General features: G+C 51.5%; 46 protein-coding genes, 2 tRNA genes and 1 pseudogene (2 of these 49 cut by a window edge). 21 read left to right on the top strand and 28 right to left on the bottom strand.

The window, feature by feature from the left end; genetic code table 11:
• The 3 genes from D2E26_RS06005 to D2E26_RS05995 form a co-directional block, all read left to right on the top strand.
• Positions 1-16: the 3' portion of a DUF4190 domain-containing protein gene (locus tag D2E26_RS06005; protein WP_164515889.1), read on the top strand. 392 nt of this gene lie to the left of the window's left edge; the window shows 16 of its 408 coding nt (coding positions 393-408); the start codon falls outside the window, past its left edge; it ends in the stop codon at positions 14-16.
• Positions 9-995: a CPBP family intramembrane glutamic endopeptidase gene (locus tag D2E26_RS06000; protein ID WP_125963790.1), complete on the top strand. Its 987-nt coding sequence runs from the start codon at positions 9-11 to the stop codon at positions 993-995. The genes D2E26_RS06005 and D2E26_RS06000 overlap by 8 nt, the downstream gene beginning before the upstream one ends.
• 196 nt (positions 996-1,191) lie before the next feature.
• On the top strand, positions 1,192-2,154 hold the full coding sequence (locus D2E26_RS05995; RefSeq protein WP_125963789.1) for a CPBP family intramembrane glutamic endopeptidase: 963 nt from the start codon (positions 1,192-1,194) through the stop codon (positions 2,152-2,154).
• On the opposite strand, the gene D2E26_RS05990 is transcribed toward D2E26_RS05995, so the two are convergent.
• From D2E26_RS05990 to D2E26_RS05980, 3 genes are all read right to left on the bottom strand, one after another.
• Positions 2,155-2,961 (bottom strand): mechanosensitive ion channel family protein, encoded by an 807-nt coding sequence (locus tag D2E26_RS05990; protein ID WP_125963788.1) that lies wholly within the window; start codon positions 2,959-2,961, stop codon positions 2,155-2,157.
• Positions 2,962-2,987: 26 nt separating this feature from the next.
• Positions 2,988-3,674 carry a TetR/AcrR family transcriptional regulator gene (locus D2E26_RS05985; RefSeq protein WP_125963787.1) on the bottom strand — a complete coding sequence of 229 codons (687 nt, stop codon included), beginning with the start codon at positions 3,672-3,674 and terminating at the stop codon, positions 2,988-2,990.
• Positions 3,675-3,757: 83 nt separating this feature from the next.
• On the bottom strand, positions 3,758-4,969 hold the full coding sequence (locus D2E26_RS05980) for a DUF2974 domain-containing protein (protein WP_125963786.1): 1,212 nt from the start codon (positions 4,967-4,969) through the stop codon (positions 3,758-3,760).
• A gap of 120 nt (positions 4,970-5,089) precedes the next feature.
• Between D2E26_RS05980 and D2E26_RS05975 the strand changes: the two genes are divergently transcribed.
• Positions 5,090-5,842 carry a putative ABC transporter permease gene (locus D2E26_RS05975; RefSeq protein WP_125963785.1) on the top strand — a complete coding sequence of 251 codons (753 nt, stop codon included), beginning with the start codon at positions 5,090-5,092 and terminating at the stop codon, positions 5,840-5,842.
• Positions 5,843-5,981: 139 nt separating this feature from the next.
• Here D2E26_RS05975 and D2E26_RS05970 read toward each other — a convergent pair whose 3' ends face one another.
• On the bottom strand, positions 5,982-7,172 hold the full coding sequence (locus tag D2E26_RS05970) for a pyridoxal phosphate-dependent aminotransferase (RefSeq protein ID WP_125963784.1): 1,191 nt from the start codon (positions 7,170-7,172) through the stop codon (positions 5,982-5,984).
• Between the two features lie 209 nt (positions 7,173-7,381).
• Between D2E26_RS05970 and D2E26_RS05965 the strand changes: the two genes are divergently transcribed.
• Positions 7,382-10,012, top strand: coding sequence for a tetratricopeptide repeat protein (locus D2E26_RS05965; protein WP_125963783.1), 2,631 nt, complete (start codon positions 7,382-7,384; stop codon positions 10,010-10,012).
• Positions 10,013-10,760: 748 nt separating this feature from the next.
• On the opposite strand, the gene D2E26_RS05960 is transcribed toward D2E26_RS05965, so the two are convergent.
• Positions 10,761-11,813, bottom strand: a complete 1,053-nt coding sequence (locus tag D2E26_RS05960; RefSeq protein WP_125963782.1) for a PfkB family carbohydrate kinase — start codon at positions 11,811-11,813, stop codon at positions 10,761-10,763.
• Positions 11,814-12,169: 356 nt separating this feature from the next.
• On the opposite strand from D2E26_RS05960, the gene rpmB reads away from it, so the two are divergent.
• The 3 genes from rpmB (at position 12,170) to rsmD (ending at position 15,673) form a co-directional block, all read left to right on the top strand.
• Complete coding sequence (gene rpmB / locus D2E26_RS05955) at positions 12,170-12,364, top strand: 50S ribosomal protein L28 (protein ID WP_125963781.1); 195 nt, start codon at positions 12,170-12,172, stop codon at positions 12,362-12,364.
• 74 nt (positions 12,365-12,438) lie between these two features.
• Positions 12,439-14,979, top strand: a complete 2,541-nt coding sequence (locus D2E26_RS05950; RefSeq protein WP_125963780.1) for an ATP-dependent DNA helicase RecG — start codon at positions 12,439-12,441, stop codon at positions 14,977-14,979.
• 79 nt (positions 14,980-15,058) lie between these two features.
• Complete coding sequence (gene rsmD, locus D2E26_RS05945) at positions 15,059-15,673, top strand: 16S rRNA (guanine(966)-N(2))-methyltransferase RsmD (RefSeq protein ID WP_125963779.1); 615 nt, start codon at positions 15,059-15,061, stop codon at positions 15,671-15,673.
• Between the two features lie 86 nt (positions 15,674-15,759).
• Here the strand turns inward: rsmD and trmD are convergent, their stop codons facing one another.
• The 5 genes and pseudogenes from trmD to rpsP all read right to left on the bottom strand — a co-directional run bounded on the left by trmD (position 15,760) and on the right by rpsP (position 18,258).
• A complete protein-coding gene (trmD, locus tag D2E26_RS05940; RefSeq protein WP_125963936.1) occupies positions 15,760-16,593 on the bottom strand; it encodes a tRNA (guanosine(37)-N1)-methyltransferase TrmD in 834 nt (277 codons plus the stop codon).
• Positions 16,594-16,710: 117 nt separating this feature from the next.
• Entirely contained in the window at positions 16,711-17,055 is a 345-nt protein-coding gene (locus tag D2E26_RS07675; protein ID WP_478213038.1) for a hypothetical protein, read from the bottom strand.
• A gap of 9 nt (positions 17,056-17,064) precedes the next feature.
• Positions 17,065-17,430, bottom strand: a pseudogene (rimM, locus tag D2E26_RS07670) (ribosome maturation factor RimM); the annotation flags it as partial.
• A gap of 126 nt (positions 17,431-17,556) precedes the next feature.
• On the bottom strand, positions 17,557-17,790 hold the full coding sequence (locus D2E26_RS05930) for an RNA-binding protein (RefSeq protein WP_125963778.1): 234 nt from the start codon (positions 17,788-17,790) through the stop codon (positions 17,557-17,559).
• 6 nt (positions 17,791-17,796) lie between these two features.
• On the bottom strand, positions 17,797-18,258 hold the full coding sequence (gene rpsP / locus D2E26_RS05925; protein ID WP_125963777.1) for a 30S ribosomal protein S16: 462 nt from the start codon (positions 18,256-18,258) through the stop codon (positions 17,797-17,799).
• Positions 18,259-18,450: 192 nt separating this feature from the next.
• Between rpsP and D2E26_RS05920 the strand changes: the two genes are divergently transcribed.
• Entirely contained in the window at positions 18,451-22,017 is a 3,567-nt protein-coding gene (locus D2E26_RS05920) for a glycoside hydrolase family 2 TIM barrel-domain containing protein (RefSeq protein ID WP_125963776.1), read from the top strand.
• A gap of 92 nt (positions 22,018-22,109) precedes the next feature.
• Here the strand turns inward: D2E26_RS05920 and D2E26_RS05915 are convergent, their stop codons facing one another.
• A complete protein-coding gene (locus tag D2E26_RS05915) occupies positions 22,110-23,423 on the bottom strand; it encodes an endonuclease/exonuclease/phosphatase family protein (RefSeq protein ID WP_125963775.1) in 1,314 nt (437 codons plus the stop codon).
• A 142-nt stretch (positions 23,424-23,565) separates the two neighbouring features.
• Complete coding sequence (ffh, locus tag D2E26_RS05910) at positions 23,566-25,197, bottom strand: signal recognition particle protein (protein ID WP_125963774.1); 1,632 nt, start codon at positions 25,195-25,197, stop codon at positions 23,566-23,568.
• 558 nt (positions 25,198-25,755) lie between these two features.
• On the opposite strand from ffh, the gene D2E26_RS05905 reads away from it, so the two are divergent.
• Both D2E26_RS05905 and D2E26_RS05900 read left to right on the top strand, forming a co-directional pair.
• Positions 25,756-27,573 (top strand): ABC transporter permease, encoded by a 1,818-nt coding sequence (locus D2E26_RS05905; protein WP_206432074.1) that lies wholly within the window; start codon positions 25,756-25,758, stop codon positions 27,571-27,573.
• 147 nt (positions 27,574-27,720) lie between these two features.
• A complete protein-coding gene (locus D2E26_RS05900; RefSeq protein WP_125963773.1) occupies positions 27,721-28,644 on the top strand; it encodes an ABC transporter ATP-binding protein in 924 nt (307 codons plus the stop codon).
• Positions 28,645-28,771: 127 nt separating this feature from the next.
• On the opposite strand, the gene cysS is transcribed toward D2E26_RS05900, so the two are convergent.
• Positions 28,772-30,355 (bottom strand): cysteine--tRNA ligase, encoded by a 1,584-nt coding sequence (gene cysS, locus D2E26_RS05895; RefSeq protein WP_125963772.1) that lies wholly within the window; start codon positions 30,353-30,355, stop codon positions 28,772-28,774.
• A 216-nt stretch (positions 30,356-30,571) separates the two neighbouring features.
• On the opposite strand from cysS, the gene D2E26_RS05890 reads away from it, so the two are divergent.
• Positions 30,572-31,297 carry a type 1 glutamine amidotransferase gene (locus D2E26_RS05890; protein WP_125963771.1) on the top strand — a complete coding sequence of 242 codons (726 nt, stop codon included), beginning with the start codon at positions 30,572-30,574 and terminating at the stop codon, positions 31,295-31,297.
• Between the two features lies 1 nt (position 31,298).
• Here the strand turns inward: D2E26_RS05890 and D2E26_RS05885 are convergent, their stop codons facing one another.
• From D2E26_RS05885 to D2E26_RS05860, 6 genes are all read right to left on the bottom strand, one after another.
• Positions 31,299-33,416 carry an ABC-F family ATP-binding cassette domain-containing protein gene (locus D2E26_RS05885; RefSeq protein ID WP_125963770.1) on the bottom strand — a complete coding sequence of 706 codons (2,118 nt, stop codon included), beginning with the start codon at positions 33,414-33,416 and terminating at the stop codon, positions 31,299-31,301.
• A gap of 234 nt (positions 33,417-33,650) precedes the next feature.
• A complete protein-coding gene (gene ilvN, locus D2E26_RS05880) occupies positions 33,651-34,205 on the bottom strand; it encodes an acetolactate synthase small subunit (RefSeq protein WP_125963769.1) in 555 nt (184 codons plus the stop codon).
• Between the two features lie 14 nt (positions 34,206-34,219).
• Entirely contained in the window at positions 34,220-36,187 is a 1,968-nt protein-coding gene (locus D2E26_RS05875) for an acetolactate synthase large subunit (protein ID WP_241218905.1), read from the bottom strand.
• Positions 36,188-36,957: 770 nt separating this feature from the next.
• Complete coding sequence (rnc, locus tag D2E26_RS05870; RefSeq protein ID WP_125963768.1) at positions 36,958-37,728, bottom strand: ribonuclease III; 771 nt, start codon at positions 37,726-37,728, stop codon at positions 36,958-36,960.
• 230 nt (positions 37,729-37,958) lie between these two features.
• Positions 37,959-38,153 (bottom strand): 50S ribosomal protein L32, encoded by a 195-nt coding sequence (rpmF, locus tag D2E26_RS05865; RefSeq protein WP_125963767.1) that lies wholly within the window; start codon positions 38,151-38,153, stop codon positions 37,959-37,961.
• 228 nt (positions 38,154-38,381) lie between these two features.
• Positions 38,382-39,011, bottom strand: a complete 630-nt coding sequence (locus tag D2E26_RS05860) for a YceD family protein (protein WP_125963766.1) — start codon at positions 39,009-39,011, stop codon at positions 38,382-38,384.
• 429 nt (positions 39,012-39,440) lie between these two features.
• Between D2E26_RS05860 and D2E26_RS05855 the strand changes: the two genes are divergently transcribed.
• Positions 39,441-39,923, top strand: a complete 483-nt coding sequence (locus D2E26_RS05855) for a hypothetical protein (protein ID WP_125963765.1) — start codon at positions 39,441-39,443, stop codon at positions 39,921-39,923.
• Positions 39,924-40,057: 134 nt separating this feature from the next.
• Here the strand turns inward: D2E26_RS05855 and D2E26_RS05850 are convergent, their stop codons facing one another.
• A complete protein-coding gene (locus D2E26_RS05850) occupies positions 40,058-40,735 on the bottom strand; it encodes a cell division protein (protein WP_125963764.1) in 678 nt (225 codons plus the stop codon).
• A gap of 73 nt (positions 40,736-40,808) precedes the next feature.
• Positions 40,809-41,303, bottom strand: a complete 495-nt coding sequence (gene coaD, locus D2E26_RS05845) for a pantetheine-phosphate adenylyltransferase (RefSeq protein WP_125963763.1) — start codon at positions 41,301-41,303, stop codon at positions 40,809-40,811.
• 351 nt (positions 41,304-41,654) lie between these two features.
• On the opposite strand from coaD, the gene D2E26_RS05840 reads away from it, so the two are divergent.
• Together D2E26_RS05840 and D2E26_RS05835 are read left to right on the top strand one after the other, a co-directional pair.
• Complete coding sequence (locus tag D2E26_RS05840; protein ID WP_125963762.1) at positions 41,655-42,086, top strand: hypothetical protein; 432 nt, start codon at positions 41,655-41,657, stop codon at positions 42,084-42,086.
• Between the two features lie 600 nt (positions 42,087-42,686).
• Positions 42,687-43,094: a hypothetical protein gene (locus tag D2E26_RS05835; protein WP_125963761.1), complete on the top strand. Its 408-nt coding sequence runs from the start codon at positions 42,687-42,689 to the stop codon at positions 43,092-43,094.
• A gap of 111 nt (positions 43,095-43,205) precedes the next feature.
• On the opposite strand, the gene D2E26_RS05830 is transcribed toward D2E26_RS05835, so the two are convergent.
• The 4 genes from D2E26_RS05830 to D2E26_RS05815 form a co-directional block, all read right to left on the bottom strand.
• The gene (locus tag D2E26_RS05830; protein ID WP_125963760.1) at positions 43,206-43,511 is read right to left on the bottom strand and encodes a DUF3039 domain-containing protein; all 306 of its coding nucleotides are present in this window, start codon (positions 43,509-43,511) and stop codon (positions 43,206-43,208) included.
• 188 nt (positions 43,512-43,699) lie between these two features.
• Entirely contained in the window at positions 43,700-44,704 is a 1,005-nt protein-coding gene (locus D2E26_RS05825) for an aldo/keto reductase (RefSeq protein ID WP_125963759.1), read from the bottom strand.
• 31 nt (positions 44,705-44,735) lie between these two features.
• Positions 44,736-45,512 carry a UTRA domain-containing protein gene (locus tag D2E26_RS05820; protein ID WP_125963758.1) on the bottom strand — a complete coding sequence of 259 codons (777 nt, stop codon included), beginning with the start codon at positions 45,510-45,512 and terminating at the stop codon, positions 44,736-44,738.
• A 389-nt stretch (positions 45,513-45,901) separates the two neighbouring features.
• On the bottom strand, positions 45,902-47,227 hold the full coding sequence (locus D2E26_RS05815) for a nicotinate phosphoribosyltransferase (RefSeq protein WP_125963757.1): 1,326 nt from the start codon (positions 47,225-47,227) through the stop codon (positions 45,902-45,904).
• 233 nt (positions 47,228-47,460) lie between these two features.
• Between D2E26_RS05815 and rph the strand changes: the two genes are divergently transcribed.
• The 3 genes from rph (at position 47,461) to D2E26_RS05800 (ending at position 50,710) form a co-directional block, all read left to right on the top strand.
• On the top strand, positions 47,461-48,240 hold the full coding sequence (rph, locus tag D2E26_RS05810) for a ribonuclease PH (RefSeq protein ID WP_125963756.1): 780 nt from the start codon (positions 47,461-47,463) through the stop codon (positions 48,238-48,240).
• Between the two features lie 157 nt (positions 48,241-48,397).
• The gene (gene rdgB / locus D2E26_RS05805) at positions 48,398-49,081 is read left to right on the top strand and encodes an RdgB/HAM1 family non-canonical purine NTP pyrophosphatase (RefSeq protein WP_125963755.1); all 684 of its coding nucleotides are present in this window, start codon (positions 48,398-48,400) and stop codon (positions 49,079-49,081) included.
• A 327-nt stretch (positions 49,082-49,408) separates the two neighbouring features.
• Positions 49,409-50,710: an aminoacyltransferase gene (locus tag D2E26_RS05800; RefSeq protein WP_125963754.1), complete on the top strand. Its 1,302-nt coding sequence runs from the start codon at positions 49,409-49,411 to the stop codon at positions 50,708-50,710.
• Positions 50,711-51,816: 1,106 nt separating this feature from the next.
• On the opposite strand, the gene D2E26_RS05795 is transcribed toward D2E26_RS05800, so the two are convergent.
• Positions 51,817-51,898 (bottom strand) — tRNA-Leu (locus D2E26_RS05795).
• A gap of 96 nt (positions 51,899-51,994) precedes the next feature.
• Positions 51,995-52,067, bottom strand: a tRNA-Thr gene (locus tag D2E26_RS05790).
• 129 nt (positions 52,068-52,196) lie between these two features.
• Here D2E26_RS05790 and D2E26_RS05785 point away from each other — a divergent pair.
• Both D2E26_RS05785 and pgi read left to right on the top strand, forming a co-directional pair.
• Positions 52,197-53,414 (top strand): mannose-1-phosphate guanylyltransferase, encoded by a 1,218-nt coding sequence (locus D2E26_RS05785; RefSeq protein WP_125963753.1) that lies wholly within the window; start codon positions 52,197-52,199, stop codon positions 53,412-53,414.
• A 395-nt stretch (positions 53,415-53,809) separates the two neighbouring features.
• Positions 53,810-55,507, top strand: coding sequence for a glucose-6-phosphate isomerase (pgi, locus tag D2E26_RS05780; protein ID WP_125963752.1), 1,698 nt, complete (start codon positions 53,810-53,812; stop codon positions 55,505-55,507).
• Between the two features lie 538 nt (positions 55,508-56,045).
• Here pgi and D2E26_RS05775 read toward each other — a convergent pair.
• The gene (locus tag D2E26_RS05775) at positions 56,046-56,678 is read right to left on the bottom strand and encodes a hypothetical protein (RefSeq protein ID WP_125963751.1); all 633 of its coding nucleotides are present in this window, start codon (positions 56,676-56,678) and stop codon (positions 56,046-56,048) included.
• A gap of 670 nt (positions 56,679-57,348) precedes the next feature.
• Here D2E26_RS05775 and D2E26_RS05770 point away from each other — a divergent pair.
• Positions 57,349-57,671, top strand: the 5' portion of a protein-coding gene (locus D2E26_RS05770) for a DUF1893 domain-containing protein (RefSeq protein WP_125963750.1). It continues 103 nt past the right edge of the window; the window shows 323 of its 426 coding nt (coding positions 1-323); it begins with the start codon at positions 57,349-57,351; its stop codon lies beyond the right edge, outside the window.

Here is a 57,671-nt window from a genome sequence, read left to right as displayed (position 1 = left end):
ATACTTCCATGCCTAATATCATGCAAAATCCACAGCAGTATTACCGTGCGCCTTCGCCTCAATGGAAGCAGGCTATGCGTTTGCGCGCTGCAAAACGAAGCTTTAGCCTAGTCGGCTTAGGCGCTTTTCTTATGCTCATAGTGTTCCAGTTTGGTGCTGGTGCCCTCATACTGTGGATGCAAATTAGTGGTGTTCCAGAGGGAAGTAACAAATCACTGTGGCTCACTATGATGATCCAAACGGTCATGCTGTATGGCATTGCAATGCCTATAGGCGTTATGGCGATGCGACCATTGAAGCCTGTGCCTACGCAACAGTTTTCGCTTAAACCTGGCGAATTTTTCCAGTATCTATTGATGTGTCTGCCCATTATTGTGGTAGGCGGTCTTCTGGGATCTTTGGTGGCTGGATTAGTGACTCATGGTCAATCTGAGAATCCTATAGAAGCTTTTGTTGGCCAGAATATTCTCATTGATCTTATTTTTACAGTGCTGCTTGCACCAATTGTTGAAGAATGGTTCTTCCGTCAACAAGTGATTTCGCGACTGCGCCGATACGACGAGAAAACAGCCATTCTGATCTCTGCTGTTATTTTTGGCCTCGGTCACGGCAATATATTCCAATTCTTCTATGCCTTTGGCCTTGGCTTAGTATTCGGCTATATCTACGTACGTACCAGTCGTCTTATCTATTCGATTGGCCTGCATATGATCATCAACGCTCTGGGCAGCATCGGCTCAAGCTGGATTGAACAGGCTGAGCAGGTTGGCACTGGTTTTGGCACCGTGGCTTCCATGCTGTACGTTATTGCATTCGTTTCCGGCATTATTGCAGGCATTGTATTGCTCGTGAAGCGTTGCCGCACACTCGTGTTTTATACAACGCCGGAACAGCTACCGAGTAGATCTGCCGTCAAAGTAGCGTTCGGCAACGGTGGCATGATTACGTTCCTCATTTGTGCTGCACTCTTGACCTGGCTTACCGTCTTTCTATAACAAGGGGGTATTATGAGGATGGGGAAGTTGACCGGTTTCCGGCAACCATAGCAGAGATCTACCGTTGTGAAAGCACGAGCAAATTGCTCGTGAAGACTTCGCATGCACGTATATCGTGCAACTGAATTTGTTCCTATAATCAGACAGCAAACCTCGGCTGATCTTGCATATGGACCAATGCTGAAGAGGAGAAAATATGACGAGCTCGCAGAGCCAGCACATGGATACGCCGCGAATTCGTGCGGCTAAGGCCTGCTATAACACTGTGGGCTTTGCTGCATTGGCAATGGCTATTTTGGTGCATTTTGGTACCACGTTTATGCTGCTTGTAACTGGCAAACATGGACCATTACATGCGTTTGAATCGAATATTTGGGTGACGCAACTGATTCAGAGCTTTATGCTCTATGTTATTGCTATGCCGCTTGCTGTATGCGTTATGCGTGCTGCCAAGCCCGTAGAAACGAAAGAATCGTCACTTTCTGTAGGCCAATTCGTCATGTATTTGCTGATGTGCCTGCCAATTATGTATGTGGGCAACCTCATGAGCTCGGTTTTAGCTTCGCTGCTCACTGGAGGGCAGGCGTCAAGCATACAGTCGGTTGCTGGCCAAGATAATGTGTGGGCCGTTCTTGTTTTCCTTGTACTGATCTCGCCGTTTATGGAAGAGTGGTTCTTCCGCAAGCAAGTTATTTCAAGGCTGCGTCGATACGGCGAGAAACCTGCGATTGTAATATCGGCTGTTATTTTTGCGCTGGGTCACGGCATTTTCTTCCAGCTGTTCTACACGTTCGGTCTCGGCTTGCTATTCGGCTATATTTACGTGCGCACGAGCCGCATTCGCTACACGATTGCGCTGCACATGTTTACGAACTTCTTCGGCCACGTTGTAGGCAAACATATTCAAACGTACGTTCTGGCGCACAGTCGCGAGAACGATCCGCTGGTTGTGCTTGGTGTTTCGTTCCTGCTGCTGATGGTCGCTGGTTTTATTGCCGGCGCTGTGCTGCTGGTACTGCGTCGCCGTACGTTTGTGCTGTCCGAGGCTCCCGAGCCAATTCCGGGCAGCCTGGCGAGCCGTATTTCGTTCGTTAACGCTGGCATGATTTGGTTCATACTGATTACGCTCGCCCTGACTGTTGGTGTGATTTATATTTAATTATTTCTGTGATTGCGTCGTGGCCGCTGATCCGCCGTCTTTCTCAATCTGACTGCAACCGGCGATGGCGCGGGTAACGCTGTCGGTAAGCGTCGATAGTGGAATGCCATGCATGGCGAATGCATAAATCTCACCTGTAATTCCATAAGGTGAGAGCCCAGTAAACTTGACGAGCGGCTCCATATCGTCATCTAAATAGTGATCGCACTGAGCCTTGATCAACTTAATTAATTCAGTACTCAACGCGTTAGGATCCGTACCCGACTTAGCAGTGAACGGGACGCGAGCCAAGCCCTCATTCGCAGGATTGAGCTTCTCAATAGCCGACGTAGACAGCACAGAATTTGGCACGAGCACGGTGTTGCCAGCCCTCGAACGCACAATCGTTTGACGCCAAGTAATATCTTGCACCACGCCAGTCGTACCCGAAATATTGACGACGTCACCAGGCTGAATAACATGACCGAGCATCAGATCAAAGCCCGAAACAATATTGGCGATCCAATCTTTTAAACCCAGCGAAATGGCTAAACCACCAATGCCAAGCGCCGTGAACACGGTTGTGGCATCAACACCGAACACAGGTTTGAGCACAATTGATGCAGCCAGAGTCCACACCAAAATGCGCATGATGTTAATAAACAGCGAAACATTTGGCATGCCTGTTTTCGCAAGGCCTTTGCGCATAAGCTTGGCCACAATGCGAACGAGTAAATACGCTGCAACAAGAACAATAACGAGCAAAATAATTTTGCTCAAATTGTTCTGGAAAAACTTCAGTACGTTGCTCAAAAAGGAGTGGGACATACTGTTCAGTGTACCGAAGCCATAGTTCAGGCGAACGTTGGTGCACCGAGCGTAGCAGTCATGTAATTTGGCATTGGTGCTCGATCAGCACTAATTACGCGACCCAGATACGAGCGCAGCGATTCCTTTGACATGGCCATGTACATGCTCATCGTCAGCAAAGCAAGATCATCGCTCATCAGATCATCCACGGTGATTGTTTCACGCATACGTGGCCAATCCTGCAGCACAGCCAAAATGCCACCAACCGAGAAGTCAATCAGCAAGCTGGTCTTGACATCCATTGAATCGGTATCGATCTCAAGAATGCTCATCATCGTCATGCGCAAGAAGTCGCGCAGCGAGTCCATAAGCTCGTTCGAGCTATTTGGACCAGTCAGCAGGGCCAAGCGATCCAAGCGCTGGCGCTGCTCTGGTTCTTCAAGCATGGTCGTGCAGTAGAAGCGCCATTCCGTTTCTGGACGCAAATGCATATGAGCTTGAGGAGAAGCTGGGCGAGGCATGTGCTCGACTTCGCGCAAGATTGAGGCATCTGCCAACTCTGGCAGACCCGAGAAGTGATAGTAGAACGAGTTTCGATTGACGTCAGCCACACGGACAACATCGGTCACAGTAATTTTGCTAAATTCGTGGTCCGCAAGTAGGTCCCAGAATGCATTTTCCATGCGGTCTTTAGCCGGCAGGGTGCGAGAATCGCGACGTGGTCTTGACATCAAACTCTCCTTCTGTGTCTAGTTTAATGTGCTTAATGTTGTTTGCTCTGGGCGATGAGCGGATACTCTGCGTGTTGTATGCGCTAAGAGCGCTCAATCTCTGGATTTTTAGCCAATGCAGCGCCTGCAATAAGTCGCATAACCTGCATAATGGTGCGTCGATCTTCACTATCGAGCCCAGCAAATTGCGTCAACATGTCGGGCAAAATTGTGAAGCCTGCACTGGTTATTTGCGAAGGTTTGGTATTACCTGAGGCACCCAAAACTTGGAACAGTGCATCAACACCACGTTCTATATGAGCTGGCTCATGAGTTTGGAGCCACGTGTTAATTTGCTCATAAAATTGCTTCGAACTTGGCGTCAGTGACGGCACCGTATCAAAATGGTCGCCGAGCATAAGCCAAGTGAATCCAGAATGTTGCATTAAACCAGTCACATTCGAGCGCACAATAATACGGTGCTCTCGCTGTGGAGTAATCAGCAGTTGACCAATAATCGAAGAATCAGGCATTACTTTCGTAACGCGGTCCACAATGGCCGCGTATTCGCGGCTTGCAGCCACAGTTGGTGGGAAGCCTGGGCCATCCAACGAGAAAATACGTTCAATACGATTCTGCGTACGCTCACTCACGTTCATAGCCGCGTATACGGCTAAATTGCCGCCCTTAGAATGACCCGTCAAAATAATCGGACCGTTCCAGAGTTTGGCCACGCGCTCCAAATAATCAGCTGCCATGCGTTGCGCTGGAACAGGGTAGGAGTACGACATATCGAGATCTTCACGCCAGCCGACGAGCGTATCGTCTGTGCCGCGATAGGTGACTACCAGCGTGCCGTCAGGCAAACGGTAGGTGAGTGCTGCAAACTGTGCAGCACGTTCAGTCTGGAACTTCATTTCTACGGCGCTGGCTTGCGTCACTGCAAATCTTGGATTCAGTGCTGTGTCTTTATAGAACTTTTCAGTAACGTCTTCTGATACGAACGTTGGCTCGTTGCGGTCGAGCTCGTGTATGGATTTATCGAATTCCTGATAATGCTCCAAATCGCGCAGCCGTACGCCTTCATACGGAACCTCACGTAGCACGCGTGTGGACTGGATTGGATGCTGCCAATCAAAAGCTCGTATGCGACGCCCAAGCGTGCCATATTGTTGTTCAATATGTGCGAGCAATGGGATTTCTTGAGGAATAGGACCATACGACAGTAAGGCATATACAAGCGCATCGGCTTCGTTAAATGGATAAACCGTAAATTCGCGCGTTTCAAGCTGTACGTAGTCAGTAATTGTTGCCATCGGTACGTGCCTTCTCCCGCTGATTGCTTCCCAACCTGTGCAAGGTGAGCTCAGTATACCGTCGAATAATCACATGTTCGCTCTCTGCTGTTGTCTGGCGTGCCCGTCACAGTAGTGCTCATGCCCGCAACGCTTATTATGCTCGAAAAGGTATTTCTCTGGTTCCTGTTCTACTCATTCGTAGGTTGGGTTTGGGAAACAGTGCTTAATATTGTTATGAAAAAACGCTTCGTTGATCGAGGTATGCTGAACGGCCCGCTGTGCCCTATTTATGGATTTGGTGCCATGATTGTGCTGTTCGCTCTCGCTGACGAACATGTTTGGTATGTAGTCTTCCTCTCTGGCGGTGTACTCGCATGCACGCTTGAATATTTGACGTCATGGGGAATTGAAAAGTTGTTCCACGTACGATTCTGGGACTACTCAAAAAAGCCATTTAATATCAACGGTCGTGTCTATCTCAATGGCTTCTTATTCTTCGGATTTGGTGCCATGGCGGTCAAGCTTTGGGTACAGCCACAGGTGCTGCGCGTGCTTGATATGTTCACGCCAATGGCATTGACGATTACGAGTATTTCCTTACTTGCCATTCTGCTGGTTGACTTTGCTGTAACGCTGGCTGGCCTGATGAAGATGACGAATAGTCTGGGCCGCGTTGAGCAAGAAATTAAGCAGCTCAAGCAGCGCCAGATTAAGGTGCTTGATGTTGGTATTACTGACGTAGATGAGCACGTAGAAGCTGCTGAGCAGCGTGTGCATGATGCACTCTCGTACCAGCAGCGTCGCTTTATTAAGGCATATCCACAGTTCCAGAGCATGCAGCACCCAATGCATGTGGTGGAACAGGCCCGTAAGCTGCTGATGCGCCACTAAAGCAATGCACACGTACGTGCGTATGTATAAGCCTCCTTTACCTCTCTAACTAGGAAGTAAAGGAGGCTTTTTGGCCTATAACCCAATATTTTCGACTATATAGCGTGTGTACGTTATAAAACGTAGGCAACCTATACAATCACTGCATATATTGTTCGGTTACGAATCGCTTCAGCACTGGAATTGCTGCCTCAACCTTGGATGTATCTAGGCAGTAGGCCAAACGAACATAACCAGGCATGCCGAAGGAATCACCTGGAACCATAAACAGGTCATAATCCATAGCTTTTTCGCAGAATGCTACGGCATCGTCTTCAAGTGCCTTAGGGAAAATGTAGAAAGTGCCACCTGGGCGAACTACTTCAAAACCAAGCTCGTGAAGTGCCGTATAGAGCAGATCCATATTGCGCTCATACACTGCTAAATCAGCCGTTTGATCAATTACGCGAGCACATGCACGCTGAATAGAGGAGCTTGGGCAGTTATGGCCAGTTGCTCGAGAAATCTGCGTGAACAGAGGAATGAAAATATCAGATTCGTCAGCTGCAGGATTGACGGCAACATAGCCAATACGTTCACCTGGCAGGGAGAGCGACTTCGAGAACGAGTAGCAGCTCAATGTATTGGCATAGAACTTGCTTGGGTAAGGCTGTTCAATGCCGTCAAACGTAATTTCGCGATATGGCTCATCAGAAATCAAGAAAATGGAGTGGCCATAATAGCGCTGCTTAGCCTCGAGTAATTCGCCCAAACGCTTGAGCGTTGCTGCCGAATACACAACGCCAGAAGGATTATTTGGCGTATTAATGAGCACTGCCTGCACATTGGCATTCATAGCCTGCTCAAGTGCATCAAAATCAATTTGGAAGTCGTCTGGGTTACATGGCAATACCGTTAACTTCAGGCCTGCGGCTTCGCTATAGGGCTTATATTCCGGGAAGAATGGCGCAAACGTAATAATTTCCGAACCTGGCGCAGTAACAGCACGGAATGCATGTGCCAAAGCTGCAGTTGCACCCGAAGTTGGGTAAATGTGATTGGCCGTGTAATCCATGCCAAAACGACGGTTCAGCGAATGCGCAACGGCTTCACGGAATTCAGGCAGACCAATAGAAGGGCTGTAGCTGTGAAGTTTTACAGCTGGCTCATGTTCGTACAAGTCGAGCATAGCTTCGGTAAAGCCAGGCGTCGTAGGAACGCTAGGGTTGCCTAGTGAGAAATCAAAAACATTACGCTCACCAATTTCAGCACGACGTGCCGTTGCTCGCTCACTAATAGCGCGGATAACGGAACGACCCTCCAACATACGGCGATAATGCTCGTTAATCATGCCTGCTCCTTGAACTTCGTTATTCAAGCATTACCATATGGGACGCACGCAGTGAACGCAACTGGTGAAACGGCGAAATAACGCGCGTCATGTACGGTACTTGAGATATTTACTCATACCCCCGAACTGTTCTATTACGATAATTTTCAATATGAATAGCGTTCGTCCAAGAGATAGCAAGCCATAAGCTGCAGATCGGGGAGAACATCATGGATACGAAGCCGAATACGTCGAATATGCAGATTCTGCCGCTGTTGCCAGAACAAGATGCTGGGGCTACGTATGCAGTGCTGCAATGTGAACAGGACCATGAGCACATTCATGAGCGACTCCAATCATCACTTGATACGCAAATCGATGAGCAAATCACCATACAGACGCCGTATTGTGCACAAAATCGAGCCTATGTTGGGCTCGTATTGCCAAATAATGAAGTGCAAATTCTGGCGCGCATTGACGAACACAATGCTGTGTATGCGGCCGATCGCATTGAGGAAAGCAGTACTGAAGAAGAGGCGCCTCAACTTGAAATCCAAGCGTGGACTACGGCTCCTAATGCGGGAGCAATTCGCTTAACGGATCCGCGCAATCCTGAGCGCAAAATAACTGTTGGCGAATATGGTACGAAGCGCGGGGAATACAGTTTCTTGAGCTTGAATGCGAAGCTTGGTGCTGTTGCGGATTGCGGCTATGAGCTCGACGTTTTTCTTGCGTTGGCTTGGCTGGCAACCTATTACATTCCACAATTGCGTGGCAAGCCAGTTGGCATGGGTGCTGGCCGCTTGTGCGAAGTATTCGACGAAATGATGGATATGCCGCTGCCGGACGCCATTGACATGATGATCTGGAAGGGCGCCACCAATAATCAGAACGCCACTGATTTTGAACGTTATGCGGCTCGTCAGCTCATCGAAGCAGGAGCAGGGCAGCTCAGGCAAATTGCTTGTGAACACGAGATTCATATGGTGCGCTTGCATACGCGCATGTTCTGGTTCACTTTCGATTCGACCGAACTCAAGGGATTGCAACGAGACATTGTGCTCGCAACAGAAGCGGCAATGAATCGACTGGCCTTCCTCGATCTTGATGCGCGTGAACTCGACTCAGAAATGGGACTTGTAGGCACGGTATCTGAGCGCATGGCTTGGCAGTCAACGCATGATGCGCTGCACATGTTTGCGAAGCATGCAGGTCATGTTGAGCGCACGTCGAAGAAGCCGAATACTTATGCCACGGTATACGGAACGCAAGCCGCTCCGGGCGGTGTTTGGGATATCAGCACGCGCTTTGCGAATCTGTGTGAAACGTTGATTCTGCTGTTCCGCTTGGATTATCGCTTCGATATTGATCTCGATCAGGGCATGATGGCCATTCATTGCAGTGTTCCAACCGAGATGATGTTCCCAAGCAGTCGTTTTACGAGCGACGGCTGGGTGGATACGCGTTCGGAGCGGCCAGCGCATACGGCTGCCTATGCCATGCGCTTGGCCACGTTAATGGCACAGATTGCGTTCTCTTCGAGTGTGCGCCTGACGCAAGTGCAAGTGAACTGCTATGCGGGCGGACTTCAGGGGTCGTGCGTGCTCTCGCTCGACTTCGATCGCATGCCGTTCCAGATCAATACGTTGCCAGCGCTGACTTCTGGCACGCTGGATAGTCCGCGATTCGATGCGGATCCGCTAGCACTGTTCAATCTCATTAATCCGTCGCGTCATTCGGTGCAGTTCACCGCTGACCGTGGCTTGGCGCCATGTGAACCTCTGCCAGTGCATGCGGCATTCGCGAGTAAGCATTTGCCAGTATGGGCCGATGAGCGCGAGCTGCCAGAGTCTATGGCGCAGCTGCTGCACGCTCAGCGCGCTTGTGATCTAGACGTTATGAACGACACCGCGTCGATTGCTGGTAAAGAAGTCTGGGATATTTACGAGTCGGCAGAAGATGCGCCTGCAAGTGCGCAAATGGATTTGGAAAGCGTGCTGCTGCAGCTTGAGGTTGAGCAACAGGCGTCTGCAGCTTCTGCTGATGGCGCGAGTTCTCAGCTGCTGTTCTGCGAGCGTCCGCTGATGCGTGCTCTTGTTTCGTTGACCAATCCGCCAGCTGATCTGCTCTATGAGAAGGCTCCAGACGCGCTCTATAACGCGCATCTCGTGCTCTGCCGAATCAACAGAGATATGGGCAATTTTGAAGCGTCGATTCGTCACGCCCGTCAAGCTCAGGCTTTGGCTGTGACGACTCCGCAGCCGCTTGTTGAGGAGTCGATTACGCATGCTGAACTTCATGATGATTTCTCAACAGCCGTGGAGTACCTGATTCGAGCGTTGCAAATCGCCACCGTTCCTGTTGATGTGGCATTCATCTATTACCGCCTCGCCTTCGCTTACTGGCAGCTCGGTAATCAGCGCCTTGCCTTGGCCTGCTATACGCGCGTACTCATTATGAAGAACTCACCAGTACGAGCCAGCGCCATACAAGAGGTACAGCAGCTGATTGATGAAATGCATGGTGTGAGCACGTTAATGACAAACGAAGAGTCATTGCAAGTGCTGCGTAATGCAGGTGTGCCAACGGCGCCAACCAACCAAGTACGTGAACTGCTCGCTAAGGCCGCAGTAGGACTTGTAGACGCTGGGTTCCCTCGTGCAGCTGATGACATGGTCTGGATGCTTGGCACGTTTATTGAAGGCGATGTTATTAGCGCTATTGCTGCATCACTGCGCTGGGGCATTGGCGAAGAAGTTGGCCCAACCGAATTCCAAGGTGGATCCGAAGACGCCATGTTTGAAGATCTCAAGCGCTCGCTCGAAGGCGATGCACACGAGGAATCCGAAGGGATTGAGTAGCTAGGCTGCGGCCAGTAGCTATGCTGTGGTCAGTATCTATGCTGCGGCCAGTAGCCACGTTGCGGTCAGTAGCTACGCTGCGGTCAGTAGCTACGCTGCTTTGCTTCGCAAGTAGTACTGGGAGTACCTATGCGCGTTCATTGGTCTACTTTGCGTTTATTTACGTCTTTTGCGTGCATTTACGTCTTTTTGCGTGCAATGTCGTCGGCTACCTGAGGATTTTGCACGCAAAGGGGTCTTTCGTGTGCGAAAGTGTCATGTACCCGACGAAACTGCACTTGAACATCGTTTAATCGTGAATTTTGCCTCTTTGAGTGCAAATTGATCAGTTACCTGAGCATTCTGCACATGGAGAGGCTCCTCGTGTGCAATAAAATCGTGTATCCGATAAATCTGCACGTGAACGCCTCAAATTAATGGTTTTGGCTGCTTTATGTGCATTCTGGTCGGTTACCTGAGGTTTTTGCACACGAGGGGCCTCTTCGCGTGCAATATTTTCGTCTATCCGACGAAACTGCACTTGAACATCGTTTAATCGTGAATTTTGCCTCTTCGCGTGCAAAATTGTCGTCTATCCGACGAAATTGCACATAAAAGAAGCTTCGTATGCATTCCTGTCAGGTTTCCGATAGGTTTGCACACGAAGCGAATAAGTTCTACTGACTCAGCACCGAAAACTGCTAGTGAGTGCTTGCTACTTATTTGATATTGGCTACTCGTATGGTGCTGATTGTAGATCTGGCATCAATTACTTGCTTGACGCTTGTGTAGCTTGTTCCGCTATGAATGCTTGTACCTGCTCAAGTGTTGGTGAGGTTGGCACGCCATATTGGTTGTTGTAAATAGCAAGTGAGGCTGCGGCATTAGCGATTTGCGCTGATTCAAGCAGTGACTTACCTTGCGCCAGCATGGCGCACAAAGCACCTGTATGGCAAGGGCCTGCAGAACGCGTATGCGTGGCCTTGGTCTCGAAGCCTGGTACATGCGTAGCAAGGCTGCCATTGCTTGAAATCCATACACCGCGGCTACCGGCGCGCAGTACAACAGAAGTGCGCAGTCTTTCGCTGAGCTTGGTGCACAGTTCTTCCATCAGTTCATCAAAACCGCCCGAAACCAGCATGGACTTGGAGTTATCAAGATGTAGGTCCAGATGCTCAGCCAAGGCTAGGCCTTCTTGACGGTTCATCGACCAGAGTGGTTGTGCTTCTTCTAATGCTTGCAACATGTCATCACTCAGCAAGTCAACACGACTGGTTGGCGTCACCACGAGCATGAAGTGGCGAGCATTGACTTGGCATTCAGGGCGCTTGAGGAAGCGTAGAGTGCTAAGTCCTGTATCGCGGAACAATGCTGGACCAAGAATGTGCACAATATCGCCGAGCTGTGGCGTGATGACGTCATATAAATCAACAGGAGCTTCGTTTTCGACACCAAATTTAGCGAAATATGTCTTTTGCTCATCGTCATTAACAATCATGCGGAAGCCTGAGTCACGATGATCATGAACCGGACCAAGACGCGTGATCTTCGATTCATTGAGCCGATGCTCAATAGCTTGTGCACATGGGCCCGTGCCAATAGGAGAAACAATCGTTGCTGGAATTCCCATGCTTTGTGCCGCAACGGCAATAGGGTAGCTGCCACTTACTGCAGTAATCGACTGATCTGCTGCAACGAATCCGCCGTGCTCTGGGAAATCCTTGATATGCATCATTTCTTCGATCCAAATTTGACCGAGGCAATACACTTTGGGAGCGGATGGTGCGCCCTGCGCCGTATTAGTAAAGTCGCGGGATTGCATAGTTAACCGCCCTTCTCAACGATGTTGGTCCCGTTACAACACGTGTTTCAACCTGTAAAATTCTCTTCTTCTTAAGCGCTTTATGTAACCGTCAATGGTGTTCTAGCGCGAATATGATCGCAATTGTACTGTAAAAAAGCAGTTCGGGGGTATTAAATTTTGTAAAGAAATGCCTGAAACGGCAGTTTTATCGTTGAACGAAGTGGGGTAAAACCGTTGCAAACACGCTCATTGTTGTGAATATCTTAGGGCTTTTATATGCTTGTGTAGTTGTGTGTTCGCCTATGATCACGGATTGAACCTGATTATGGACGCGCACAGACTTGCAAGTCAATAGAAAATGTAGGGAGACCATAATGTCTGCTCGTTGCGCAGTGTGTGGCAAGGGACCGAAGACCGGTTTTTCTGTGACCCACTCTCATATCCGCAATAAGCGCCTCTTCCGTCCGAACCTGCAGCCAGTTCGCACCACGATTGATGGTGAGAACGTGCGCATCCGCGTTTGCGTGAAGTGCCTCAAGGCTGGCAAGATCGACCGCGTGAAGGCCTGATTGCTTGAATAATATAAAACCCCGCAAGATTGCTTGCGGGGTTTTTCTGTATCTGCGTTATCGCATCGCCTAGGATGGTGCCTATGACTGCCGTCACACTGAATACACCAATTGCTTCGTTGCTTACTAATAAGCGCCGCGTCAGCGCGCTCAAATCACTGGGCTTAATCAGTGTGGCTGATGCTTTAACCTACTATCCGTTCCGCGTTACGAATCCAGTACCAGTACGAGCCCTAAGTGAAGCCCGTATTGGCGAACACATGGCATGCTCGGTACAGGTGCGCTATTGTCGAGTCATGCCCATGGCTGCACGCCGTGGTTCTCGCGTAGAAGTCATTGTTGAAGATAGTGCGTTTGCAGCACAGCGCAAGGTTCGACCATCGCAATGCTCGCTCGTATTCTTCTCGCATCGCAAATCCTATGTGGATTGGATGGCATCCCGCTTGGCTCCAGGCCAGCACATTGTATTTGCTGGTGATCCAAGCACATTTAATGATCGACTGCAGTTCACACATCCAGAAATTCTGACCATTGCACCAGCTGCTGCAGAAGCAACGGAAACGCATTCGCGATTGCGCTACGACTGCGATTCTGAAGCACAGGCTTTGGCTCGTGTATGCCGCCCGCGCCCTGTCTACCATGCATCATCGCGTATTTCGACTGAGCATATTCATGAAACGATTGTGGGCTTCCTACGCATGCTCGCAGGACTACCTATGGTTGCTGCGGATCCACAGCAGCAAACGGGCGTCGAGCAGCCAGTGATGACTTCTATTTACGATTCATCCGATGAAGCTCGCCAAGCACTGCGCCAAGCGATTCCAGATATTGTGCCTGAACCGGTGCTGCAAGCTGATGACTTGATGCATCGTGCACAAGCATTGAGCTTGATTCATGATCCAGAATCAGTGGATCAGTTCAAAGCAGCCGTGCGCACGATGCGCTTTGAAGAAGCCTTTATCTGCCAAACGGCTTTGCTAATGAGTCGTGCAACTGCTCAGCAAAGCACGGCATGGGCTTGCAAGAATACTGATCTTGAACAGTCGTTTATTGCTTCGCTGCCGTTTGAGCTCACGCATGGCCAGCGTCAAGTTGTGGACGATATCAGTGCTGATATGGAGCAGGATCATCCAATGCAGCGCCTGCTGCAGGGTGAGGTTGGCTCAGGTAAAACTGTGGTTGCTGTGGCCGCAATGCTGCAAGCTGTTGGTTCAGGCCATCAGGCTGTTCTTGTAGCCCCAACACAGGTGTTAGCCGAACAGCACGCTGCTTCAATTGCGAAGATGGTGCACGCTATGGAGCCATCTCAAAAATCAGAAGACAATTCGGACGAACTTAGCCAAGAACTCACGCTGGAGACTGCAGAACAAGAGACTGCAGAACCAGAAGCTGCAGCGCAAGCAACTGCAGCGACGAGCAAGGCGCACAAGAAGTCCGAGCATACGACGATTGAGCAGATGAACTTGGGTACTGAGGCAGTGCCCGTGTACCTGCTGACGGGCGGCATGCGCCTTGCTGAACGCCGTCGAGTGCTGGCCGCGGCCGCAAGTGGCGATCCGTGCATTGTTATTGCTACGCACGCCGCATTTTCTAAGACGTTCCAAGCGCCGAATTTGGCGTTGGCTGTGGTGGATGAGCAGCATCGCTTCGGTGTGGAACAGCGTGAAACGTTGCGGACCAAGGGTGAGCGTGACCCGCATCTGCTCGTTATGACGGCAACGCCAATTCCACGAACGGCTGCAATGACGTGGTTTGGTGACCTCGATATTAGTGAGCTGACTGAGCTGCCAGGTGGTCGCAAGCCAATTCGCACGTTTATTGTTGAGGAGCAAAACGGCTCGCGCATGGCTAGCATGTTTGCTTTGATTCGCCAGCGTATTGATGCGGGGGAGCGCGCCTATATTATTTGCCCACGCATTGATGCCGACGAAACGCAACCGGATGAGCCGTTGGACATGCCGGACGAAGAGCTTGACAACGACGGTGAGCAGCATGCTCCTAAGCCGCCGCTGCATTCTGTTGAAGAAATGATCGAACGTTTGCAGCGTCTGCCACAGTTCAAGGGTGTGGCTTTTGCACAGCTTACTGGCCGCGACGATGATGAGACGAAGAAGGCTGTTATGGCCGATTTCGCATCGGGTCGTACGCCTGTATTGGTGGCCACAACCGTTGTGGAAGTTGGCGTTGACGTGCCTGAAGCAAGCTGCATTGTCATTTTCGATGCCGACCGATATGGCTTGTCTCAGCTGCATCAGTTGCGCGGTCGCGTGGGCCGAGGTGGTACCAACTCGTGGGCATTCCTGATCTCGCGAGCTGAACCTGGCACTATTGCTGAGCAACGTTTGCAGGTTATTGAAGGCACGCTCGATGGCGCTGAAATTGCTGAGCAGGATCTTGAGTTGCGTGGTGCAGGTGACGTGCTCGGCGACGCTCAGTCGGGCGGCAAGAGCTCGCTCAAGTTGCTGCGCGTCGTCAAGGATGCGCCGCTTATCGCTCAGGCCCGCGAGCAGGGTGAGGAGCTGCTGAGTGGCGATGTTACGTTGAGTAAGTGGCCAGAATTGGCTGGAGCAGTACTTGATTTTACGCGTGGAAACGAGGCGTTCCTCCAGAGCTAGGGCCAACCGTGCGTAGAACGCGTGGCACGGAAATGCTCGGACGAGCTTGGTTTGGAATGCTCAAGGTTAAGGTGAAACTATGCGCATTATTGCAGGACGATTCAAAGGTGTGCCGTTAACAACGCCACGATCGGGCACAAGGCCTACAACCGATAGAACTAAAGAGGCTATTTTCTCACGTCTAGACGCGTGGGGAACGCTGCCGGATGCTCGTGTTCTGGATCTGTACGCTGGTACAGGAGCGTTGGGATTTGAGGCGTTGAGCCGTGGTGCACAGTCGTGCGTTTTCGTGGAATCCTCGGCTCCTGCAGCCAAGCTGGTGGCGCAGACGGCAACAACGTTAAAGCGTCAGCGCGCTTGGGAATCTGATATGAGCGTACGTGTGGTGCGTTCGCAGGCCGAGCGCTACGTAGAGAAAATGGCACGTAAGTCAGATGCCGTTGTTGAACCACTGTTTGACGTGGTGCTGATCGATCCACCATATGCAGTGACGACTGAGGACTGTAATGAGTTGCTCAATGGTCTTGTTGAAGGCGGTCTTGTACGCCAGCATGATGATCCAGACGCACAGCAATCAGTGATTATGCTTGAACGTTCTACGCGCTCTGCCGAGCCGAAGGCACCACAAGGTTGGACGATCTGCGATCGCCGTAATTACGGCGAAACTGCAGTGTTCTACATGCTGCCAGAATGATCGGAACTATTTCGAATGATCAGAAATCACTTCGAATGATCGGAAATCACTTCGAATGATCGGAAATCACTTCGAATGATCTGAAATCATTTCGTGTGACGACGAGGATGATCGCCGCTGACATTCCAGCCGAGCTCCATAAGCTCCTTACGATCCTTCTTGTCGAGCGCATGGCAATCCAATGCCTCAATGAGATCAGGGCGAATACGCGTCGTCTTAGCCAGTGCTTCATCACGGCGGAAACGATCAACCTTGCCATGGTCACCCGAAAGCAGCACTTCTGGCACAGCAAGACCACGCCACGTGGCTGGCTTCGTGTACTGGTAGTGCTCGAGCAGTGCATTCTCGCCCGTGTACGACTCTTCAACAATCGACTCATGGTTGCCCATGAAGCCCGGCATAAGGCGCGTAATGGCCTCAATCATGGCTGAAACAGCCACTTCGCCACCATTGAGCACGTAATCACCAATCGAGTACTCACGCACGTCAACGCCCTGCAGACGGTAGTACTCAGGAATACGAGCGTCATAGCCCTCATAGCGGCCGCAGCCGAACACGAGGTGCTTCTTACCCGCGAGCTCTGTAGCGTCAGCCTGCGTAAACAGTGGGGCAGAAGGATTAGGGAAGATCAGCACAGTCTCCTCGTTTGGAGTCTCTGGCTTCTCCAGCGTGCTGGCATCCTCAACAGGAGCCAAGTGCAGCAGATCATCGAGGCACTCAGCCCACACTTCAGGCTTCATCACCATGCCAGCGCCACCGCCAACAGGAGTGTCATCAACCGAGTGATGCACATCATGCGTCCAGTTACGCAGATCGTGCGCTTCAACCTGTACAAGGCCCTTGTGCTGAGCTTTGCCAAGCAGCGAGAGGTTCAGGACCTCGAAGTAATCAGGAAACACGGAAACGATGTCGATATCCATGGTTGCCATTTGTGTTATGCCTTCCGCATGCAGTGTGTGGGGATGTGAAGTGAATAGGAATTCGAATCGAGCAGAGAATCCGAATGAAGCGGTCAGAGACCCGCGAAGCAGCAGCGATTAGTTGCTTTCTTCGCTAATGTCCATCTGACCCAGTTGAGGAATTAAACCACCTGGTGGATCAATCGTCAGATACTGCTCGTCAAGATCAATAACAGGCACAATCTGCTCAACGAATGGAACCAGTGCGGAGTTCTGAATAACCACGCCATCGTCATCACGAACAGGACGCGTTAAACGCACCTTGAGCAGCCACTGTGGGCCATCGAGCACGTCAACAACCTTGCCAACAATGCGAGAGTTATCAACGCTGTCTGCAGTTTCTACAGTGGTTTCTGCAGCAGCCTCGCCCGTGGTTTCAGCAGTCTCTGCAGTTTCAGCAGCCTTTGCTGCTTCAAAAGCCATTTCGCACTGCTCGTCAAGGCGCACTTCAAGGCCGACGAGATCCTTGGCATACCAGACGTCTTCTTCGATCATGGCGTCAAGATCGTCTGCCTCACCATAGAGCACAGTGCCATTCAAGGCTTCTGCGGCATTGCGATCATCAATGCCTTCAAACTTAAGAATCCAACGCTGTTTGAAGCTACGCGATGCTTCAACAACGAAAACTTGTGAGCCGTCTTTCGTGTACAGCTCGGAACCAGGCTCGTAACGATACTCTGGTTCGTCGGTGAAGCTCTGAACAGTTACTTCACCTTTGAGTCCTTGTGCTCGCCCAACGCGAGCGACCCTCAGCAGGTCAAGCTGCTGAGGGTCGCTGCTAGGGTTAGCTGCTTGCATTTGCTGCATAGCGATCACCCATTCATAGGTCCGTATAACGCGAAGTAGTTCGTTTACGCAATGAACTTGCGCAGGCTCAAATCACTACCTCAAGCGTTACCTGCCGAAGTTGTGCCGATGCGCCAATCAGTGACGCACGTCCATGATGTCCACGCGAACCTTGTGGTCCGACATGGCTTGCACCACGGTGCGCACAGCATTAGCTGTACGTCCTGAGCGGCCGATTACGCGGCCAATGTCCTCAGGGTTAACGCGGACGCGAATGAGCTCGCCACGTGCGTTTTCATGGGACTTGACCGAAACGTCGTCAGGAAAATCAACGATGTTCTTAATCAGATGTTCCACGGCTTGTGCAAGCATGATGCATCACTCCTGAACGGCTTCTGCGGCTTCTGCAGCCTCGACCTTTTCGTCTGCTGCTTCAACGGCAGCTTCAGCTTCAGCCTTAGCCTTAGCTTCTGCTTCCGACTTTGCAGCCTTGAGCTTCTGAGCTTCGTTCTCAGCCTCAGCCACGAGGACCTCAGCTTCTGGCTTAGGGGCGACGGTCTTCAGATGACCTTCAGCACCCTTGATGCCCTTGAACTTCTGCCAATCACCCGTGATCTTGAGCAGGTGCTCGACCTGCTCGGTTGGCTGTGCGCCAACGCCGAGCCAGTACTGAGCGCGCTCAGAGTTAATTTCGATCGTAGAAGGCTGGGTGTTTGGGTTGTACAGACCGATCTCTTCGATGGCCTTACCGTCGCGCTTCTTACGCGAATCCATGATGACTACGCGGTAGATTGCGTAGAACTTCTTACCCATGCGCTTCAGGCGAATCTTGGTTGCCAAAATGGCTCTCCTTGGTACTTAGAGTTGTGTGTGCGCCGCTCATTGTGGGGCAAAGATTGGCGTACCCACGCGTTCCTTGCGCCCCACAGGTTAGAGAGGGTCCCATGTGCGCAAATAACTGCCTGATTATACAACACGGTCCTCTACAATGCATAGTGCTCGAGCGTTTGGCTGAGCAAGGAGGCTAAGTCTATGTTTGTCCCGCGTTTCTTTGAGAACCTGCAAGCCCTACATGTGGGCTGCGAGCCAAATCGTTCGTACTATATTCCGGCGTCTCATGTAATGGACACGTCGGTGGAGAAGCGTGAGCTTTCTGACCGCTTCCAGCTGCTGTCTGGCGAGTGGGATTTCCGCTATTATTCCAGCCTGCTCGATCTCGATGAGCAGGTTCGTACCGCTCAAGCATCGTTCGATCCAGCGTTTTATGATGTCGGTTTTTCGCCTTCCGATAAGGACGCCTACACCACGATTCCTGTGTCAAGTGTTTGGCAGGAGCACGGCTTCGATCACAATCAATATACGAACATTCGTTATCCAATTCCGTTCGATCCGCCATTTGTGCCGCAAGACAATCCTTGTGCCGTTTATATTCGTCATTTTGAGTTCGAGCCTGATCCAGCGGCTCCGCTGACGTATCTGAATTTTGAAGGCGTGGACTCGTGCTTCTTTGTGTGGCTCAATGGCGACTTCGTGGGCTACTCGCAGGTTTCGCATAGTACGAGTGAGTTCAACGTTTCTGACGCGCTGCAGCCTGGCGATAATACGTTGGCTGTGCTCGTGCTCAAGTGGTGCGATGGCACGTATCTTGAAGATCAAGACAAGTTCCGCATGTCTGGCATCTTCCGCGACGTCTATCTGCTGAACCGCCCAGTTTCTGGCATTCGCGACTACTTTGTACATACTTCCGTTACGTGCGGTGCAGATGCTGGCTCGGACTCCGACTCGTCTGTCGACAGTTCAGCTGCTTCTACTTCTTCTACTGCAGATTCGGCTCGCGTTCGTATTGATTATGATTTCCGCGATGGCAACGTATGCCCAGTCACCGTTGTATTACGTGACGCCTCAGGTACTGAGGTAGCACGCGCTGTGAGCCAGCCAATTGCTGGTGTTGCAGCTGATCCTGCTGAACAAGCTGACGATCCTACAGGCTTAAGCGGTTCATTTGTTTCACGTGCAACTGTTGCATTGGATGTGCCTCATGCACACCTGTGGAATGCTGAAAATCCTTACTGTTACACGCTTGAACAGACCTGTGCAGGCGAATCTATGACGCAGCCATTAGGCTTGCGCGACATCAGTATTGATGTGCCAGATGGCGTACATGAACGTGTACTAATCAACGGCAAGCCAATCAAGATTCATGGCATGAATCGTCATGATTCTGATCCAAAAACGGGGTACACGATTAGTGCTCAGCAGATGATGACCGATTTGGAACTCATGAAGCAGCACAACGTCAACGGCATTCGCACGAGCCATTATCCAAATGCGCCACAGTTCTACGATCTTTATGAACGCATGGGCTTCTATGTAGTTGCCGAAGCTGATTACGAATCACATGGTGCTGCAGCGCTTGCACAGCCTCTGACAGGAGATCCTGTCAAAGATATGAAGCTGATGGAACATGCGTGGAACGGTCCAATTGCGAATAATCCAGAATTCATTGCATCTACGGTGGATCGTGTGCGTCGCAGTGTAGAACGCGATAAGAACCATAACTGCATTATTTTCTGGTCGATGGGTAACGAAGGTGCCTATGGCTGCTGCATGGAAGCAGCGTTGCAGTGGACGAAGCAGTTCGATCCAAGCAGGCTGACGCATTATGAAAGCGCCCGCTATGTAGAGCCAGGCGGCCATGATGCCCACAATTATTCGAATCTTGATGTGCACAGCCGTATGTACCCATCGGTTGAAGAAATCGACGCTTACTTTGCACCAGAAGGACCACAAGCAAATGCTGCTGGTGATATTGACGGTGCGAATGGCGAGAACGGTTGGACAACCGATGGCAAGCTCAGGCCATATTTGTTGTGCGAATACTGCCATGCCATGGGTAATGGCCCAGGCGATCTTGAAGACTACTTCAAGCGCATTGAGCAGTATGACGGTGTAATTGGCGGCTACATCTGGGAATGGTGCGATCACGCCATTGATCGCGGCACCACAGCTACGGGTAAGCGCATTTATGCCTATGGCGGTGACTCTGGCGATCAACTCAATGATGGCAACTTCTGCGTTGATGGCATGGTCTCGCCAGATCGCACACCACATTCTGGTCTTGATGAGTTCAAGAACGTATTCCGTCCAGCACGTGTAACGGCTGCAAACTGGCAGCAGGGCACGATTACGCTGCGCAATATGCTCGACTTCACCGAGCTTGGCGACGCATGCACGCTGATGTGGGAACTCTACGAAGATGGCGTTATGCGAAGCTACCACCTGTTCAGTGAGCAGGCGGCTGAGCAACTTCGCATTGCTCCGCATGGTACTGCAGAAATTAAACTCGAAAACTTCCCAAGCCCTGACGAACTCGAGCAGATGAGCGGACGAGTCAGCGTAGTCGTGCGATACCTGACGAATCAGGCGCTGACGCGCGGTGATCTGGGCGTAACCTATGGCGACCCAGACGACGTGATTCTGGACGAGCTGTTTGAACTCGGCTTCGATGAGATGCTCGTTGACGAGGCGATGCCAAACCAGTGGGTGGAGCAGCAGCATGCAGAAATTGCGGCTGGTGACGAGCAGGGTGACACGATTAGCGTGGCAGAAACGAGCTCGCACTACGTAATTACGGGTTCGCAGTGGCGTTACCTGCTCAACAAGCGCACGGGTATGTTCGATCAGATGAGCTTTGCTCAGCGCTCGTTGCTGACGCAGCCAATGCAGCTGCAGATTTGGCGTGCACCAACCGATAACGATCGCTACATTCGCGAGCAGTGGCAGCTAGCCCAATACGATCACGCTTATGTGCGTGCCTATGATGTGCAGCTGCAGGCTGTGGGCTCGAGTGGTATTGGCCAGATCAATATCGCTAATGATGAGCCGGCAGAAGAGACGACGCCAGACGTGTCGGTAACCGCTGTGGAAGTGCGCGTGCGCATGGGTCTTGTGGCTCCTGCTGTGCAGCGTATTGCCACAATCGATACGATTTGGACGATTCATGCCGATGGAGCAGTGGCGCTGCGCATGGATGTGGATCGTACTGAGGGCTTCCCATTCTTGCCACGATTTGGTCTGCGACTGTTTGTGCCACGCACGATGCCAAACGTGACGTACTGCGGTCTTGGTCCAAACGAGAGCTATATCGATAAGCATCATTCGTGCTGGCATGGCCTGTTTGAAGGTACGCCGGAGACGCTGGTCGAGCATGAAATCAAGCCGCAAGAAAACGGCAACCACCACGATTGCTCGTGGGCTATGGTCGCCGGTGATGGCTGTGCACTGCTCGTACTCGGTGGCGATGGTGCTGCTGCCAACGTTGCTGGCACCAATGTTTCTACTGCTAACAATGCAGCACAGCATGTGCATGCACCTCACCGCACGTTTGATTTCCAGGCGCTGCCATACACGGCTGAAGCGATGACGGCTGCGGCTCATGATTATGAACTTGAGCGTTGCAAGGAAGCCAATGTAATCAGCATTGATTACATGCAGTCAGGCATTGGATCCAATAGTTGCGGTCCACAGCTTGCTGAGCAGTACCGTTTGGATGCTTCGCAGTTCACGTTTGCAGTAACGTTGCGCCCAATCGCACACTAGCGGTAAGTGCACAATTGGGCGCATAGGTGATGCGTTTAATCAGTGCGGTACTGAATGCACTGTTAAGCGCATTGCTTGGTTTGCTTGACTGGTTACTTGGCCTGCTTGCTGTGGAAATGCAGCGTAGCAGTTAATGCCAAGTGATCGGTGCCAGCAATCGTAAAGGAATCCACATCGGTTGCTTGGGTATGGCCCGTAAACAGAATGTGGTCGAGCACAATGCGAGGCCAGCGCAGCCAACGAGGATACGTTGGATGCTTGCCCTTGGCCTCGCTCAGTGCTGCATCATGGAAGCCGAACGACAGCAGCTTGCGGAAGCTTGGGTGCACAATACTCGAGTTCAGATCACCCATCACCACAACAACGTTCTGAGGCAGTGCTGTGCTTACGGATTCTTCAATATGCTCAGCAACAGCAGCTAGCTTGGCATCAGCATCGGTTTCTGCCACTTCTTCAATCGCGCTGGCAATAGATTCTGCCTGTTCCAGAGCAGCCTCATCTTGTGCTGACTCATCTTGTATTGGCAGACCCTTTACGAGTTCACCAAGACCAATGCAGCCTTGCGACCATTGCACGCAACCGCGCATTGGTGACTTCGTATGAGCGCTCGCCACCGTTACCGTGGTCTGCTCATCAACTGGCAGCACCATAGCAGGCACTTCAGCAGCTGGAATAGCACAAGACGAATGCATAGTCATCGTTGGCTTCACACGCGACCAAATGCCGTTGAAACCACCGTTATCGTTGTTGTGTTCGTGACCAAATTCGTGGAATGGCAAGAGTTCGTTAATACCCTGAGCTTCGAGCTCAGCAACAAACGAATCGGACATCTCTTGGCAAGCCAGTACATCAATAGAGCGCGTACGCACAGCTTGCACAATGTGGCTTGCTTGTGCACGACCAAAGCGGCAGTTCAGCGTCATAAAACGGCATGTATCACCAAGTTCAGTTGGTGTAGCGGCGGTAACGGCAGTAGCGTCAGCTGCGGCAGCATCCGATGGGGCAGTGGCAGCTGCAGAATCGTTATGAGTAGCAGTCAAATCTGCGTCAAGTGCGGCTTGCTGCAAAGCCTTACGAGCCTTGTTCTTAGCAATATGATCTGCAACAGCCTGTGCTGTGTTTGGCGCCTTGAGATCGTTCATAATATAGGCGGCACCACGTGCTGTTGAAGCAATCAGGAATGCAGCTGCACACAGTGTGAAGCCCCAGTTTTGAATAACAATGCCCCAAACGGTGAAAATAACTGCAGGAATCCACAGAAATGGGGAAAGTGCAATCACATAGGGCAGTGGTAAATGACCATCCCAACCTGCAGGCAGTTCGGTGAGCATAAGCCAAATCAGGCAGATTACTAATAAAATCCAGAGCACGGCGATCATGGTTTCGAGGCTACTCCTTGGGTTCACCGAGCAAAACGTGCAGTGAAACAAGAAGCGTAACTGTGCAAGCAGTGAAACAAGAAGCGTAACTGTGCCAGAGTAACAAAGTGCCCGTTGCGGATTCACTACCTATCCGCAACGGGCATCGTTAACAGTGTAGCCGAAGAAATCAGCCCAGCAGACCGCCCAGGCCGCCGCCAAGGTTTGGCATGCCACCGTTCTGGTCGATCATGTTCTGCAGCTCTTCAGACAGACCATTCGAAGGCTTCTTCATGAATGCAGAACCCGACTGGCTTGGAGCGCCCGAGAGCTTAGCGCGCAATGCTTTTTCTTCTGCTTCGCGCTTCATTGGGTTGCCCGAGCGTGAACCGCCCTTCTTACCCTTCTTGCCCTTCTTGTTCTTACGAGGCGAAGTAGAGCCACCGCCCATGAAGCCGAGGCCGCCCATGCCCATCTTGTTACCCATGCGCTTCATCATCTTGGCTGCCTGATCGAAGCGCTGCAGCAGAGCATTCACGGCGCTCACGGTTACACCAGAACCGTAAGCAATACGAGCACGACGCGAACCGTCAATAATGCTTGGGTCGCGGCGCTCTTGAGGCGTCATCGAACGAATAATTGCTTCCGTACGATCAATCTCGCGCTCATCGAACTGCTCAAGTTCCTTGCGGTGCTGAGCCATACCAGGAATCATGCCGAGCAGCGACTTCATCGAGCCAAGCTTGCGCACCTGCTGCAGCTGCTCCAAGAAGTCATCGAGACCGAATGAGCCCTCAGCGAGCTTTTCAGCAGCCTTACGGCTTTCTTCCTCGTCGAACTGACGCTGAGCCTGCTCAATAAGCGTCAGAATATCGCCCATATCGAGGATGCGCGATGCCATACGATCAGGGTGGAAGACCTCGAAGTCCTTCAGACCCTCACCGTTCGAAGCAAACAGAATTGGCTTACCAGTCACCGATGCAACCGACAGGGCAGCACCGCCGCGAGCATCGCCATCGAGCTTCGAAAGCACAACGCCAGTGAAGTCAACGCCCTCATTGAAGGCCTGTGCCGTACGCACAGCATCCTGACCGATCATGGCGTCAATAACGAACAGCACTTCCTGTGGATGCACAGCATCGCGAATATCGCGAGCCTGCTTCATGAGCTCTTCGTCAACGCCCAAACGACCAGCCGTATCGATAATAACCGTGTCATACAGCTTCTGACGTGCGTACTCGACCGAGTCGCGAGCAACCTTGACTGGATCACCCGTCGTAGCACCTGGAGCTGCAACAGCTTCGCCGCCATCCGACTGCACACCGCGCTCAGGAGCGTACACAGGAACACCTGCGCGCTCACCGACGACTTCGAGCTGCGTCACAGCGTTTGGACGCTGCAAATCAGCTGCCACGAGCAGTGGCGTGTGGCCCGATTCCTTGAGCCAGTAGCCGAGCTTGCCAGCAAGCGTCGTCTTACCAGCACCCTGCAGACCAGCGAGCATAATAATCGTTGGTGGCTGCTTAGCAAAGTTCAGAGGACGTTCAACGCCCTGGCCGAGAATATCGGTCAGCTCATCGTTAACGATCTTTACAACCTGCTGTGCTGGGTTTAGTGCTTCAGACACCTCAGCACCAAGGGCACGTTCACGCACGCGAGCAGTGAACGAACGCACGACCTCGAGCGACACATCAGCGTCGAGCAATGCACGGCGAATCTCGCGAATCGTACCGTCAATATCGGCTTCGGAAAGTTTACCCTTGCTCTTCAAATGCTTGAATGCATTCGAGAGCCTATCTGTTAAAGAACTAAAAGCTGCCATAATGCGCTCAAGTTTAGCCGAACTTAACGAAAATGAGCATACTTAAGGCGAAGTTTGCAACTGAATTTTCAAAATAGGTGGCGCTGGAATTCTTGGCTCAGTTGAATTTTCGATGAACTCTGTGTGGAATTTCGTTTCAAGCGACGCCTCAAGTCCTTCAATTTCCGCCATTTTCGAACGAACATGCCGTTCATATTTCGGCTTTGACGGGGGTATTGTTTTCGCCTATGGTTACGACGGTTCAAGAAATTATTGATGATTTATGCAGTGCGTCATAGTGACCATACCGGCATGAAGCGCGCGAAACTGCAAGGAATAACCACAAAAATCAATAAAAATAAGCCAAACGTTTAACGCACAAAAGGAGGTGACCCATGGAGCTGACGGTACCTACCTCACTCGAGGACGACCCGAGTAGTAGTTGGCGTTCGTGCCTGGGCGACGCCTCAACGGTGACTTTTGAACTGATCTGGAGCCTTGAAGTGGACCCACGCACGGACGGATGAAATATGCCGTTCGGGCGGCGTTATGCTGCCCTGACCCGAATTGGGGTTCACTATGACCAGAGTAGACGCATGCCAAATCCGCGTAACTCGAGGTGTACATCTTCTTCCCGCACATAAGCAAGTTATGCGCATTGCTGCTGATATTGCAGTAGTTGCACTAATCGGCTCCAGCGCGGCCATGCTGGTGTGGATGCTGCATGATGCAGCACAACCACTGGCAACGCTGAATCCAAATCTTGATGTACGACTCGGCATGCTGCCGTACTATGCGATGCGTTCTATAACGCGCATGTTGGTAGCGCTCGTGTACTCGCTGATATTCACGCTGATTGTGGGCACGATGGCCGCTCGTTGTAAGCGACTCGGCCGTCCAATTCTGCTCATTCTTGACGTGCTGCAGTCGGTGCCAATTCTTGGATTCCTCTCGGCTACGTTAACCGTGTGGATGGCACTGTTTCCAAACTCGCAGCTCGGCGTTGAATGTGCAGCGGTGTTCGCTATTTTTACGAGTCAAGTATGGAATATGACATTTTCGTTCCATCGTTCACTGATTAGTGAGCCGGCGGAGCTTAACGATGCAGCACGCATGTTCCATTTGAGCGCTTGGCAGCGCTTTGTGCGCATTGATATTCCGCATGCCATGGTGCCATTGCTGTGGAACTGCATGATGAGCGTTGGTGGTGGATGGTTCTTCCTCACGGCTTCCGAACTCATCTCCGTTGGCAATGACTCCTATACGTTGCCAGGCATCGGCAGCTTCGTTGGCGTGTGTATTGCACAGCGCAATATGGTCGGTGTGCTCGCTGCAATCGGCGCCATGGCCGTTATTGTTATTGGCCTCGATTTGGTGTTATGGAAGCCGTTGACCGCCTGGGCAGAGCGTTTCCGTATGACGGCAACAGCATCAGCTCCTGTGCGTAGCAGTTGCATTCTCAATGTGATTCATCAGTCGCATCTTACGGAGCTCAAGCAGCTGTTGCTTCGCATGACGGACCTGCCTTGTGTGATGAAACTGCGCCAGCATTGGTGCGTTTCACGTGCAACACTGCATCGTATGCTGCAGCAGCTCGTAAGGAACTGCAAGGCCTGCCTCGTATTGCCACACATTTCCGCCGCCGCACGTAAGCGCATTGCAGATGTGCTGTTCGCTACGTTTGCGGGCACGACAATTGCTGGTGTCATGGCTTGGTTCGGTATGGCTGTTGTAGAGCATCAGGCCTTCGAAGAATCCGTACGCGTAGTCGAATTAGGATCCCTGACCTTCGCACGTGTCATGCTGCTAACAGTGTTGTGCTCGATTATCTGGATTCCAGTTGGCGTGCACATTGGTATGTCGCCAAAGCTCAGCCGCATTGCTCAGCCAATTGTGCAATTGATGGCGAGTTTCCCAGCAAACTTCTTGTTCCCATTCGTGCTCATGTGGTTCTTGGCATGGCACATCAATATGGGATGGGGAAGCCTGTTCCTCATGGCATTAGGCACACAGTGGTACATCTTGTTCAACGTCATAGCAGGCGCCAGCCAGATTCCCGATGATTTACGTGAAATGATGACGGCCCTGCACTGCTCACGATTCCAAACATGGCGCAAGCTCATTCTGCCGGCCATTTTTGGTCCATGGGTTACTGGCGCATTCACAGCAGCAGGCGGTGCATGGAACGCGTCCGTTGTTTCTGAAGCGGTTACCTACGGCAACACCACAATGACCGCACGAGGCTTAGGCGCATTTATTACGCAAGCCACTGATCAAGGTGACCGCTTCAGCGTGCTGCTCGGCGTACTCGTCATGACGATGTTCGTGCTCGCCGTCAACCAAATGCTGTGGCGACCACTCGAACGTTTGGCTTCAAGCCGTTACACCTTGCGATAAATCCATCCACACAAGTTGCCTCGCACGTAAGCAAGTTGCCCCGCACGTAAGCAAGTTGCCCCGCACGTAAGCAAGTTGCATTGCAATACACACGTAAGCGACATATCTATTCACCCACACTTCAACGAATGAGCAGGGGAGTGAACCATGAATTTTGCACCACCAAACCTTGAGCGAGTAGCTCTAGCAGCACCAGCAATGAGTGAATCACCTGAACTACAACGTGATGCGCTTATTGAAGGGCGTTGCCTGTCGAAGCAGTACACAAATGATCGAGGACAGAAGCACGTCGTGTGTTCAAACATTTCAGTAGCGCTCCGCAAACGAGAAATTGTGGCGTTACTCGGTCACTCTGGTGCTGGCAAATCGACGTTACTGCGCATGCTGGCAGGCCTGATTACGCCAACTGATGGCCAAGTTTTTACGCACGGGCAGCCCTTAACCGGACCTGCTCCAGATGCAGCTATGGTCTTCCAATCATTCGCATTACTGCCATGGCTTACCGTCATTGACAATGTGCAGATCGGACTAGAACGCGCCAACCTCACGCGTTCAGAACGCAAAGCGCGAGCACAAAGCGTTATTGATGCTGTTGGACTCCATGGATGTGAACAATCCTTCCCGAAACAGCTTTCGGGAGGAATGTGCCAACGCGTGGGTCTGGCTCGAGCGCTCGCAGTACGGCCACAAGCCTTGTTGATGGATGAGCCATTTTCAGCACTGGATGTGCAAACAGCACAGCAGCTGCGCACACTCGTTATCGAGTTGTGGCAGCAGCAGCGTGAAGGCTTGAGTTCGGTGTTGATAGTGACGCACAACATCGAAGAAGCCGTACAAATGGCCGATCGAATTTTAGTACTGGGCTCTACGCCAGGTCGCATCGTTTCAGAAGTTGCTGTTCATCTGCTTCGCACTGGCGCCAATCGAGCACATACAGAAGAAGGGCAGCGACTCGTTCGCCGACTTTATGCATCACTTACTGGTGCATTATCAACCGATGAAGCATGTTCAATACGGCTTACTGAATCCAATGATGAACCACAAAAACCAGACTCTGAACAAGAGAATTGAATAATCCCCCCAGAAAAAATAAATGGAGGCATTGCCCGAAGCCTTACAGCTCAAGGCAATGCCTCCATTTATTTCATCAACATAGGTGACCAACGGAGTTGATCAACGAGTTGATGTACGACCTACATCAGATCGACCACGTTGGGCCCTGAGGAGTGTCCTCAATCGTGATGCCTGCAGCCGTCAGGCTGTCGCGAATAGCATCGGCTGTAGCAAAGTCCTTATTCTTACGAGCCTCAGTACGAGCCTCCAGCTGAGCTTCAATCAGCTTGCCCAGTACTTCCGTAGCCTGACCCGATTCCTCGGTCTTCCATGGATCAGCCTCAGGATCCAGACCCAGCGTATCGAGCATGGCACGGACCGAAACCAGTGCTGCACGAATCTGATCCGAATCGGCCTTAGCATCCATCAATGCATTGCCATTACGAATTGCAGTGAACACAGCAGCCAAAGCGCCAGACACGTTAATGTCGTCGTTCATAGCGTTTACGAAGTCAACTGGCAGATCATCAGCACGCTGAGCCACAATCTCAGCACGATCCACCTGCTCGCCAAGCACATCTTCAGCACGCGAAATGAAGTTCATGACGCGCTCATACGCTGCATTAGCCTCAGCCAGCGTCTGATCAGACCATTCGAGCATGGAACGGTACTGCACCGAACCCAGAGCATAACGAACAACCCAAGCTGGGTTCTCTGCCAACACAGCTGGCACTGAAAGACCATTGCCGAGCGACTTGCTCATCTTCTCGCCCTTGGCAGTAACCCAAGCCGAGTGCATCCAACGAGCTGCCGAATCATAACCAGCAGCACGCGTCTGAGCCATCTCGTTCTCATGGTGAGGGAAGCGCAGATCAAGACCGCCACCGTGAATATCGAACATGCCTTCCAAGTAGCGGTGGCTCATAGCCGAGCACTCAATGTGCCAGCCTGGGCGACCTTCACCGAATGGCGTGCTCCAACGAGCATCCTCAGGATCCGTATCCTTAGGAGCCTTCCACAGAGCAAAGTCACGCACATCGTGCTTATCAGGCGACATATCAGCAGGATCAACTGGGTTGTACTTATCATCACCAGCAGCATCCACCGAAGGACCCATAGCATCAGCAATACGAGCGGCTTCGTCAACTTCAACGTCAACAGCATCAATATCGGTAACCGTCTCAGTGCCCTGAGCAGTCTGCTTCTGATGCGTCAGCTCACCATAGTGAGGCCACGAAGCCACATCAAAGTACACATTGCCCGTTGGATTGCCCTGCTCATCGCGCACCACATAAGCATGACCACGGTCAATAATGCGCTGAATCAGCGAGACCATATCCATCATGTGGCCAGTTGCACGTGGCTCATAGGTTGGTGGCAGTACGCCGAGCTCGTCATAGGCCTTCGTGAATTCGCGCTCATAAATATAAGCGCGCTCCCACCAGCGCTGACCAGCGGCTGCGGACTTATCAAGAATTTTGTCGTCAATATCGGTCACGTTGCGCACGAACGTCACGTCATAACCCAGACGTTCAAACCAACGACGAACAATATCGAATGCCACAGCAGCGCGAATATGACCAATATGAGGCGAGCTCTGCACAGTGGCACCGCAGACATAGATGCCGACTTTTCCCGGTTGAATAGAGTGGAATGCAGACACCGTATGAGAAGCGGTATCGTATAGCGTTAATCCGGCGGCAGCATTGGCTAATTGCGGTTGATTCATGCGCCCAGCGTATAAAGCTTGCGTGACAATAGCAACTCTTTATCCATGTCCGCGAACGAGGACTTCATCTTCATACACGCAGTGCCTCGCAAATGCGCAAATAATATTCACTACTGTTGTGGCGTATTACAATTCGGTTGCTTTCGGGGTTATTCCAAAACCTGCAGATTTCACTGATCATGGGCATTACGAGTATCACTCGCTAATATGGTGCGCATGAGTAAACCCGAAGTTCTTGTGCTGCAGCATGCAACATGGGAGAAACCAGGTCGCATTCTTTCGTACTTAGAGGAATGCGAACTGCCCGTACAAACATTGAGTATCGCCACACAAAAGAAGCCAGACCTGCCAGATTTTGACGAGGTTGCTGGACTTGTGGTTATGGGCGGTCCAATGGGCGCAACGGACTTCGATAAGTTCCCAGGTTTGAAGGCCGAAGCAAAACTCGTTCGTGCAGCTATTAGTGTTGGCAAGCCAGTGCTTGGCGTGTGTTTAGGCCACCAAATTATTGCAACGGCTTTAGGTGCCAAGCTGCATTCTGGAGATCCACAAATCGGTATCGGTTCCATCAAACGCGTGGATAAGCACGACTATTTCTCGATGTGGTCAAAGAACTTGGCTGTGCTCAACTGGCACAGCGATACGGTTTCGCTGCCACAAGATGCACAGTTACTCGCACGTTCTGAGCGTACGAAGGTTGAAGCATTCCGTTTCGGTTCGGCGCTTGGTATGCAGTTCCACCTTGAGGTCACGCCTCAGCTGCTTGAGGAGTGGCTTGAAGAGCCAATGATGGTCAAGCAGCTGAAGGCAGCACGTGGCTCGAAGTCTCAGCTGCGCGAAGCATATGCCGAGGCAAACAGCATGATCGCTCCGCTCGCTGAGTCCGTATTCTCAGGCTTTGCAGCTCGTTGCGCCACGTATTCGAAGGCACTTTCGCGCTAGCTCAGCCTTCCATCTTTTCGCCGAGCATGAGCCACTCTTCTTCTAATGCATTGGACTCATTATTGAGCTTCTGCAAATCGTGGTTCATCTCATTCAATGCCGTGTAATCGCTTGGATCAGCGGCAGCCATACGCTGCTCAAGCTCATCCTTTTGCTTCTCCAGCTTCTGCAAACGGCGCTCAATCGAAGCCACGCGACGGCGAGCATCGTTGAATTCCTTGCCAGAAAGCTTTGGCTTCTTTGCTGCAGCGGCATCAGCGCTAGTCGAGGAATCAGCAGAATCAGAACCTGCAGCAGCACCAGCAGACGCACCAGAACCAGCGTTACTCGACTTGTCAGAACCGTTCTTGAAGCCCTCAACCATGTCGAGATAATCCTGCACACCGCCAGGCAAATGACGAATCTTGCCGCCGACGAGTGCGAACTGCTGATCGGTAACGCGTTCGAGCAGATAACGGTCGTGCGAAACGACAATCAGCGTGCCCGGCCATGTATCGAGCAGATCCTCCATAACAGCGAGCATATCGGTGTCGAGATCGTTACCTGGCTCATCCATAATGAGCACGTTTGGCTCGTCAAGCAGGATCAGCAGCAGCTGCATACGGCGCTTCTGACCGCCCGAAAGATCGCGAATTGGCGTCATCAGCTGTGCGGCCTCGAAGCCCAAGCGCTCCATGAGCTGGCCTGGCGTCACTTCCTTGCCGTCCACAATGTAGCTTGGCTTGTAACGGCTCAGCACTTCCTTAATTTTGTAGTTGCCGAGCTTCTCAAGTTCGTCCAAACGCTGCGACAGTACAGCGAACTTCACGGTCTTGCCAACGTTGACATGGCCCTGCGTAGGCGTCAGCGTACCGTCCAAAATCTTGAGCAGCGTCGACTTACCTGCGCCGTTTGCGCCCACAATGCCGAATCGATCGCCTGGGCCGATCAGCCACGTTACGTCATCAAGCAGCTTGCGTCCCGAAATTGTCACTTCGTGCGCAGCTGTCACTTCTTCTGGGTTTGTTTCTTCTTGATTTCCGTGCTGTGCATCAATGGCCGCCGCTGGCGACTTGCCATTGTGCAGGCGAGGATCATCAGGCGAATCAACGTTAATGGTGACCGAGCCATAGACCTGTGGCTCCTCGATCATTGGTGGCACAATATCCTGCGTTGCGCTTGTTTCGCCCTCGTGGAAGACCTCAGCAGCATCAGGATCGGCAGCAGCTTCAGCGGCATTAGCGCGATCGAAAATCTGCGTTACATCAATGAGATCAACAACCTGCTTACCCAAACGAGACGTTGCCATCTGCTTGAGCTCAAGCGTATTACGCATTGGCGGCACATCAGCAATAAGCTCACGTGCTGCTTTCACGTGAAACTTCTGCTTCGTAGAACGTGCACGAGCGCCGCGAGACAACCATGCAAGTTCCTTACGTGCGAGGTTGCGACGCTTGGTTTCGCGTACATCGGCCTGACGATCACGCTCCACGCGCTGCATCATATAAGCGCTATAACCGCCCTCAAATGGCTCTATAACGCCATCGTGCACTTCCCACATCGACTCGCACACTTCGTCAAGGAACCAACGATCGTGTGTGACGAGCAGCAAAGCACCCTGGCCCTTTGGCCAACGGTTCTTCAAATGTTCAGCGAGCCAATGAATCGTAACCACATCCAAGTGGTTTGTAGGCTCATCAAGTGCCAGAATATCCCAGTCTTTAAGCAGCAGGCGTGCCAAATCAGCACGACGACGCTGACCACCAGACAGTGTGCCAACCTTGGCTTCCAGATCCATACCGCCGAGCAGTGCCTCAACAATTTCACGGCTGCGCTGCTGGCTAGCCCACTCGTAGTCTTCCATGCCGCCGAGTGCAGCTTCGCGCAATGTGGCGTTGTCATCGAGTGGATCACGCTGTTCGAGCATGCCAAACGTCAGGCCACCACGAATTGTGACCTTACCTGAGTCTGGCTCTTGCGTGCCCTTAAACATGCGCAACAGCGTGGACTTACCATCGCCATTGCGGCCCACAATGCCAATACGGTCACCCTCAAAAACACCTTGGGTAACGTCGGTGAACACGGTTTTTGTAGCAAATGCGAGCGAAACATGCTCGAGTCCGAGATCATATGTTGGCATAAATAACCACTGTAATCAGAAGGGCGCACAGTGGGGTAGAGGTGGTGAGCCAACTGTCGCGCGGCAATTGGCAATGCCAAAGTAGCAATACCAATGCCGCAATGTCGTAACAGCTGTGATAGTGGCCGCGTAGCAAAAAGCCCAGTGCGTGAAGCACTGGGCTGATCTGCTCATGAGGTGAGACAGAAATAAGAAATCTCAAACAGAGTTCGGCAGAGCAATTACGAGACGAACTCAGCGTCCAGTAATTTCAGAACCCATAACCTTCTCACTGAGCGCCTTCGGACCGCGCGTAACGGCGACGGAACCCGAGCGGACGAGCTCAATAATGCCGTAATGCTCAAGCAAGCTCAGCAGCGCGTCGATTTTGCCGCTCGCACCCGTGGCCTCGATCGTCAACGAATCTGGATTGACGTCAACAACGCGAACGCGGAACAAACGCACAATCTCGAGCACATCAGAACGATTCGTCTGATTGGCCGCAACCTTAATCAACACAAGCTCGCGCTCTACCGTGGTGTTCGGATCGAGATCAACGATTTTGAGCACGTGCAGCAACTTATTGAGCTGCTTCACAATCTGATCGAGCGGCACCTCGTCAACAGCGGCCGTAACCGTAATACGCGAAATATCAGGGCGCTCCGTAGGCGACACTGAAAGCGAGTTGATGTTGAACGCACGGCGAGCGAATAGGCCAGAAATACGTGCGAGCACGCCCGGACGGTTCTCGACGAGCACCGAAAGCGTGTGCAGCGAAGTGTCTCTGTTGGAAGCTGATTGGTATGTCATGTCAGTCCTCCTTCTCACTCGTTCGTCTCTTCAACAGTGCCGGTGCCAGCAGTGCCGGTGTCAGCGGTGTTTGCGGTGTCGATGGCGGCCCCAGAAGCAGTATCAGTGACGGCATGCTTACCGCCGCTCACGCGCTGCAGCGGGCACACACCCGGCTTGTAAATGACGTTATTATTCGACTCACCAGCCGGCACCATAGGGAAGACCATCGCATCCTTCCAGACGCGGAAGTCAATCAGCACAGGGTGATCGTCGACCTCATTCGCATACTTAATTGCAGCCTGCGCCTCTTCCTTCGTCGTAACGCGAATAGCCTCGCAACCGTATGCTTCGGCGAGCTTAACGAAATCAGGCACACCCACGAGATGCGTTTGCTCTTCTTCATGCAGAATCGTGGCCGAGTAATGCTTGTTGAAGAACAGCGTCTGCCACTGACGCACCATGCCATACACCGAATTATTGAGCAGTGCGATCTTGACTGGTGCGTGATCGAGGAATGCCACAGCCAGCTCCTCGCTCGTCATTTGGAACGAACCGTCTCCATCAATGAGCCAAACTGGACGCTTGCCGTCGAAGAAGCGCTGTGAACCGATGGACGCACCAATAGCAGCTGGCAGACCGTAACCCATCGTGCCGAGGCCGCCAGAAGACAGCCAACTATGCGGATGCTCGAACTTCAGCAGCTGTGTGGCCCACATCTGATGCTGGCCGACACCCGAAACCCAAATCGCGTTCGGATCAACGAGCTCACTGAGCTGCTCCACAACCCACTGCGGCGCGAGCGTGCCGTCATCAGGCTCGTCGTACGCAATTGGGTAGGTCTTACGCCAGTCGTCAATCAGACTCCACCATGTGCTCAAGTTTGGCGTGCCATGTTCCTCGTGCAGCTGCTCAATTTCCGGCAGCAGCGCGTGCAGTACTTCCTTCACGTCGCCCACGATCGGCAGATCAACGGCTCTATTTTTTCCGATTTCTGCAGGATCGATATCAATGTGAATAACCCTTGCGCCTGGTGCAAACGCTGCTAACTTGCCTGTGACGCGATCGTCAAAGCGCGTACCAATAGCAACGAGCAGATCAGAACGCTGTACGGCGCCCGTGGCTGCGATCGTGCCGTGCATGCCAAGCATGCCAAGCATTTTCGGGTCAGAGTCAGGAATAATGCCGCGAGCTGGCAGCGTCGTCACAATAGGAGCGCCAGTCAGGTCGGCTAAAGCTTTTATTTCTTCGCTGGCATCAGAGCGCATTGCGCCGCCGCCCACATACAGCACTGGGCGATACGAGCGCTGCAGCATACGCGCAGCTTCTTTAACGACGCGGCCATGTGGCTTAGTCGTTGGATTGTAGCCCGGCAGAATCATGCGCTGAGGCCACGAGTATTGCATCTGGCCAACCTGCGCCGTCTTCGTCATATCAACAACAACTGGGCCTGGGCGACCGGAGGAGGCCACATGGAAGGCCTCGGTCAGCACGCGTGGAATATCCTGCGCATCGGTGACGAGATACGAATGCTTAACAACGGGGTAGGTGGCGCCCACAATATCGGCCTCTTGGAAGGCATCGGTACCAATGGAATCAACGCCGACCTGGCCAGTAATTACGACGATTGGGACGGAGTCCATATTGGCGTCAGCAATGGCAGTAATAACGTTCGTGGCGCCTGGGCCAGAAGTCACAATGCATACGCCGACTTTGCCCGTAGATAGGGCATAGCCTTCGGCTGCGTGACCTGCTGCCTGTTCGTGACGCATGAGTACAAAGCGGAACTTCGTGTCGTCATTAATTGCGTCATAGACGGGCAAAATTGCGCCGCCAGGAATGCCGAAAACATCCTGAACTCCAAGGTCCTCAAGTGCACGAACGAGTGCTTGAGCGCCTGTCATTTGCTCTGCATTGCTATCGCTATGGCTTTTGGCCTGCTTGCGCTGCTCGGATGCTGGCCGAGCAATGCTGCTGAATGCCTGTAGAGGTGTAGGTGACACCGTGCATCCCCTCTCGTCTCTCGTCTTCTTGATCTGTTCGATCTTTTTGATCTCTTCGATCTGTTTGATTCGCACGATGTCGTCATTGGAAGCTCGCATGTTGACGCGTGCCTTTGCATTGACGAAATCGCTGCAAATCATGAATTGGCGCGCTGAAAAGCAACGCTGCCAATCATTTGCGTCATATTACGCGAAGAATGATCGGGGGTATTCAACATGTTCGGATGCTGGTTGTGTAGGTAGGAGAGTGCCGTTTTGTCGGGTATCCGACGAATTTGCACATGAAGGGGCTTTTTACGTGCCGTTTTGTCGCTTGTCCGACAGATCTGCACATGAAGCTATGTTTTTGAAGATTTTTGGTTCTTCGTGTGCGGTTTTATCGGATATCCGACGAATTTGCACATGAAGGGGCTCTTTACGTGCTGTTTTATCGCATAACCGACGGATCTGCACACGAAGCCTCAAAATTGAAGTTTTATCAGTCTTTATGTGCTGTTTTGTCGCTTATCTGACGAATTTGCACGCGAACAGTCTTTTTACGTGCAGTTTTGTCGGGTATCCGACAGATTTGCATGTGAAGTGCACCGTTACGAAGCATATTGTTGTGAAGTGCATGATTGCATGATTAGCACACGGCTGGCAATAAAAAAGACTGCTGATTATCGCGTGATGCGGTTGCTCAGCAGTCTGTATTAGGTATATGAATTCAGTAGGTTGAGTTGGTTGTTTCCTAATGAATTCAATGATTCAAACTCATTGCTCGAACGGATTCAGTTCTTCGAATCAGCCTTGGCATTCTTCTTCTCGAGGTCATCAAGTGCATGCCAAGCCTGCTCTGCAGCAGCCAGCTGAGCCTTGCGCTTGCTCGAGCCCTTGCCCTTGCCCCAAACGTGGCCGTCGTCACCAATCAGTGCCTCAGCAGCGTACTCAGGTGCATATTCAGGACCGCCAACTGCCATGCGGAAGTGTGGCTCTTCATAACCGAGCTCACGAGCCTTGACCACCAGCGACGTCTTCCAATCCAGAGCAGGACCTTCGGTCATCATCTCAGCCAGCACATCGTCGATCAGCCTGTGCACGACTTCACGAGCACCATCAATGCCGTGCTCAACGAACGTGGCACCAATCAGCGATTCAACAATGTCGCACAGAATCGAGTCCTTATCAGCACCGCCCTGAGCGGCTTCGCCGTTTCCCAGCAGAATGTATGGGCTCACGTGCAGCTTTTCACGTGCCACGCGAGACAGCTCTTCCTCAGAAACTGCTTTTGCACGCATCTTAGCGAGTTCACCTTCACTCAGATCTGGGTGATCGAAGAACATGGTCTCCGTTGAAACGAGCTCAAGCACTGCATCGCCAAGGAACTCAAGGCGCTCATAGTTGAGCGTGCCAGGGTTCTCGTGCGAGAACGAACGATGGGTTAAAGCTTCAACAAGCAGCTCTGGCGAAATCGTGGTGCCAAGAGCGTCGAGCAGCGGCTGCGCCGCATTGTGCTCAGCAATTTGGTTCGTGATGTATTTGACATCGACATGCTTCGCCATACGATCTCCTTCAAAGCGCGTAATACTTGCAACCTTACTCAGGCCGCTATAACGCGCAGTTCATGCTTGTTGTTGGTTTTTCAGTTCTAATACGTCTTCGAGCCTTTATATAAGGCGTTTTTCGTAGTTGTACAGTGCCCTAAAAGCGCTGTATATACGCAAAAACCCTGCCACCCGTCGATGGCAGGGTTTCTTAGTGCGTGCCAATTGGCATCAACGCGTCAAATAGCTCACTTGGAGAGCGTTTCGCGGATTGCTTCGCGGTACACGCGACCACGGTACATGCCGCAGCTTGGGCATGCGATGTGAGCGAGCGTTGGAGCGCCGCAGTTTGCGCAGACGATGGTCTGAGCAGCCTGAGCCTTCCAGTTTGCGCGACGCGAGTGCGTGTTTGCGCGCGAGGTCTTGTACTTAGGCAGTGCCATTTTGCATTCCTCTATTTCGATCGAACAATATGAGCTTAAGCGTGAAGAAGTCTACCTGAGCCCCGGTACAAATACCAGCACTCATTCAGTGTGTCTTGGCAATCGCGAACCAATTGCCAAGGAATTACTGATGGTAAAGCCTCGACTTCTGAGTTCCTGAGTCCCAGAGTTCTCGAGTTTCAGTGTCTCAGAGTTCCCGAGCTTCTGCGCTGCTAAGCCTCTCAGCGCTCAGTCTTCGTCTTGCTCGTTTTCCAACTGCTGCTTCAGTGCTGCCAAACCAGCAAAACGCATATCGACCTGATCGTGGTGGTGATCTGGGTTCTCGTTCAGATCCAGACCGCACTGTGGGCACAGGCCCTTGCAATCAGGACGGCACGTTGGCTGCAGAGGCAGAGCATCCACGAACGTATCGCGGATCAATGCTTCCAAATCAGCGAAAGAGCCGTTATCAATCAGCGGATACAGATCCTCAGATTCCTCTTCGCCAGCAATAATCTCGACTTCCTGCTCCTTACCGTTCTTGCCACGGGAAGAGCGGCCGTTCATAGCCTCTGCACGTGAAGACTCATAAGGGAAGAACGCTACAACGTCGCGCTTCAAATCCTGATCAATATCCACATCGCAGCGGGCGCAAACAGCATGCATAGGAGCTGTCATCGAGCCCATAAAAATAAGGCCATCCACAATAGAGTCAAAGTGACCGTCGACCTGCACAGGAGCATTTTCCTTAATACCCACATAGCTGTCGCCAATGCCACTTGGAGCAGGGAATTCCTTATTCAAATCCATCGTTTGACCTGGGCGCGACCCAACTTGCGCCACAGGAACAGTCCATTCCGTATATTCCACGCGTGCCATGCACATTCCTTTCCGGCTGTGTGCTATCGCTACTGTATTCTTCGCTCAGCTTTGTAACGCGTAGCAGTATAGTACGGTCAGCCTCACTCGTCACGGGCTTCATCGTTGTCAGCGTTCTTATTCCTGAGCTTTTCGCATTGACAACCGCAATGACGATGAGTTAGCAAAAATTATAAGATGACCTCATCATTGTGTGGAATCTCACGTGATTAGCTCATCAATGCATACAAATAATGAGCATTTTCCCACTATTCAGTCTCATTTTCATAAGATCTTCATTAAATTATTGCGCAAGCAATAGGTGCTGAACCCTTACTAGAGGCAGCTATTCGCAAGGTATATCAGCGGATCGTATGAGAGAGCGAATCTGCGCAACAATATCTTGCGAAAAATGAGAGAAGAAAAAAGTGGATTGTTGAGGGATAAGTTATGGATAAAAAGAGGACGGTGCTGTTCATTACATTGAGCGTAATGGCTACTGTGCTGTGTGCTAGCCTCGGCGTACTCCTAGCAAATATTTGGACCATGCCAACTATGGTGTTGGCGGCGGGCATTGTTATTGCAGCCTTTTATATGCAATCCAACGCTACGGTGCGAAAATTCTTTGCCCAGCAATCCGGCTCTGATCAAGATACGCAAGCGCCTCGCGCAATCGACAATCTATCGCTTGGCTCGAAGCTGTCATTCTTCGCAATTTGCTTGGTGCTGTTCTTCGGCGTATACGTTCTCGTCGAAACCGTGCAAGAGGTCGGCCTACCATCCTCGACGTCTAACGGCCTCGGTTCACCAGCACTGGTGGCATTTGGTTTGCTGACTATTGCCTACGCCGGCATGGCTGTTCTGAACGGCGTACTCCTGACCAAGTGTGCTCCTGTTTCTGTCGTCACCCCAGCAATGAATATGCACGGCTAAGCGTCTATCAAAAAGCTCCATATCCAAGCGTTTTTCAGTCGTTTGGTATGGAGCTTTTGCTGTATCTACGCGTATGTACGTGTATGCACGTGTACACATGCGTCAGGCATCAAGCCGCCGAAATTTAGCGGATATCACTCATCGCGATCTTCGTCGTCTTCAACAGCCTCGCCATTCTCAGCATTCAAATCATCCTGAGCCTGACGCTGACGTTCCTCAAGCACGCGAATGCCATTCGTCACGTCGTGACTTGCCTTGTTGAGCTGCTGCTGCAGTTCTTCCATAACGCGCAGGCTGTAACGATCAGCGCCCTGCGTCAGGTGATCGGCCTTCTGCTGAGCCTGCTCAATAATCTGACGAGCCTTCTGACGTGCAATTTCGGTCACGTTCTCCTGGCCTGCCAGATACTGTGCCTGCTCGCCAGCCTCGCGCACCATATCAGCTGCGCGGCTCTGAGCGCTCGTCACAATAACGTTGGCCTGCGTTTGTGCGGCCTCCAAGCGGTGCTCGGACTCACGCATGAGTGCCGAAGCGCGCTCGAGCTGTACTGGCAGCATCGTCTTAAGCTGTTCAAGTTGATCAAGAATGTCGTTGCGATCGACCTTCACCATAGAAGGCTGGAACATCGCGCCCTTAGCGTCCTGCAGCTGCGTTTCGATCTGGTCAATGACGTCGTAAACAGTCGTGAATTCCTGCCTGCTCTGCATGATCTCGTCGTTGCCGTGCTCCTGCAGATCTGGCAGATCTTCCATGCTTACTCGCTGCTGAGGGACGACCGTGCTCTCCTGAGTTGCGTCATCTGACTCGTTCATCTGTTCTCCTTCAAGCTGGTCCACTCGTCGCCGCACTTCATTCTACTGGTTTTGCAGTCTTTTTTATTTCTGCTCAAGCCTCTTGATCAGTTCCGAGCTTCTCCATCAATGGCTTACGAATGTAGGCCGGAACCATTTCGCTAATATCACCGTTGTGACGTGCAACGTCCTTAACAACAGAGCTGGAAACGTGTTCAAGAATTGGATCGGCAGGTAAGAACAGTGTTTCAACACCAGCAAGCTTGCGGTTCACCAGTGCCATGCCAAGCTCTGCTTCATAATCGCCATTTTGACGCAAACCCTTAACGATAACGGGTGCGCCAACCTCGCGGCAATAGTCGCAAATGAGGCCGCTGGTTGAAGTTACTTTGCAATTCGTGCAACCAGCATCTTCAAGCACATGCTTAATGAAATCAACACGTTCTTCTGCTGTGAACATTGGTTGCTTAGCTGCGTTCGCGGCCACCACGACGTGGACTTCGCTGAACAACTGGGAGCAACGCATGATCACGTCGAGGTGTCCGTTAGTGATTGGATCGTACGATCCAGGACATACTGCAATGGTCATGCTTACAGCCTAGTGCCAAGAACCGAATTCGGCTGCTGGAAACAGGCCAAATTATGTACGAATTTGGTGTAGAGCTAAACAATCTTGGCGGGGAGACATAACTTGAGACGCAAATTCAAAATGTGCTCAGCATGCAAAATATTGTGTAATCCATAAAAGTAGTGCTTATACAGTAAACAATACGCAATTATTTCTGGCATTTGCCATGGATCGTAAACATGAATACGAATCCTTAAAAACATGTCGAAATAGCAACATTGATTGTTGGACAATTGCGCGTAATTTCAACAAAGCTCAGGAATCTGAGAGACACATGAACCCGTTGTGGTCATGATGAATAGGGGGAAAAATATGAAAACGTATAGAGGCATTATTGCAGCAATGAGCGTGGTTATTGTTGCAACGATTCTGGCTGTTGGTGTACTGCTCGCGTTCGTATGGACCATTCCATCTGTGGTTGTATCGCTTATTGCAGCAGCAGTCGTTATTGTGACAGCGTTCAAACGAATGCCAATGCCAGCACAACTTGATGTGTTCCACACGTCGCTATTCCATCGTTTGCTCATGATTGCAGCATGCTTCATGATGCTCATGGGAGTAGAAGATGTCATCGCCTCAATGCGTGATGCAGGTGTGCCATCTATGACGTCGTCGGGTCTAGGTGTACAAGCAATTCTTGGCTTTGCACTGGCAGCACTTGCGTTCATTCCGATAGCAATTGTGCGAATGTCGTATTTCGATAAGGCTGCAAAACCTATATGCCAAAAGCCAGCAAAAGCTTAAAGAACGAACTCATCAAATCGTGTGCAGTGCTGCTATATAACGCGCAATGCTGCTATTTATCGGGTAGTGCTGTCATGCAGTGAATAACGCTGTAATATAACGAGCAGCACTATGCGATCTATTAAATAACACGGTTATGCATTAGGGCAGTACTGCACACGATTTGTTTTGATACGTCAGGCAGTACTGCACGTGATTTGCCTTGGTAAGTCAGGTAGCACTGCATGCGATTTGCCAGAGTAAATCAGGCAGTACTGCACATGATTTGTCTCAGTAAATCAGATAGCACTGCACGCGATTTGCTTGAGCCAATCTGAATGAATTCTTATATTTTGGACTGCAATTTTCGTTGAAAAATAAATAATGAGGGGTTACCCCTATACATGTAATGAGACGTTCTTATATAAAGCATTCCACATTGTAAGAATTTGTGAATATCGTATGAAAATTGCCCATATTCTGGGTGATCACGTTGCATTGGTGCAATGTGATTTCACGAAGCCAGCGACGACTCGTGAATAATTGAACGACTCTATGCATGAATCACGAATCTACAGAAGTGAAACAGCAGTAGATCGTGAACTCGGGGGAGAAGTGACGATGAACAAACTTACTATTGCGCTCTTCAGTGCGACTACGGCAGCCGCACTTGTAGGAATGGGCTTTTGGCTTTCACACCGTTGGACCGTTGCGTCTGTTGTTATTTCAGCGCTCGTGGTGATGGTGCTTATTGTGATGGCATCGCGTCATATGAGCATGCCTTCAAGCGATATGGTTCGCAATTCAAATGCTTTGCAGCAAACCGTGAATGCGACCAGTGTGGTGCTCGTAATTCTTGGATTCGTAAGAATTCTTAATGCGATGAGCCAGGCAGGCGTCCCATCAGCAGATGCCAATGGTCTTGGATGGAATGCCTTCGCGGGTTTTATTACGATTGCCGCGGCATTGGTGCCACCAACAATTGCTCATCTGATTTTTGGTAAGAAGCGCGATGCTTCGGCAGAGTGATTGTACTGAGCTTTACGAGGCAAAAGCACAGAACCTGTAGCAGCACAATAAAAAACTCCGCGTCTCAGTAGTTGCAGAAGCAATGTACTTGACGCGGAGTTTTTTTATGTCTCAGTCTTGGCCGCCCTTGCCGCCCATCATTTCACCGAAAATGCGCTTGCAGTCAGGGCAAATTGGGTACTTCGAAGGATCATGCTTCGGTACCCACACCTTGCCGCACAGTGCGACTACAGGTCGTCCCGTCAGACGCGACTGGGCAATACGATCGCGAGACACATAATGTGCAAAGCGATCCGAATCACCCTCGTCCGTGCGCTGCGTCTCTTCTTGAGGACGCTCGAGTACGGCCGTACCTGTCGATGAATCGGGATCAGAAAGCGGTGATACTGGATCAACGTCATCAAATGCGAAAGTCATTTGTCGTCCCTCCTCTACGTGTATGCGTCCTAAACTTTAGCAGCACCCATTTTCATTTGTACAGAGAATCTTGCATGATTTGCAGATTTATTTAGTGCAAATCTTTAGGAATCTCAGTGGAAATCAGCTTCGTGCGGCGCTGTGCCTCACAAACCGCAGATTTCGTCGATCTTCTGCAGTTCTGTGCCTCATAAACCGCAGATTTCGTCGATCTTCTGCAGTTCCTCATCGGTGAAGTGCGTATTATTGACGGCTTCTACATCGTCAAGAACCTGCTCAGGACGTGAAGCTCCCACGAGCACCGACGTTACGGCATCATCGTGCAGCAACCAAGCCAAAGCCATTTGCGACAGCGACTGGCCACGCGTCTGAGCCATTTCGTTCAGTGCACTGACCTTCGTCATAATCGCATCGTTTAAGTCAGTAGCCTTCAAGAATCGTGGATCATGACCAATACGGCTATCAGCTGGAATGCCGTTGAGATAGCGATCCGTCAGCAGACCCTGATCCAGTGGTGAGAACGTGATTAAGCCCTTATTGAGCTTCTTCACGGCCTGCTTAAGACCATTGTGCTCAATCGTGCGATCGAAGATGTTATAGCGATTCTGCGCAATAATAAACGGCACATGCATCTCGTTGAGCAGCGTGGTAGCTGCTTCCAACGTTTCGCCGTCATAATTTGAAAGGCCTACGTACAGTGCCTTACCGCTGCGCACAATCTGTTCTAATGCACCCATCGTCTCTTCAAGAGGCGTATTCGCATCCATGCAGTGGTGATAGAAAATATCCACATAATCCAGACCCATGCGCTTGAGCGACTGGTCAAGACTTGCAATCAGATACTTACGAGAGCCGCCCACGCCATAAGGACCAGGCCACATATCGAAGCCAGCCTTAGTGGAAATAACGAGCTCATCACGATGAGCACTAAAGAGGTCCTGCATGAGGCGACCGAAATTCTTCTCGGCTGAGCCATATGCAGGACCATAATTATTGGCTAAATCAAAATGAGTAATGCCATTGTTAAACGCAGTGCGCGCTATAGCTTCCATAGTGTCATAGCGCGCATTGTCGCCGAAGTTGTGCCATAGTCCCAAGCTAATTCTTGGGAGTTGCAAGCCGCTGTTACCGCAGCGTACATATTCCATTGATTCGTATCGACTTGGATCAAACATGTCAGACGTATCAAACATGGCACCGACCTTCTAGTTCAAAGAGAATGGTTCAGGCGCTGTATCCACCGTTCACCGTAATGCGGAATGAACAGAAATCAGGAATCCAGTAGGCCTGAATGAATTCTACGAAGTTTCCGAGAAGGTCGAAATTAATGCCCGTAGAGAAGAGGACCGGCGTTCCCTCAAGATGCTGCAGTAAAGCGGCGTGCGTGGTGTCGAGGGCTGTGACGGAAACGTCAACAGTGCCAGTCGTTGGCTCCATATGAGCGGCCTTAATCGTGTCCATAACGGAGTTATTAATCAGGCCTTCGTTCTCCTGAATAATGGCCTGCAGCTGAGGCGTGGCCGGCAGATACGACGTCTCAATCGAGACTGGGCCGGCGCTGATCTTGCGCAGCTGAATAACCTCGTAGAACTGGTCCTGATCAAGCGTAGGGATTTCGCAAGCGTACAGGTCGAGCTCTTCTGGACGATCGATAAGCGTAAGAGAAATAAGTTCAGTCGTCGTTGGCTCGGTCGTTACGATTGCGGCCTTAGCCCAATCGGTCATCGTTTCAAGACGGTGGCTGTCGAGCGCAACGTAGCCACTACCATGCTTTGGGCAAGCGGCTGTGCGAACGAGAGTTTCACTGCTGTAACCCTCAGATTCAGACTGCGAAAGATTGTCTGCCGCATGTGAGCGAGTAACAGGATCCTCGCCAATGTGAGCGGAATTGACAATTTCTTCGACTTCTGCGCGAAGGTTTTCGAAATCCTCAAGAGATTCATCATTAAAGCCCGTGGCAAGAGTTTCGAACAGATGGTTCGAGTCTGGTGATGCAGTCATTGTGTTCTCTCCTCAGAAGCGAGCCAAAGGCCCGCAAAAGATGCATAGTGGCTGTTTTAGACGAGTCCACCATAGCAATTGTTGAATTGAATTCATATAGCTATGAAGAAGCAAGATCATAGAGTTCCGAGTTTCGGCTTCATGCTTGTGTAATCTTCATGACTCGGGGGCACCCCGAAGTGGCTGCCCTAGAAATGAAATCGTAGTCATAATGATACCCCGACGGGGGTATAGAAAAAGGCGGAACCACGATGTGGAATTCCGCCTTACTCCGTCCATAATTTGGACGGATGTGAAGATTTAGGACTTCTCCGACAATATCTCAGAAATAAATTCACAAATTACTTCAAAACTGACGTCTGAAGTTACTTCAGAAGTTATTTCGGAGCCTACTTCAAAACCGTCGTCTCGGTTGGAATAACCGGATCGCCACGCATCAAGCTCTGTGCCGTAATTGGCAGCTCAGAAAGCGTCTTAGCGTGGAACTGCTGGGCATCCATAATGGCCTGATGACCTGTGAACTGGTCGTTAATCTCGCCATGATTCACAAACGTCGTCAGCAGATTGCGCCAATTTTCTGGTGCACCGAACGAGTTGAGTGCCTCTTCAGGACCAGCAACCACGTGCTCGCAATCAGCCAGATCGCCCTCAAACGAGCGGTAGGCAAGCTTACGACCTGGCACCGTGGCCTTGTCCTTCGACTTCTTAGCCACTGGCTCCATCGCACCGCTGACGCCCTCGCGCTCGGTCAGCTTGTAGACCATAGCGCACGTTGGAGCGCCAGAGCCCGTCACGAGCTGCGTGCCAACGCCATACGAGTCCACCGGGGCCGTCTGCAGCGAAGCGATCGCATACTCATCCAAGTCGTTCGTCACCGTAATCTTTGTGTTGCCTGCGCCAAGTGCATCGAGCTGCGAACGTACGCGCTGTGCCAGCTGTGCCAGATCGCCCGAATCAATGCGCACGCCGCCAAGCTCAGGACCAGCGACTTCCACAGCCGTCTTCACAGCGTCCTCGATTGAGTAGGTGTCCACAAGCAGCGTCGTATTGCGACCAAGTGCCTGGATCTGCGACTCGAAGGCATCGCGCTCAGAATCGTGCACGAGTGTGAAGCAGTGGGCTGCCGTGCCGATTGCCGGCAGATCATACAGCTGAGCAGCCAGCAGATTTGCCGTGCCCTTGAAGCCGCCGATCATTGCAGCTCGGCTGGCAGCAACGGCAGACCATTCGTTCGTACGACGACCACCCATATCCATGCATGGACGACCCTTCGCGGCGCTAGCCATGCGCGAGGCTGCCGACGCAACGGCCGAATCATAGTTGAAAATCGAAAGAATCAGCGTCTCCAGCAGCGTGCACTCTGCAAACGTGCCTTCGACCTGCAAAATAGGGGAGTTCGGGAAGAACACGTCACCCTCGCGGTAACCGCGCATCGTTCCCGAGAACGAGTAATTTTCGAGCCATTTAATCGTCTGCGGACTCACGATCTTGCGGTCGGCAAGGAACTTGAGATCCTCGTCGGTTGGGTGAAAATCGCGCAGCGCCTCGAGCAGTCGGCCCGTACCCGCAACCACGCCGTAACGCCTGCCCTCTGGCAGGTGGCGCGTGAACACCTCGAACACACACTTGCGTTGCGCTGTGCCGTCCTGCAGGGTCGCGTCGAGCATGGTGTACTCGTACATGTCCGTCATCATGGCCGGTGAGTAGTCCACCATTCGCGTCTCCTTACTCTTCTTTATTTCTCTCGCTGCCGCAAGTATCCGTTGCAACCACACTAGCCCAACCCTCGCTGTTTGGGCGAGTTTTGCTTAATTTGGGCTTATGCCTAAGCGTAAACACAAGCGTAATGCGTTGACCCACGGCGTTACTATCAAAAACGTATAGAAATGCACAAAAACGTATGTAAGTGCAATGAAGAACTGAACTACAAACTGAACTGTGGAAAGCGATGGCGATCAAGATGAGCAACCAGTTCAATAGCGAAATTACTCGTGCAGATGGTAGGGCAACGGACGAGCTGCGTCCTGTTCGTATTACGAATAGCTTCACTGATATTCCAGAAGGTTCCGTGCTGATTGAGTGCGGTAATACGCGCGTGATGTGCACGGCAACGTTCACGCAGGGTGTGCCACGTTGGCGCAAGGATTCTGGTCTTGGCTGGGTTACCGCTGAATACGCTATGCTGCCACGTGCAACGGCTGAGCGCACGGATCGTGAATCGGTTCGCGGCAAGATCGGTGGCCGTACGCACGAGATCAGCCGTCTGATCGGTCGCTGCCTGCGCGGTGTGGTTGATATGAAGGCTCTGGGTGAGAACCAGATTCAGATCGACTGCGATGTGCTGCAGGCTGATGGTGGTACGCGTACTGCTTCTATTACGGGCGCATACGTAGCCATGGTGGAAGCACTGCGTTGGGCTGAAGAGAACAAGTTCATTAAGTCGGCAGCCAAGGTCATTAAGGACTCGGTTTCCGCTGTGTCGGTTGGTGTTATTGATGGCACGCCAATGCTTGATCTTCCATACGTTGAGGATTGCAAGGCAATGACCGATATGAACGTTGCTATGACCGGTTCGGGCGACTTCATTGAGATCCAGGGCACTGCAGAGCACCGTCCATTCTCGCGCAACGAGCTCAATACGCTGCTCGATCTGGCAGAAAAGGGCAACCGCGAGCTGCAGGCTGCACAGGCCGACGTGCTCGAAGCCGACGCCGAAGCAGGTCGCTGAGTAAATCGCTGCAAAATCAACGAACGCACAACTTCGTCTGCTGACACGGCCTACCTCCCGCACGTAAGGCAGTTACAGAAAACATTGTGCTGTCTTACTCCCGCACGTAAGGCAGTTACAAAGTCAGCAGACGAATCGCGCTGCGAAAGGACGCAAGATGCGCATTATTGTTGCCACACATAATGAGGGCAAGCTGCAAGAGATTAACCGCATTTTGACTGACGAGCTGAAGAAGGTCGGCAGTAGCGCTGACTTTGAACTCGTCTCCGCAGGAAGCCTTGGCTTGGCAGACCCAGTCGAAGATGGTGTGACGTTTGAGCAGAACGCTCTCATCAAGGCTCGTACCGTTGCTAAGGAAACTGGTTGCCCAGCAATTGCCGACGATTCCGGTCTTGTTGTGGACGTTATGGGCATGGCCCCAGGCGTGCTCTCTGCACGCTGGTGCGGTAAGCATGGTGACGATGTAGCTAACTACAAGCTGCTGCTTGCTCAGCTGTCTGATATTCCAGACCGTAACCGCCAAGCACGCTTTGTGTGCGCTGCAGCGCTCGCTGTTCCAGACAAGCAGAAGATTGATGGTGTTTATGCCATCGATGATGAAATGACTGCACATGGCGAAATGAAGGGCTCGCTTATTCGTGAGCCTCGTGGCGACAACGGCTTCGGCTATGACCCAATCTTCGTGCCAGACGATCAGCCAAAGGAAGTCGCTGAGAACCTGAACGATATGGAACCTTTGACCTCTGCACAGATGACTGCTGAGCAGAAGAATGAGATTTCGCATCGTGGCAAGGCTCTGCGAGCTCTGGCTAAGTCGCTGGTGCCACTGATCGCTGGCTGAGCAAGGCTGTTTTACTGGTGCTACTAATTGCTGGGTGATTAAGGCTTTTATTGGCTGATTGAGGCTTTCGCTGGTCAAGTACTGCGTTTGCTGGCTAATCGAGGTTTTGCTAGCCAGAAAACATTTGTTGCAAGCCGCATAGTTCTTTTGTTGAGCTATGCGGCTTGTTGTTGTTTTGATGATGATTTCTGCTCAACGATTGCATATTGGCGATATCTTGCCGATGATTACCTGTTGGCGGTTCCTTGTTGGTGACCTCCGAGTAGGCTATTTGGAGGTTTAATCACGAGTTGAAGTTTTTTAACGGTAGAAGATTTGGTGTTGTACATGCGTAATTTCAAATTTGAGTTGATTTCTGCAAATGAGTTCAATGAGTTTGCACAACATGCGCCATATGCCAATTTCCAGCAGACCTCTGCCATGGCTCGAGTTCGTGAAGCTAATGGTGCTCGTATTGCGTTCACCGCAGTCAAGGAAAACGATCAGATTGTGGCGGCAGCACTGCTCGCTGTGTACGGCTCTTCGCTGACGAAGTTTGCTTCGGTAACCGATGGCCCACTGTGCGACTTCGATGATGCAGAGCTGACGAAGTTCTTCCTCGACGAACTCATTGCTTATGCCAAGAAGCAGGGTGCTGTGCATCTGGACTTCACGCCTGAGCAGACATACTGCGTGCGTACCGATCTCGGCGAAGAGGTGACCGAAGAAGTCCCTGCAATTCCTGCAGATCTCATGTCTCTGGCTAAGCCAGACGATGCTGCTGTTGCCAACATCAAGGCAGAAGGCTTCGCTCACGAAGGCTTTACGATCGGCTACACGCCTGTACCACGTTGGCGCTTTGTTAAGGACGTTGCTCCATTTGCTGATGCTCAGGCACTGCTTGCCTCGTATGCAAAGAACACGCGTCGTAACGTCAAGATTGCTAAGAACAGCTGTGTGAAGGTTCGTCAGCTCAAGCGTGATGAGCTCAACATCTTCCACGACATCTGCGATCTGAGTTCTGAGCGCCAAGGCTTCACGAACCGTACGCTGACCTATGCGCAGCAGATCTTCGATATGTTCGGTGATGATGCAATGTTCATGATCGCTGAGATCCATATGCAGGAATACATCAAGGCTTGGCAGACGAAACTGGACACGGCAAACAAGCAGATTGCCCAGATTGAAGCTGAGCAGGAAGCCGGACACGAGCTGGGCGACAAGAAGCTCAACAAGCTGCGCACGGCAAAGCAGAACGCAGAGGCAGCAGTCAAGCGCATTGCTAAGGCTAAGCAGCACATTGAGGAAGACGGCGAGATTGTGCCAGTGGCAGCGTCGCTGTTCCTCGTGCAGCCACGCGAGATGGTGTACCTGATGAGCGGCAGCAACGACAAGTACGCCAAGTTCTATGCTCCAACGGCTCTGCAGCACTGGGCAATGTCGTGGTGTGTGGAGCATGGCATTAAGCGCTACAACTTCTATGGCATCTCGGGCTACTTCAACGATTCGCATGCAGAAGGCGCAGGCGTGCTCGAGTTCAAGCAGGGCTTCAACGGCTACGTTGAAGAGCTCATGGGTGAATTCTCGATCGTGCTGCGCAAGGGCGTTTACCGCCTCGAGCGCATCGCTCACAAGATCCTGGGTCGCTGAGGCGCATAACACTCGTTTATAAGGGTGCGTAGCTGGGCGTAAGGCTTTCTACTAGTAATGCATCGGTTTCTTTACTGGTAAGCATCGGGTTTCTAGTTACGCAATAACCTTCTAATCGTTAGACTTTGGCCGAGAGCCTTTACTGTACTGATAGTTCAGTGAGGTTTTCGGCTTTTTGCGTTTTTTACACGCTCTATCGAGCTTGATTGGCATGCTCTACAGGCTTGTATTTTGCTTCGGATGCTGAATCCGGCACAGATCACACACCCAACTTGACGATGATTTGTGAAAGGGTGTGCGAGCTGCGTGATATTTCGCCAGTGATGGCGGCTAAAACACACTCTTTCACAATTCGCTGTTGAGTTGAGTGTTTTCACGCACACCCAACTCATTGAGCAAATGTGAAAGAGTGTGCAGTGAATCTCAGAATTGCTGGAATACAGTCATTTATTACTTACGGAACACACTCTTTCACAATTTATGAAGGAGTTGGGTGTGTTTTATGCCTCAAACAGTCCCTCAATAGACTGAAATTACGGCTCGGATTGAGAATTGTCCTCAAAAATAGTTTCTTCAAGCCTGAAATTGAGGTGTGTGATGCCGGACTGTGCGGTATTTAAGGCTGAAGGCAACAAAAAGTATCAGGCCTTGTGCGAGTTTGAGTGGGTCTCAGAACCTCGTCACACTGCTACGGCGAAATTTTCGAAAAGCGTGTGGTCGGGGTTAAATAAGTCGGCGGAACTTAGCCATTCCTAACGACCCTAATTTCACTGATACGCATTTGGAACTCGATAGCAGTGTGGAAAATCTTGGAGACCCCATGTTTTCGTATGAATGGTTCTCGCTAAGGGCTGTTTTATCGCACATAGTTTCTATTACGGCTGCTTATGGTGTGATTTTTGATTGCAGCGCGCTTCCCGAGCGCTAGAGCTCTTCAGAAAAATATGACCAAAATATGACCAGGCGCAAAACCGTTCTGCCAGTAAGTCTCAGAAGGCATGAGAAGACGTTAAATACTGCTAAATCGTGCCCAAATCATGCCCAAAAAACAAAAAGGAGCACCAAACAAGGTGCTCAAAACGTTGTAATTTCCACGATTAGAAGAGTGCGCGAGATGGGAATCGAACCCACACGACCGAAGTCACAGGAACCTAAATCCTGCGCGTCTACCAATTCCGCCACACGCGCGCATAGCTACGGTATCTCATTTATAGCGACTACGCCACTGTAATCCCGTAGAGGCAAAAATAAAACCCCTGAGCGCAAACTCAGGGGTTTTGCCGGAGCCATTTGACAGAATCGAACTGTCGACCTTCTCATTACGAGTGAGACGCTCTACCGACTGAGCTAAAATGGCACATTGCTTACCGCAACAAGACAGAAAGTCTATAGTAAGTCATTCGAAATGTCCAATCGATGGACCGATACGGCGTGTCGCAAGTAATTCCGTGCGCAGAGCAACAGGGATTCGGCTACGATGAAGACCATGAGTGTTACAAGCGGATTCGACGATTTTTACGCCATCATCCCTGCTGGAGGTGTGGGCACAAGGTTGTGGCCGCTGAGCAGGCAAGACAAGCCAAAGTTCCTGTATGACCTACTGGGGCAGGGTAGAACACTCATTCAATCGACGTTTGATCGTCTCGCTGCATTGGCTGGCGTAGATCATGTCTGCATCTCTACAGGAGCGCACCATGTAGCCGCTGTGCGTAAGCAGCTGCCAGAAATTGATGATTCGAGGATCTTTGCGGAGCCAAGCCCGCGCGACTCAACGGCAGCAATTGCATTAGCTACGGCCGTGCTGGCTAAGCGCCATGGCGACCAGATTATTGTCGGCTCGTTTGCGGCAGACCACGTTATCCGCGGTAAAGCGGACTTTATTGAAGCAGTTCGTCAGGCAGTCGAAACGGCACGTGCTGGTTATGTCACCACAATCGGCATCGCAGCAAGCCGTCCTTCAACGGCTTTTGGCTATATTCATGAGGGTCCTAGCCTTGCAGCTGAGATTCCAGATGCTCCAGACGCTCATCTTGTAGAGCGCTTTGTAGAAAAGCCGGATTCAGCAACGGCTCAGGCATATCTGTCAACAGGGGAGTACCGCTGGAACGCAGGCATGTTTGTTATGCGCGCAGACGTACTGCTGAAGCACCTGCATGAGTCTCGTCCTGCTTTGGCTGAAGCAATTGATCGTATTGCTGAAGGTATTGTGCGCGACGATGAAGCGCTTGAAGAGGCAATGCATGATGCCCGCCTTGAAGGTAAGAATCCACGCGAAGCTGTTGATGCTCGTGACTTCCATCAGTTCCGTGATGAGGCTATGAGCGCAAATTGGTACGGCATCGAGAAAATCGCATTTGATTACTCAGTCGCTGAACCACTGTCGCTCTCTGGTGGCGTTGCAATGATTCCTGGCGATTTCGGTTGGGATGATATTGGCGATTTCAACTCGGTCGCAGCACTGCTACCAAGCGTGAATGAGCGCAACGTCAAGATTCTGGGCGATACCGATCTTGTTGCCATGCGCGATTCAGCTGGTGATGTTGTAGTACCTGACGCCAACCGCCTTATTGCTTTGCTCGGTGTGAACGATATGGTCGTTGTGGATACTCCTGATGCGCTGCTTGTTGCGCCACGAGCAAGGTCGCAAGAAGTAAAGGCAATGGTTAAGTACCTATCTGAGATCGGTCACGACGAGGTCCTTTAAGGTATTTCACCACCTTTAAGGTATTTCACCACCTTTAAGGTATTCCACTACCTTTTAGAAATTTCCCCACCTTTAAGCCCTTACCTTTAAGTCCTCGCCTTTAAGGTTTCGCAATCTCTTATGGGGTTACCCCGTGCCGTGCCGCCGGGGTAACTCGCGGTTTACCTATAGATCACCCCGTGCCTTGTTTCTAAGTCACTCCGCATCTCACACTGTTGTCCATATTTGTGAACATTCGCTCATTTTTCGCGCGTTTTATGTGAATTCGTGTCTGCTTTCATGAGTATCTTGTCATAATGAATGCAAACAAATGCCGCGATTTGTACGGATTCAAGTTAGATCCCAAGTCCGCCGCGGCAACCGATTTGGTTCGAAGATGATGAAAGGACCGATTCATGGCTATCAATCCACCAGTCGATGCCACGCAGACCCCAGCCTGGGCCAAGCTGCAGAAGCACTATGACGAGCTGCAGGCAGAGGGCATTGACCTCAAGAAGTGGTTCGCTGAAGATGCGGATCGTGTGAAGAACCTGACGTTCGATGCAGGCACGCTGCACTTCGATCTGTCCAAGAACCTGATCAAGCCAGAGACGCTGGCAATGTTCGCTGAGCTCGCTGACGATGTCAAGCTGGCTGAGCGCACCAAGGCTATGTTCTCCGGCGTGCACATCAACAACACCGAGGATCGCGCTGTGCTGCACACGGCTCTGCGTCGTCCAGACTCCGACAAGGGCGCTGTCATCGTTGATGGCCAGGACGCTGTTGCTGACGTTCGCGCAACGCTCGAGCGCATCTATGCTTTCGCTAACAAGGTCCGCTCCGGTGAGTGGAAGGGCGTTACCGGCAAGGAAATCAAGACGGTCGTCAACATCGGTATCGGTGGTTCCGATCTGGGTCCTGCCATGGCTTACAAGGCTCTGCGCCCATACGCAGACGCTGGCATCACCGCTCGCTTCGTGTCGAACATCGACCCTAACGACATCGCTGAGAAGACTCGCGATCTCGATCCTGAGACGACGCTGTTCGTTGTCGTGTCCAAGACGTTCACGACGCTCGAGACGCTGACCAACGCTCGTGAAGCACGCGAATGGCTGCTCGGCGAGCTCAAGATGCGCAACGCAATCGATGACTCCGAGGAGAAGGCAGCTGAGGCTGTTTCGAAGCACTTCATCGCTGTTTCGACGAACCTCGAGAAGGTTGCTGAGTTCGGCATCGATCCAAACAATGCTTTCGGCTTCTGGAACTGGGTCGGCGGCCGTTACTCCGTCGATTCTGCAGTCGGCACGACGCTTGCTATCGTGTTCGGCCCAGCTCGCTTCGAGGAGTTCCTCGCTGGCTTCCGCGAGATCGATAAGTACTTCGCTGAGACGCCATTCGAGAAGAACGTCGTCGTGCTGCTCGGCATGCTGAACGTGTGGTACCGCAACTTCTTCAACGTTGCTTCCCACGCTGTGCTGCCTTACAACCAGTACCTCGATCGCTTCCCTGCATACCTGCAGCAGCTCACGATGGAGTCCAACGGTAAGTCCGTGCGCTGGGATGGCACGCCTGTCACGACGCAGACCGGTGAGATCTTCTGGGGCGAGCCAGGCACCAACGGCCAGCACGCTTTCTACCAGCTGATTCACCAGGGCACCCAGCTGATCCCTGCTGATTTCATCGCTTTCGCTAACACCACGAACCCACTCAAGGATGGCGATCAGGACGTTCAGGAGCTCTTCCTGGGCAACTTCCTCGCTCAGACCAAGGCTCTGGCATTCGGCAAGACCGCTGACGAGGTCCGCGCTGAGGGCACCCCAGAGGAGATCGTGCCTGCACGCGTCTTCGAGGGCAACCGTCCAACGACGTCGATCTTCGGCGTCCGCCTCGATCCATTCGCACTCGGCGAGCTCATCGCTCTGTACGAGCAGATCACGTTCGTTGAGGGCACCGTTTGGGGCTTGGATTCCTACGATCAGTGGGGCGTTGAGCTCGGCAAGCAGCTGGCTAAGGAGATCACGCCAGCTCTGTCCAAGTCCGACGAGGCTCTGCTCGCTCAGGATCCTTCGACGATCGATCTGATCAACTACTACCGCAAGGTTCGCGAGTTCTGATTCGTTCAGATCATTCGCTAGTCAGCGCTCAAGCTGAGCGCTCATAACTTGCGAGAGGGGATGCGCACTGCATCCCCTCTTTTTTATTTCCGCCTCCCACACATAAGACAATTGCCCCACATCCTCACCTCACATAAACCAATTGCAGCAATGGAGTAATTGCTTCCCGCACATAAGCTAATTGCATTGATGGCGCTAGTTCTAGTCTTCCCACACGTAAGCGAATTGCATTGATGGGCTATTTTTCTTCTCCCGCACATAAGTGCGATAGATGTCCGCACATAAGAGAGATGCGTTGCCAGCAGAGATTTTTCCTTCGCCCGCACGTAAGCGAAATAGGTTCCCGCACATAAGAGAGATACGGTGTTGGGAATTGTAATCAATTGCTATATCACATGATTTGTGAATAATTGTCGATTTTTTGAAAATACTGACGCATGCCTCAATCCTTAATGAGAATGGCTCAACCTTGGAATAGCGCCGATATGTTGAAAAATATAAGAAATCTGGGCGCCGTCTAAATGAGAATGGGCGATCATTATATGAGATTTTCACAGTTCAGAAAGTGGCCCAAGCTAGTGTAGGGGGCATTGATGCAGTTAGTCTTTTCGATTGAGAGAAGTAACAATAAAGGAGCTTTATCTTGACTACTACAAATGATGCCCAGATGCATACGAATTGCCCATGCGGTTGCGCAGACGGCAAGGCTTGTGCTTGTGGTTGTGGCTGTGCTGAAGGCAAGCCATGCACCTGCACTTCGGACTGCGGTTGCGGCTGCACCTGTGGCGAAGCTGCAAAGTGCGTTTGTGGCTGCGGCAAGACTAAGAAGGAATGTGGCTGCAAGAATTGCACCTGCGGCTGCTCCGAAGGCAAGGCTTGCACGTGCGGCTGTGGCTGCGCAGAAGGCAAGACCTGCACCTGCACCAAGGACTGCACCTGTGGTTGCGACTGTGGCAACGCTGCCAAGACTGAATGCGATTGCATGAGCAAGTGCCAGTGCAACTGCGCGGATTGCAAGAGCTGCAAGTGCGGTTGCGGTTGCGCAGATGGCGAGCCATGCACCTGCACGAAGGATTGCAACTGCGGTTGCGATTGCGCCAATACGAAGCCAGGCTGCGCATGCGGCGGTGACTGCGGCTGCGATCACTCTGATGGCCCTTGCAAGTGCCACGAAGCAGGCGCAACGTGCAACTGCGCACATCACAACGAATGCAAGCACTGCGCTTGATCGTTGACAAGGATTTGATCCCTCAACAATATTCTTCGATGTAATCGATTCTCTTTACTTAAGCGGTATCGCAATTCACTTCGGTGAGTAGCGGTGCCGCTTTTGTGTATGCGGTGGTGATGTGGTGAGAGCGTATTACGTGCACTATCAAGCACTTCTCGAACACTTCGCGAGCACTTTACGAACGTCGCTCGAGCATCCCACGAGAATGTCTTTCGTAGATTTCTTGGACACCTTCTTAAACTTCCTGCAAGCATCCTGCAGCAGCCTCGTGAACTCATTATTTGAGATAAACCCCGTATATTAAGGCGATTCCCAGCTTTGCTTGCGAATATTTTAATGAGCCGTGCGTCGGCTATGGAAGGCGACGTTCAAGGAGTGCAGACCGCACATCTGACGGTTATACAGCAATTCAAAAAAGCAAAAAACAAGGCAGCACAGTAGCGAAACCGTATCTACTGCCAGCAAGAGGAATTGCGAGGAAGCGCGAGGCCACAAGCCAAGCGCAAGAACAGAAAGAACAAAAGGAACAGAAAAGAACACAACAAGTACAAATGGTGTACCTGGAATTTCATGAGAAAGATACAAGGAAGTTAACAAAGAGAGTTTGCCAATGGATTTACGCAGAGCAAGACAGACATTACTAGAAAATGATGCCCTAAGCTTCGCGGCAGTGAGTGGAGAGAAAGTCATCACCGACGATGACTACAGTCTCAAGCCGCTTCTCAAATTAATTGATGCTCATCAAAGTCTCGTAGGATACACGGCAGCCGATCGCGTGGTCGGCAAGGGTGGCGCGTTGCTGTACGTGCTGCTGGGTGCGTCAGCTGTGTATTCGCCAGTTATGAGCAAACCAGCGCTTCATATTCTTGAGCAGTACGGCATTAACGCCGACTACGACGAACTCGTCCCAATGATTACCGCATTCGCAGAAGA

Origin of the sequence: Bifidobacterium dolichotidis (genome assembly GCF_003951975.1) — a bacterium.
Taxonomy (GTDB): domain Bacteria; phylum Actinomycetota; class Actinomycetes; order Actinomycetales; family Bifidobacteriaceae; genus Bifidobacterium; species Bifidobacterium dolichotidis.
Note: the sequence above shows the minus strand (reverse complement) of the source record. Positions and strands in the feature narration are given on the sequence as shown.

Coding starts and splice junctions, on each gene's coding strand:
- D2E26_RS06000 (WP_125963790.1), top strand. CDS start 9: ATGCCTAATATCATGCAAAATCCACAGCAGTATTACCGTGCGCCTTCG.
- D2E26_RS05995 (WP_125963789.1), top strand. CDS start 1,192: ATGACGAGCTCGCAGAGCCAGCACATGGATACGCCGCGAATTCGTGCG.
- D2E26_RS05990 (WP_125963788.1), bottom strand. CDS start 2,961: ATGTCCCACTCCTTTTTGAGCAACGTACTGAAGTTTTTCCAGAACAAT.
- D2E26_RS05985 (WP_125963787.1), bottom strand. CDS start 3,674: ATGTCAAGACCACGTCGCGATTCTCGCACCCTGCCGGCTAAAGACCGC.
- D2E26_RS05980 (WP_125963786.1), bottom strand. CDS start 4,969: ATGGCAACAATTACTGACTACGTACAGCTTGAAACGCGCGAATTTACG.
- D2E26_RS05975 (WP_125963785.1), top strand. CDS start 5,090: ATGCCCGCAACGCTTATTATGCTCGAAAAGGTATTTCTCTGGTTCCTG.
- D2E26_RS05970 (WP_125963784.1), bottom strand. CDS start 7,172: ATGATTAACGAGCATTATCGCCGTATGTTGGAGGGTCGTTCCGTTATC.
- D2E26_RS05965 (WP_125963783.1), top strand. CDS start 7,382: ATGGATACGAAGCCGAATACGTCGAATATGCAGATTCTGCCGCTGTTG.
- D2E26_RS05960 (WP_125963782.1), bottom strand. CDS start 11,813: ATGCAATCCCGCGACTTTACTAATACGGCGCAGGGCGCACCATCCGCT.
- rpmB (WP_125963781.1), top strand. CDS start 12,170: ATGTCTGCTCGTTGCGCAGTGTGTGGCAAGGGACCGAAGACCGGTTTT.
- D2E26_RS05950 (WP_125963780.1), top strand. CDS start 12,439: ATGGTGCCTATGACTGCCGTCACACTGAATACACCAATTGCTTCGTTG.
- rsmD (WP_125963779.1), top strand. CDS start 15,059: ATGCGCATTATTGCAGGACGATTCAAAGGTGTGCCGTTAACAACGCCA.
- trmD (WP_125963936.1), bottom strand. CDS start 16,593: ATGGATATCGACATCGTTTCCGTGTTTCCTGATTACTTCGAGGTCCTG.
- D2E26_RS07675 (WP_478213038.1), bottom strand. CDS start 17,055: ATGGCTTTTGAAGCAGCAAAGGCTGCTGAAACTGCAGAGACTGCTGAA.
- D2E26_RS05930 (WP_125963778.1), bottom strand. CDS start 17,790: ATGCTTGCACAAGCCGTGGAACATCTGATTAAGAACATCGTTGATTTT.
- D2E26_RS05920 (WP_125963776.1), top strand. CDS start 18,451: ATGTTTGTCCCGCGTTTCTTTGAGAACCTGCAAGCCCTACATGTGGGC.
- ffh (WP_125963774.1), bottom strand. CDS start 25,197: ATGGCAGCTTTTAGTTCTTTAACAGATAGGCTCTCGAATGCATTCAAG.
- D2E26_RS05905 (WP_206432074.1), top strand. CDS start 25,756: ATGACCAGAGTAGACGCATGCCAAATCCGCGTAACTCGAGGTGTACAT.
- D2E26_RS05900 (WP_125963773.1), top strand. CDS start 27,721: ATGAATTTTGCACCACCAAACCTTGAGCGAGTAGCTCTAGCAGCACCA.
- cysS (WP_125963772.1), bottom strand. CDS start 30,355: ATGAATCAACCGCAATTAGCCAATGCTGCCGCCGGATTAACGCTATAC.
- D2E26_RS05890 (WP_125963771.1), top strand. CDS start 30,572: ATGAGTAAACCCGAAGTTCTTGTGCTGCAGCATGCAACATGGGAGAAA.
- D2E26_RS05885 (WP_125963770.1), bottom strand. CDS start 33,416: ATGCCAACATATGATCTCGGACTCGAGCATGTTTCGCTCGCATTTGCT.
- ilvN (WP_125963769.1), bottom strand. CDS start 34,205: ATGACATACCAATCAGCTTCCAACAGAGACACTTCGCTGCACACGCTT.
- rnc (WP_125963768.1), bottom strand. CDS start 37,728: ATGGCGAAGCATGTCGATGTCAAATACATCACGAACCAAATTGCTGAG.
- rpmF (WP_125963767.1), bottom strand. CDS start 38,153: ATGGCACTGCCTAAGTACAAGACCTCGCGCGCAAACACGCACTCGCGT.
- D2E26_RS05860 (WP_125963766.1), bottom strand. CDS start 39,011: ATGGCACGCGTGGAATATACGGAATGGACTGTTCCTGTGGCGCAAGTT.
- D2E26_RS05855 (WP_125963765.1), top strand. CDS start 39,441: ATGGATAAAAAGAGGACGGTGCTGTTCATTACATTGAGCGTAATGGCT.
- D2E26_RS05850 (WP_125963764.1), bottom strand. CDS start 40,735: ATGAACGAGTCAGATGACGCAACTCAGGAGAGCACGGTCGTCCCTCAG.
- coaD (WP_125963763.1), bottom strand. CDS start 41,303: ATGACCATTGCAGTATGTCCTGGATCGTACGATCCAATCACTAACGGA.
- D2E26_RS05840 (WP_125963762.1), top strand. CDS start 41,655: ATGAAAACGTATAGAGGCATTATTGCAGCAATGAGCGTGGTTATTGTT.
- D2E26_RS05835 (WP_125963761.1), top strand. CDS start 42,687: ATGAACAAACTTACTATTGCGCTCTTCAGTGCGACTACGGCAGCCGCA.
- D2E26_RS05830 (WP_125963760.1), bottom strand. CDS start 43,511: ATGACTTTCGCATTTGATGACGTTGATCCAGTATCACCGCTTTCTGAT.
- D2E26_RS05825 (WP_125963759.1), bottom strand. CDS start 44,704: ATGTTTGATACGTCTGACATGTTTGATCCAAGTCGATACGAATCAATG.
- D2E26_RS05820 (WP_125963758.1), bottom strand. CDS start 45,512: ATGACTGCATCACCAGACTCGAACCATCTGTTCGAAACTCTTGCCACG.
- D2E26_RS05815 (WP_125963757.1), bottom strand. CDS start 47,227: ATGGTGGACTACTCACCGGCCATGATGACGGACATGTACGAGTACACC.
- rph (WP_125963756.1), top strand. CDS start 47,461: ATGGCGATCAAGATGAGCAACCAGTTCAATAGCGAAATTACTCGTGCA.
- rdgB (WP_125963755.1), top strand. CDS start 48,398: ATGCGCATTATTGTTGCCACACATAATGAGGGCAAGCTGCAAGAGATT.
- D2E26_RS05800 (WP_125963754.1), top strand. CDS start 49,409: ATGCGTAATTTCAAATTTGAGTTGATTTCTGCAAATGAGTTCAATGAG.
- D2E26_RS05785 (WP_125963753.1), top strand. CDS start 52,197: ATGAGTGTTACAAGCGGATTCGACGATTTTTACGCCATCATCCCTGCT.
- pgi (WP_125963752.1), top strand. CDS start 53,810: ATGGCTATCAATCCACCAGTCGATGCCACGCAGACCCCAGCCTGGGCC.